The following is a 57,671-nucleotide window of genomic DNA, read 5'->3' on the forward strand; positions in this document are numbered from 1 at the left end:
GGGTGGTAAAATCGGTGTTTCACTGGCGACTCAAATTGAATGGAGATGAAAATGAAACTTTACAAAGACGCTCTTAATTCCCTTGTCGCTGGCGAGTATTCGCAGGCGGATGATGGTGATAGCTTCATGAAAATTGCCATCACTCTTGCTGGTCGTCAGTACGTCGCGCAACTCAACGCCACCGCGTAACCCCTCGCATCAAATGCAGCCCGCGCCTGATCAACAACGGCTGCGCCCTGAATTCCATTCCTAATTAACAGAATAGCATTGTGTAAATTAGCCAGCCCTTTAAAACCCTTGCTATCGCTCTGTGTGTCGTGTTCTAATTAACACATCAAGCCAATAACCAATGTAGTGTTAAGTAGAATGAACATCGTAGAGGCAGTGAAAACAGAGGGTGAGGCTGAGGTGATCGCTCGTAAGCTCGCCTTGAACGCAAAGGGCAACACCCTGTATGCAGACATCTGGCGTTTCGGTGTGAACACCGCACTCCGTATCTCCGACTTGTTGAGCCTTCCCTTTGCAGACGTGAAGGGTGACAAGCTGGTGATCGTTGAGAGTAAGACCGGCAAGAGCCGCACCATCCACCTCAACAGTAGTGCCAAGGCCATCATAGAGCGCCGTATGAAGGCACACCCTGACCACGCGTTCCTGTTTCAAGTGGACAGCAACCGGGCGAAGAACAAGCCTGTTAGTAGGGTAGCCGTAGCCACTGCGTTCAAGGCCGTAGGCGATGAGCTGGGCATTCAGTTAGGCACCCATAGCATGAGGAAAACACGCGGCTGGCTGATGTATAGCGCTGGTGTTTCTATCGAGATGATTTGCAAGGTGTTGAACCACTCAAGCCCCGCCGTAACGATGGCGTACATCGGTATCACTCAAGCCGAGGTGGACGCGACATACCATGAGTTCGTGTTCTGACAACGAATACAGACACCCATAGCCCGCCTTGCGCGGGCTTAGTCGTACATATAGCCCTAACAGTCAGTAAGCACATCACATTACACATACAATACCATCTGTAAGCTCCTACAGTGCTCTCAGAGGCGTTTAGAGTGTGTAGGTGCTACATAGGTAGCTGTATGAGGCTTATACGTCCTTAGAGAGCCTTACAGGAGGCTATGTGTAGATGAGAGACGTTCTTATTTCTCCTTTTATAGCTTTTCCAAAAAGGGTGTATCTTTCTGGTGTTAACTGGTTTTGCTGGTTCTCTGGGAATCTCGTCTATTATTCACGCCGTGCCCACTCGTATCGGAGCTTGCAGGAGACAGTCCTAACGGTGCGGGTGGGCCACCAGATTACTTTTTCGGCCAGGAATTCAGCTCAATCCGAAGTTGGTCAAAATTTTCGGCGAAAAATGGGATTCTCAGCAATATCGCCCCTCAGGATGAGCCCGTGTTAGAACCTTACAACTGGGAGGTATTGCCCTCCGATATTCGTGCTGCCACTAACGGCAGTGCTGTTGCAGAGTATCTGGCACATGTAGTGATGCCTTCGATTGCCGCGTTAGAGCAGAGACGCCATGACTTAGCGCTTGCAGATGATCCGGGTTCGAAGTTTGCCCTTGCAGATCATCCTCAGTTAGTGAAGCGAACGCACAAGACGTTCTGTCTCGCCATCCATTCCTTGTATGAGCAGCAGCTACGGTCCTACTTACACCTTTGTACTTGGGACTACCCTGTTGAGAGTGTTACGCGGAGACACCAACTGGAGAAAAGTACATGGGGTAAGGAGTTGAACGCACTGTTCTTTAAGGTGCGTGGGCTGAAGCTAGATGGCTTCGCCTCTTACCCGGTGCTAACTCAGTTGAATTTGATGGCTAACGCTTGTCGTCACGGTGAGGGCAGTTCAGCAAGGAGTCTTTACGAGGCTCACCCTGAGTTGTGGCCCTCCATTAAGCGGTTCCAATGGGAGGATGAGCTACCCAAGATGCTCTCATTTCAGAGCTTGGAAATCACCTTAGAGCAGCTGGCCCAGTACGCAGATGCCATTTCCTTGTTCTGGTTGGATTTGCAGTGCCAGCGGATAGAGGATTTTGCAGACGAGCCATCAGCCTACGTGAGTTTCCTGCGGGAGAAGCGGGTGTCTCTACTCGCAAGTGTCACACGTTCTCCCAGGATCTAAGGCTTCACCTCGTGCACACCGTAGCTGTACGTCATGCGTGCAATTTCCCGCTCTCGGTCCGCCGCGTAACACTCGCTCAATCGCTGGTTAGTTCTCTGATGCTCAACCCTGAGCAGTGCCAGTTCTCGGCCTTGGTCACGGTGCATGATGATCATGCCTGCGATGGTTTGGTGCGCACGCCGAAGGTCACACCGTGTCACCTCAAGCTCTGAGTGCAAAAGGTCGCACTCATGCCTAAGCATGTCTTCCATGCTAGGAAGACCAAGCTCGAAACCCTCGGTTGAAATCAGATCATCGTCAGTCATGTTCGGTAGCGCCAAATACTGGATACACATACAGTATCTCTTCCAGTGCATCGGCTTCAAGGCTAGCGTGACGAAGGGTGATGCTTATACCTAAAGTGGTTAGTCGTGTGTATTTCTTATTCGAATCACATTACGGTCGCAATATACACAGGCGAAGCCAGAGCCTTTGATTTTGCCTTGCGCGTGGCAAGCGGAGCTTGCAGGTAATCCCATTTGACCGAAGGTCACGAGTAACCCCGTGACAGCGTTCGCTGTCGTGTCTGCACCCAAGCAAAAGGCAAGATCAAAATCAAAAGCTTGATTTGTGTACAGGTTGTATTTGTTCGAGGTGAACCCCGAGCGTTGAGGTGTTCCCACCGCTGGAGTCAATCGTGACCTTCGGTCAAAGGTATATTCCTGTCAGCGTGCGCTGACGTTTAAACGGTTTGTATGGTTGGAAGTTTCGATATGGCGTCAAGCTTCTGTTTCGGTGATGAGCCATCCGAGTACACATCGAACGTCACCGTGCCGGTTTCATGGCCTACAAGTTCCTTGATTAGCCTGTCTGCTACGTCTGCCCGCACCAACGAAGTTATGGCCGTTGCCCTGATGCTGTGGAATACACGGGTGCGATCAAACCCCATGGCGGTCTTCAACCGACCGAACGCCTTACTCAGTGCATCCGAACGAATCCCATATTTGTTGTTGCTGTCGGTAGGCACCAGATAACCGTCCGTAGAAGCTTTGGCGAGTCGATTCACCAGCGCCGTTAGCTTGGGGTGGATTGGCACCTGTCTAATCCCTGCAACGGTCTTCGAATCCACGATATCGAACATCCTCACCGCATCGATGGTTATCAAATTCTCCGTGCGAAGCTGACAAAGCTCTTCGATGCGACCACCGCTGTACCCGCCTAACAAGATCAGGTCTGCAAGCGCGCCTAGGTTCTGTTCCTTCGCTGCTGCGTACAAAGTGCCGACCTCTTCAACGGTGAATGCCTTGCGTTTCGCGTCGAGTTTGGCCTTGCCCTTGAGTGTAGGTAGCGTGTGCTTCTCGAATGGGTTCACATGCCCTTTGAAGGACTGTCGCCATTGGGGCTCATGCTGCATCGACCATTGCCAAAACTGACTGCCAGCAAGCAGATACTGTTGTTTTGTCTTGCTGCTGAGCTTCATGCCCTGTAGCCAAGCACTCACCGAATCAAAGTCGAGGGAGGTGCCTGTTTGTTGCAGATGCTCCGACAGGTTCAGCAGTTTCGCCTCCTGTTGATTCACTGTTTTGAGTGCGACGTGATGTTCGAGTCTATAGGTGCGGAAAGCTGCCAGACGTGCCTTTGTAATGGGGGATCGAGTTTTGTAACTGGTAGGGTCTTTGACTAGGACGGCTAGTTCGTCCTTCTGATCAGGGGTTAGGTTGTGACTTTCGGTAAGTCGTCTTCCGACAAAACCCTTGAACATGTCCGCTAGGTCATCCTCAAGTTTGATCATCCCCATCGGCTCACCCCTACGGCGTTCAATCATCGCTTTAAGGGCTGCAACTAACTCTGGATTTTCCATCGCCCGTTTTACCGCTTCTGGATCAGGCTCTGGCAGAGGTGGGACTTTCTCACCGATTCTTGCTCGCTTTGCATTTGTCGCCATCTCTTCAAATTTTTCAACCATCGTAACTACGTTTTCTTGCCAGCCGTCTGCCAATTGCTTGCCTTGCCGTGCGGCCATGATCTGGGCTGTCCATGTGGCAAGGATCGGCAGACGACGATCAAGGGCTTCCTTGTGCACCCCCGTCCTCAGCGACTTAGATAATACCCGGCGACCTCCGAACGCTTCCCGTACGTCCTTGGGAATGTCTAGCCTCACGTGATATGTGCCGCCTTGTAGTTCAAGATTGTTCGCCTTAGGCATGGTTGGTTTTCTCCCAGTTCTACGTAACTATTCTACGTAAAATATTCTGGAAAGCCAGAAAACACGGTGTTTGTTGGGTTGAATTGCTGCTTATAGAGAGTCCCTATCTCTCCGCCATTACATAGAAAAAGCCCCGTAGCTGAGAAGTTACGGGGCTTTTTTGTTTCTGATGGTTTTTGTTCTCCTGTCCCCTCCCGCGATGTTCTTCGCTCCCACGTTTTTATGGCTGCAAGAATGCGAATGAGCGACCGCTGATCGTTATATGGCCGATTGTTCCCACTCAGTGGGAAACCTGTTTCAGTTAATGAGAAACATCGTGCCACCATGCAGGCAATAGCATGGGGCCAACAATGAACTACAACACGCCAACCGATCGCTTGCTGCAAATCCTCGTAACCCTGGGGCAGTCCGGTGAGGCGATCTCCGCCAAAGAGCTGTCCGAGCAGCTGGCCCAGCCGCTCAGCAGCATCTATCGCCATCTTAAAACCCTCCTGCGCTGGGGCCTGGCCGAAGAAAACGGCCACGGCCGCTACTTGCCGGGGCCTGCCTGTTTGCAACTGGCCAAAAAGTTCGACCGCGAAGCGGTGTTGGTGACGTTGGCCAAGCCCGAGCTCAAGCGCCTGGCCGAGCAAACCCAGGAAAGCGTTGCGTTAATGGTGCCCAGTAACGGTCAGGCCATTTGCATTGAGCTGATCGACAGCCCGCAACCGCTGCGCTGCTGCTACCAAAAGGGGTTGGCGCAACCATTGCTGGTGGGCGCTTCGGCGCGGGTGTTGCTGGCGCACATGGATGAGGCGCAAAGCCTGTCGGCGCTGCTGGCCCAAGGCGTCGACAGCGGCGAAGTTGCGACCTATCAGCGCAGTTTTGCCGAGATCCGGGCTGCCGGTTACGCCGTGAGTCAAAGTGAAATCGACGACGGCATTTGGGGGGTCAGTGCGCCTTTGATCGACAGCCGCGACCGCCTGCAAGGCGCTATCAGCCTCATGGCCCCTGCCTTCCGGGCTCAACAGCGCACTGAACGCCTGATCCGCTGGACCCGTGATGTGGCGCTGCGTCTGAGCGCCCGGCTCGACTGAATTTGACTGGAGTTTCAAACATGACCGTTGTTCCTGACATGCCATTGTGGACGGGTCGCATTGACGACGCCGAAGGGCAAGGCGCGCTGCGCTGGCACCAATGGGTCAAACCCTTTGCGCAAAACCAGCCTGCGGGTGTCGCACTGGTTGGTTTGGCCTGTGATGAAGGGGTCAAACGCAACCAGGGCCGCACCGGTGCACGCCAAGGCCCGACAGAACTGCGCAAGGCTTTAGCCAACCTGGCGTGGCACGGCCACGCGCCGCTGTATGACGCCGGCGATGTGAGTTGTACCGACAGCAACCTCGAAGGCGCACAGCAGAGCTACGCCCACCACGTCAGCGAGTTGCTCGACCAGGGACATTTACCGCTGGGGCTGGGTGGTGGCCATGAAATCGCTTTTGCAAGTTTTAGCGGCCTGGCCGATCACTTGCGCAAACGCACGGCGAAGGCCCGTATCGGTGTACTTAATTTCGACGCGCATTTTGACTTGCGCCTTGCCGAACAAAGCAGTTCAGGCACTCCTTTTCGCCAGATCGCCGAGTATTGCCAGCGCGCTGAAATGCCCTTCACTTACGGCTGCCTGGGTGTTAGTCAGCTCAACAATACTCAGGCACTGTTCGAGCAGGCGCAGCGGCTGAATGTGCGTTTTCGCCTCGACCGTGAGATGAACAGCTGGGACGTTACCGCCTGCGAAAGATTCATCGATGATTTTTTGCAAGACGTCGATTACCTCTACATGACCATCTGCCTCGATGTTCTGCCCGCTAGCCAGGCGCCCGGCGTCAGTGCGCCGTCTGCCCATGGCGTGGACATGCAAATCGTCGAGCATCTGGCGCGCTATGCCAAAGCCAGCGGTAAATTGCGCATGGCCGACATCGCCGAACTCAACCCCAGCCTTGATATCGAAAACCGAACCGCCCGCATTGGCGCGCGTCTGCTCGCAAGCCTGATTGATTAAGTTTTCGAAAATCCTTGAAACCACTTGTTAAATCATAAGAAAAAGAGAAATTCGCCATGCTGACATTCGAACTGGATGCGCTGAGTACCCTTGCTCTCGCGTTGCTTCTCCTGGGCTTGGGTGCACAACTGAAAAAACGCAGTTACTGGCTGCGCCAACTGTGTGTTCCCGCACCGGTGATTGGCGGCTTTGGTTTTGCCCTGCTGATTTGGCTGCTACGCAGCCAACAGTGGCTGAACCTGACCCTCGACACCAGCTTGCAAACCCCGTTGATGGTGGCTTTCTTTACCACTGTCGGCCTGGGCGGCAGCCTGGGCTTGCTGCGTAAAGGCGGCAAGTTACTGTTTATCTACCTGGGGGCGTGCTGGGGCTTGGCGCTGGTGCAGAACGTAGTCGGCGTAAGCGTTGCCAAACTGTTGGGTATTGATCCGTTACTGGGAATCATGGCCGGTGCGGTGTCCCTGGAAGGCGGTTTTGGTGCGGCGGCGGCTTTCGGCCCGATTGCTGAAAACCTCGGTGCCGTCGGCGCGACTACTGCGGCGCTGGCGGCCGCGACCTTTGGTATGGTGGCGGGCGGTTTGTTGGGTAGCCCGCTGGCGCGCTGGTTGATTGAGCGCAACAAACTCACGGTTAAAGCGGAAGCGGTGGGCAGCCTCAAGGCGTTCGAAGACGTGGTCCATAACCCGCCTGCCGCGCTGGATGCACCGACCCTGTTGCGCTTGTTGACCTGCATCGTGGTGATCATGGTCCTGGGTTTCTGGCTGGGCACCAGCTTGCAGCAGCACTTGGGCATTGTGTTGCCCAGCTATGTGGGCGCGATGTTTGTGGCGATTATTTTGCGCAACCTCAATGACCGCAGCCAGGCGATCGACATGCCGGACCATGCTGTCAGCACCATTGGCGACGTGTGTTTGGGCATGTTTCTGACCATGGCCATGATGAGCCTTAAGTTCTGGGAGCTGGAAAAGCTGGGATTGCCGCTGCTGGTGATCCTGGTGGTACAAGTGGTGATCATGATTTTGCTGTGCGTATTCGTTTTGTTCCGCCTGTTTGGCCGTAACTACGACGCTGCCGTCCTTTGCGCAGGCTTCATGGGGCACGGGCTGGGCGCTACACCCAACGCCGTGGCCAACATGGGGGCTATCTGTGACCACTACAAAGTGTTCTCGTATAAAGCCTTCATCATCGTGCCGTTGTGCGGCGCCGTGCTGATCGACATTGTGGCCATCCCGATGATCACCTGGTTTATCAACGCCTTCAGCTAGAGGGCGGTCTCATGTGGACCGAGCGGGTGAAGTGCGTAACCTCCAGTCGATTTGGAGCAGCGGATGAGCCTCCATCGGCTATTTAATGATGATTAATGGGAGCGGATGATCGAGGTGTTACTGCCGGTGATAACCGTCAGTTTGTCGACGCGGTAAATCCGATACCGCGTACGTCACCTCAGCCTGAATATCAACTCCAGTTCGGCTCAAACCTAATGAGCGCAGAGAAAATTCACGACCTGATTCGGCACATAGATCACCTTGGTTACTGCACGCCTTTCAAGGGCCTCGATGACTTTGCCCCGAGCCATATCGACGTCGACCAACTCCTCACCGGTCCCCTCCGGAAGATCATCCACATACTTGCCGTTAATGTAGATTCGTGTCGCCTTGACCGGGCGCACTCGAGCTTGGGGCCATGGTGCAGAGTCAATAGTGTCGTAGCCCAACTGCTCCCAGATCTCAGAGCAGACGTGCGGAGCAAAGGGGAACAGGGCCTTCACAAAGTCAGCGCCAATTCGTTCGAAAAAATGTAGGAAAAACTCCCCGGCCTCCACTCAAAAAAAAGCCCCAAAGCTAATCAAACTTCGAGGCCTCTTTATCTCAAACATCCCATCAAAACGTTGGCGGCGTAATCACCCAAATCACCACCGCATCCACCTCTCCAGGATTGCCATACCGATGCGGCTCCTGACTCGAGAAGCTGAAACTGTCTCCCTCGCTCAGCAGAAAATGCCGTTGCCCAACCCACAACTCAAAACGCCCCGACAGCAGATACCCGGCTTCTTCCCCCTCATGGCTGTAACTCTGCTGGCTATAAGTGCCAGGCGGAAACCGTGAGTGCAGCATCTCCAGTTGCCTATTCGGCTGCGGGGTCAGCAGTTGGTCGACGATTCCATCCTCGTAATGCACGCTCATCCGCGTGTTCTTGCGCACCACCACGCCGTGGTCTTCGGGGGCGGTGGCGGCTTCGCTGGCGAAGAACCACTGGATGGTCACGCCCAGGCTGCGGGCGATGTTGAAGAGGGCGGGGATGGAAGGGTAGGCGAGGTTGCGTTCGAGTTGGCTGATGTAGCCAGCGGTCAGCTCGCTCATGTTCGCCAGCTCGGCCAGGGTCATGCCCCGGCGTTTGCGCAGGCCGCGGATTCGGGTGCCGAGAAAACTGGGCTCTGGTGCGGCGCTGTCTTTACTGCCGTTGCTCATGCGTACTCCAGGCCGGGGTTTGGGGGAAAACCCCGGAGTATAAACAGGCTCAAAGCGCCCAGGCGACTTTCAAACCTTCGTAGATGGCCTCTTCGGCAGTGCGCGGCGCCAGGCAGTCACCGATCTGGCGAAACTCCACCAGGCCTTGCAGTTCTGCGCCCAGGGTGTCGACCGGTTGATGACCCTGGCAGAGCACCAGGGTGTCGATATTTTCCAGCAACATCGGCTCGCTGCTCGCGGTGTGTTGCAGGTAGACGGTGCTGTCATCGCAGCCGTAGAGGCGGGCGTAGGGGGTGATGGGGATACCCAGTTTGTGCAGTTCGCCGGCCAGTTGGTCGCGCACGTACAGCGGCAGGTTTTCCCCGCAATGGGTGCCGTTGACTGCCAGGTGCACCTGATGCCCGGCGCGCACCAGGCGCTCGGCGATGCCGGGGCCGATCCAGTCGCAGCGCCAGTCCACCACGACCACCGAACGACCTATCTGTACTTCATTACGCAGCACTTGCCAGGCGTCCACCACCTGCAGTTCGCCGCCACGCTCGAAGGTTGGCCAATAGGGCTCGGCGCCAGTGGCGATGATCACCAGGTCGGGGCGCTCGCGCTCCACCAGGGCGCGGTCGACCCGAGTGTTGCGCACCACCCGTACACCCGCCAGTTCCATCTCCCGCTGCAGGTTGGTGCTGGCCCCACCGAACTCGCTGCGTCGCGGTAACAGCTGCGCCAGCAGCACCTGGCCGCCGAGTTGCGCGGCCGCTTCATAGAGGGTGACCTCGTGCCCGCGCTGGGCCGCTACCGCAGCGGCTTTCATGCCGGCCGGCCCTCCGCCGGCAATCATGATGCGCTTGCGTTGGCCGGTAGGTTGCCGGTTGCCGAAGATCAACTCGCGCCCGGTCTCCGGGTGCTGGATGCAGGAGATCGGCAAGCCTTTGTGGAAGTGGCCGATGCACGCCTGGTTGCAGGCGATGCAGGCGCGCACGTCTTCTACACGGCCGCTGTCGGTTTTGTTGGGCATTTGCGGGTCGCAGATCAGCGCGCGGGTCATGCCGCAGACGTCGGCCTGACCCCGGGCCAGGATCAGCTCCGCTTCCTGGGGCTGGTTGATGCGCCCGGTGACGAACAGCGGGATGGACAGACCGGCCTTGAAGGTTCCGGCTTCCCTGGCCAGATAGGCCGCTTCGATCGCCATGGGCGGCACGATGTGCACGGCACCGCCCAGGGATGCAGAAGTACCGGCGACGATGTGCACGTAATCCAGGCTGGTTTGCAATGCCTGCACGGCGAGCAGCGATTCGTCCTCGGTGAGTCCTTCCGGGTCGCGCTCGTCTGCGGAAATGCGCAGGCCGATGATGAAGTTTTCATCGGTACTGGCCCGCACAGCAGCGATGATTTCCCGCAGCAAGCGCAGGCGCTGTTCCAGCTCGCCGTTGTAGCCATCGGTGCGGCGATTGACTCGCTGGTTGATGAACTGCGCGGGCAGATAACCGTGACTGGCGACCACCTCCACGCCGTCGATCCCGGCTTGACACAGGCGCCGCGCCGCTGCCGCGTACCCGGCGACAATCTCGTCGATCATGGCTTGATCCAGTGCCCGTGGCATCACCCGAAACCGCTCGTTGGGCACCGCCGAAGCTGAATAGGCCACCGCCAGCAGGCCGTCGCTGGACTCCATGATTTCCCGCCCAGGGTGGAAGATCTGCGACAGCACCACCGTCCCGTGCGCATGGCAGGTTTGCGCCAGTTTGCGGTAGCCCTCAATGCAGGCGTCATCGGTGGCCATCAACACGTGCGAGGTATAACGCGCGCTGTCGTGCACACCCGCCACCTGCAGCACGATCAGCCCGGCACCCCCTGCCGCGCGCGCCTGGTGGTAAGCGATCAGTTGATCATTGACCAGGTTGTCGGTGGGCATCGAAGTGTCATGTCCGCTGGACATGATGCGGTTTTTCAGGCGTTTGCCGCGTAGCAGCAGGGGTTCGAACAGGTGCGCGAAAGCGGGGGACGAGGTGCTCATGATGGGGCTACTCCAGGCGGCCTGAAGCCGAAAGGGCCGGTTTTCGGCGTTATTATTTTTCTATAAGAGTTTACCTTCAGTAAAAAATCAATGGTTTTGTTTACTGGATGTCGACTGGAACCAGATGTAATGCCGATGTTACAAATCCGTTACTTCGATTGCGCAAGGCGAGCAATTCTCAACATATAAATTCTATTAATGGCAATGGCAGGGTGCCTACCATTGGCAGGTACAGGCATTTGCAGAAAACAATAATAATCAAGCTCTGAGGCCTACAATGAAGCTGTGTTCACTATTGGGTGTGGTTGTTCTATCGGCATCTGGAAGTTATTTGAAAGTGCAGGCAGAAGATGTGGGCGAAGGATTAGTCGAGGGTGGCTCGGCAACTATTACCGCTCGCAATATGTATTTTAATCGGAACTCACTCTCGCATTATCCCGATGCCCGTGGTTGGGGGCAGGGTTTCCAGATGGATTACCAGTCCGGATTTACTCAAGGTAAAGTCGGCCTTGGGCTGGATGCAAGTGCCTATACTGCCTACAAGCTGGATGGCGGTCGCGGTACGGTTGGCACGGGAATGTTTCCCGCTGAGGGAGATCGCGAAAGAACCGAGTCTGCGACACTCAACGCTTCGGTAAAGATGAAGTGGTCAAACACTGTCATAAAGTACGGCGATCTGCGCCCATACAATCCGGTATTTGCGACTCCCGATTTACGCCTGATGCCGATGACCACCCGTGGCATACAACTGTTGAGTGATGATATCGACAAAGTCAGCATCGATATCGGGCATTTCCATTCCACCAGAGGTTATACCAGTACAGGTCACGACGGTGGCTTCATGGCGGGTTACGCCGCGGTGGACAGCGGCGATGTCGATTATGCAGGCTTCACCTACACGCCATTAGAGCAGGGCGGCGTCGGCTTCTACGTGTCCCAGGCGCAGGACTTGTGGCGCCAGTACTATGTCAATGGCAACTACAGCTTTGTCCTGACTGCGGGACAGACTCTCGGCGTTGACTTCAACCTCTATCGATCACTGGATCAGGGCCAGGCCAATGCCGGCGATATCAATGTCACCGCCTGGTCGTTGGCGACGGCCTATGCCAATGGCCCGCATACGCTGACGCTGTCTTATCAAAAGATCCATGGAGGTCAGCCATTTGATTATCTGATGGCTTCGGATGGGACTTACATGGACTCGATCTATCTGGCCAACTCTTCGCAATACGGGGACTTCAATGGCCTTGGCGAACAGTCAGTCGGCCTGGCCTATGAATATGATTTTGGTTCTACGGGTGTTTTACATACCACGCTGGGCTTCAAGTATATCTATGGATTTGATATCGATAATGAGCAAGTTGATCCGGACGGGTTGTACGCTTACTTCGCTCATGCGGATAAGCAGATAGAGCGAGACGTCGATATTAAAACCGTTGTTGAAGCGGGCCCGTTGAAAGATTTGTCGGTTCGGGTGCGTTACGCCGAACATGCCTTTAGCGGTGACAGTGTTAAACAACTGCGGATCATCACTCAATACCCGATCAATATTTTTTGATGTGCGTTCATCCGTCCAATAACAATAAAAGAGGTATCCCATGAAGCTCTCGAGTATCGCGTTGGCCGTAACCCTCTCGTCGCTGTCGTTGTCCGCACTGGCCGACACGGTCTACATCCATGCCGGTCGCCTGGTGGACGTGGAGCGCGGCAAGGTGCTGACGGACCAGCGCATCAAGGTCGATGGCGAGCGCATCGTGGCCGTTGAGCCCTGGAGTGCACCGCCGGCTGACAGCACCGTTATCGACTGGTCGGGCAAGACTGTGCTGCCGGGCCTGATCGACATGCACACGCATATCGCCGACTGGGACATGACCAACAACGTTGCCGAACCCCTCCTGCATTCTGCCCAGGACTACGCGCTGCTGGGCGCCAAACATGCCTATCAGACCTTGCGCGCAGGGTTCACCACGGTCCACGACGTGGGGACCTACCGCGCGTTTACCGACGTCTCGCTACGTGATGCGATCAACGCCAATCAGGTGCTGGGGCCACGGATGAATGTAGTCGGCGCTTATCTCTCAGTAGCGGGTGGCGGCGGTGAGGTGACGGGCCTGGCACCGGGCATCACGGTGCCGGACGATATGCGGGTGGGCGTCTATCGCGATACCAATGACGCAAAACTCAAGACCCGGTACCTGTTCCAGCACGGCGTCGACACCATCAAGATGGTCGGCACGGGCGCCGTATTGGCCGAAGGCACCGAGCCTGGCCAGATGGAAATGACCGAGGACGAAATGCGCGCGGTAGTGCAGGAGGCCAAGGTGCATAAGAGCTATGCGACCGTGCACGCCCATGGCGCCGACGGCATCAAGGCGGCTATCCGCGCCGGCGCAAAATCCGTGGAGCATGCCTCGCTGCTGGACGATGAAGGCATCAAGCTGGCCAAGGACAACGGCACTTATCTGGTCATGGATATCTACAACGGAGACTTCATCGACAAGGTCGGGCGCGAGGAAAAGTGGCCGGAAAGTTACCTGCGTAAAAACACCGAAACCACCGAAGTACAGCGTGAAGGTTTCCGCAAGGCGGTCAAGGCCGGTGTAAAAATCGCCTATGGCACCGATGCCGGGATTTACCCGCACGGCAAAAACGCCCGGCAGTTCGCCTACATGGTCAAGTACGGAATGACCCCAATGCAGGCGATTCAGTCCGCCACCGTGGTCGCCGCAGACCTGCTCAATTGGCAGCAGGACGTAGGCGCTGTCAGTGTCGGTCGCTTTGCCGACATGATCGCGGTCGAGGGTGATCCGCTGGCTGACATTGCGATCCTGGAGAAAACCCCGGTGGTCATGAAGGGCGGCGCGATTGTTCCGCCTGACGTGCTGCCGGGTATGTAAAGCAGCGCGACGTCTGGAGTCGGCGAGGGCAGTTGCTGTACAGTCGTTCAGCTCTTGAATGGCTCGTACAGGGCTCAACCCTCGCCTCCAGGAAGGTCGTGCAATGACTCAGGAAGTCCGATTCTCCAGAATGGCGCCGGAACTGCGCAAAACCAATCTCATCGAGGCCACGCTCGTGTGCCTGCAGCGCCATGGCTTCCAGGGCGCGTCGATCCGCAAGATTTCCGCCGAGGCCGGTGTATCGGTCGGGCTGATCAGTCATCACTATTCCGGCAAGGACGAGCTGGTCGCCGAAGCCTATCTGGCGGTGACCGGCCGCGTCATGGCACTGCTTCGCGCGGCCATGGAACAGGCCGCGCCCAATGCCCGTGAACGTTTGTCGGCGTTTTTTCGCGGCTCGTTTTCCGCCGAACTGCTCGACCCGCAACTGCTTGATGCCTGGCTGGCGTTCTGGGGCGCGGTCAAGACGGCAGAGGCGATCAACCTTGCCCACGAACAGTCCTATGGCGAGTACCGGGCCATCCTGCGCAAGGTGCTCAACGAACTGGCGGAGGAGGAGGGCTGGCAACGATTCGATTCCGACCTGGCTGCCATCAGCCTCAGCGCCTTGCTCGACGGCTTGTGGCTGGAATCGGGTCTCAACCCCGGCACCTTCACGCCGGAGCAGGGCATGCAGATCTGCGAAGCCTGGGTCGACGGTTTGCAGGCCGGTGGTCGGCAGCGATTCACTTTGCAGACGACGGGCTGTTGATCGATCGTTCAGTAGTGGCTACTCTCTGCCTCCAGTGGTAACCACAACTCTAATAAGAAACACGCCTTCGGGCATACGCGGGACACCTAGCGATGACTCCTCGGGTATTGATCGTCGACGACGATCCGTTGATTCGCGAACTGCTGCAGGCCTACCTGTCCCAGGAAGGTTATGAAGTGCATTGCGCCGCCACTGCTGAGTTGGCCGAGACCTTCCTGGCGAGCCAGAGCGTCGACCTGGTGATGCTCGATATCCGCCTGCCGGGCAAGGATGGCCTGACCCTGACGCGGGAGCTGCGGGTGCGTTCGGAGGTCGGGATCATCCTGATCACCGGGCGCAACGATGAAATCGATCGCATCGTCGGCCTCGAGTGCGGCGCCGATGACTATGTGATCAAGCCGCTTAATCCGCGGGAACTGGTGTCCCGGGCGAAGAACCTGATTCGCCGGGTGCGCCACGCCCACACGCCGCATCCTGTTGCTGCGGTTGCCCGCCCGGTCAAGCAATTCGCCGCCTGGGCGCTGGACACTGATCGCCGGCGGTTGATCGACCACAGCGGCAGTGAAACCCTGCTGACCCATGGCGAGTACCAGTTGCTCAGCGTGTTCCTGCGCAACAGCGGGCACACCTTGAGCCGGGATCAGTTGATGGACCAGATCCGCAACCGCGAATGGGTGCCCAACGATCGCTCCATCGATGTGCTGGTGGGACGCTTGCGGCGCAAGTTGCATGACGACCCGGCCGAGCCTGAACTGATCATCACCATCCACGGTGCCGGCTATCTGTTTACCGCCAGCGTCGCGGCCTGAGCGGCATGTGGCGCGGGATCTGGTTGTTGTTGATGCTGGCATCCACCGGGGTGACGGCTGCGCAAAAAATTCGCTATTGCGATTACCCGGTCTACCCGCCGATCTCCTGGAGCGACGGCAAACAGATACGCGGGCTCGCTCCCGGCGTGGTTAAAAAACTGTTCGGGCAATTGGGCTACGAGGTCGAGCTCGTCGAGCTGGATAACTGGAATCGCTGCGTGCTGGATGCCGTTGAAGGTCGGGTGGATGTGGTGCTGGCCTATCGCACTGCAGAGCGTGAGCAGGCCCTGGCTTTTTCGACGGTGCCGGTACTGCGCGAGGAAGTCGCGGTGTTCATCAATCGCCGGCACCCGGTAACAATAGATCGGCTGGAGGACCTGGCGCACTACCGTGGTGGTTTCCTGTTCGGAGAAAGTTATGGCGAGACGTTCGACCGCTTTGTCGACCAGCACCAGAACATCGAACGGGTCTCTGATAGCCAGCAGAACTTTGGCAAGTTGATCCGCGGCCGCATCGACTTCGTCGTCTCCGAGCGGCGCACCGGGCAAATGCGCGTCGATACCCTGCCGGGCACCCAGGACATCGTGGCCCTGGCCGATTCCTTTGGTGTGGATTACCTGCGAGTGGCCGTGTCGCGTCGTTCGCCCCTGGCCAGTTGCATGGTCGATATCAATGCGCAGTTGCAGCACATGGTCGATTCGGGCGAGATCGACCGCTTGCTTCACGAGAGTGAGGTCATCTACCGCGACACGCTCCAGCAACCGGCGGATCGACCATGATTCGGGCCCGGCCCGGCGGCCTGTTGCGGCGCCTGCTGCTGTTTATCCTGTTCTTCAGCCTGTGTTTTACGGTGCTGGCGAGCAGCGTGCAGCTGTACTTTGAGTATCGACGCGAGATGCGCGAAATCGACTCGCGCATGGAGCTGATTCGCGCCGGCTACCTGGCCAGCCTGGAGCGCAGTCTGTGGGACCTGAACCAGGATCAGCTCAACGTGCAGTTGCGCGGCCTGGTGGACTTTTCCGACGTGGCGCGCGTGCGCCTGATCAGCCCTGATTTCGATCTGCTGCAAGGCACTGCCGAGCCGGTCGGGCCGCTGCGAATAGAACGTTTTGCCCTCGACTACCAGCCGCCATCGGGGGCGGTGCGTCATTTGGGGCAACTGGAGGTCACCACCGACCTGGGGGCGGTGCATGAGCGCCTGTACACCACCGGGCTGACCAGCCTGCTGTGGATGAGTGTGTTTCTGTGCGGCCTGGCGGTGGTGCTGTCGGGGTTGTTTTATCGCCTGGTCACTCGCCACCTGCAAGTCATGGCCGAGTTTGCCCGGCGCATCGCTGCGGGCGATTCCCACGAGCCGTTACGCCTGGACAAGCGTCGCCGTGCGGACGAAGACGAAGACGAAGACGAAATCGACACCGTGGCCCATGCTCTGGACGACATGCGCCGGGCCATTCTCAGTGACATCGACCGCCGCGAAAGCGATCGGCTGGCGTTGCAGGATAACCGTGACGAACTGCTGCGAATGGTCGAGCGGCGCACCGCCAGCCTGATGCGCGCCAAGGATGAAGCGGAAGCGGCCAACCTCGCCAAGTCGCGTTTCCTTGCCACCATGAGCCATGAGTTGCGTACCCCGCTCAACGGCATCCTCGGCATGGCCGAATTGCTGCGCGATGCGCCGCTGGACGCACTCGGCGGCAAGCGGCTGGATGCGCTGTACAAAGCCGGCGAAGGGTTGCTGTCGATCCTCAACGAAGTGCTGTATTTCGCCCGGCTGGAGGAGGGCGCCAGCCATCCGGAGGCGGTGGAATTCTCGCTGCGGCAATTGCTTGATGAGGTAATGACACTGCTCGAACCCCGCGCGCTGGGCAACGACACGATCCTGCAATGCTACATCGACCCACGGGTAGCGCAGCGGCATCACGGCGCCGAACAATTCCTGCGCCAGGTGCTGAGCAACCTGCTGGCCAACGCCATCAAATTTACCGAGGGCGGGCAGGTCAAGGTGGAGATAGCGCTGTTGCCTGGCGCCCCTGGACAACGGCTGCGCGTCAGCGTTACCGACGACGGCATCGGCATCGCGCCGGCGATGCAGCAGAAGATTTTTGAGCGCTTCACCCAGGCCAGTGAAGAGGTGGCGCAGCGCTTCGGCGGCACCGGCTTGGGGCTGGCGATCAGCAAGCATCTGGTGGAGCAATTGGGCGGGCGTATCGGCGTGGACAGCGAGGTCGGGCGCGGCAGTTGTTTCTGGTTCGAACTGGCGCTGCAACCGGCTAACGGCGTGGCACCCGTTGCGGCAGACAGTGTTGCAGGGCAGGCTTTGCGCATTCTGGTGGTCGAGGACGTGGCGCTCAACCGCGAGGTGGTCGAGGGCCTTTTGCTGCGCGACGGGCATCAGGTCTGGCTAGCCGAGGACGCCGAGCAGGCATTGGTTCAATGTGCCGCGCAGTCGTTTGATCTGATCTTGCTCGACGTGCACCTGCCCGGCATCAGCGGCGTCGAGCTGTGTAAACGGCTGCGCGACACTCCGGGGCCGAATCGCCACAGCCGCCTGTTTGCCCTGACGGCCAGTGTGCAGCCGGCCCTGGTTCGCGGTTACCTGGATGCCGGCATGGACGGCATCCTCGCCAAGCCCCTGAAACTCGACACTCTGCGCCAGGCGCTGGCTGACCAGGCCCCCGTAGCCACTTCGCCACTCGATGACGCGGCCATGGATTGGCCGCTGCTGGAAACACACCGTACTTTGCTCGGTGAACAGAAACTGCTGGGATTGTTGAAGGTGTTGCGCGACTCGATTCAACAGCATAGCCATGCACTCGCCGAAGCGATCACGGCAGACGACTGCACCGAGGTCGCGCACCTGGCCCACCGCCTGGCTGGCAGCAGCGACTCCCTGGGATTTCGCGCGTTGGCCAACGTCCTGCGCGCATTGGAGCAAGCCGCAATGATCAACGATGAGGCGGCGTTACGCGGGTTGGCGCCGCAGGTGCACGAGCAGCTGCGGTGCTCGCGACAGACCCTGGCAGACCTGTTGCAGGCCTGACGTACAAGTTTGTTACGACTTTTTACATCTTTGATCCTCAGGTTCAACTCGAACTTACATGCCTTTCCAATAATCGACGCAACCGCCACAGCGCGGTCTTCGAAGCTTATTGGAGATAATAATAATGAACTGCCGTAAAGCTCATCCTTTCCCGCGCCATGACGTCCTGTCAGCCGCCGCGCACCGCGCCGACTGCTGAGGTGCCGACATGAGCGAATCAATCGACCGCCAAGGTATCCACCTGACCCGCGCCCTGAAAAGCCGGCACATTTTCATGTTGTCCCTGGGAGGTGTGATCGGCACCGGGCTGTTCATGGGCTCCGGCGTGACCATCAACCAGGGCGGCCCGGTCGGGGCGATCCTGTGCTACTTGGTCGCGGGCTTCCTGATGTACCTGGTGATGGTCTGCCTCGGTGAACTGTCTGTGCAAATGCCGGTGTCCGGCTCGTTCCAGACTCACGCCACCAAATTCATCGGGCCCGGCACCGGCTTCATGATCGGCTGGGTCTACTGGATGAGCTGGGCCACCACCGTGGGGCTGGAATTCACCGCAGCGGGCATGTTGATGGAACGCTGGTTCCCGACCGTGCCGATCTGGTACTGGTCAGCCTTGTTCGTCGCGGTACTGTTCGGCCTTAACGCCCTGGCGACCCGTGCGTTCGGCGAAGCGGAATACTGGTTTTCCGGGATCAAGGTTGCTGCGATTCTGGGGTTCATCGTGGTCGGCGTGCTGGTGATCTTCGGCGCCATCCCGCTGACCAGTGGCGAGCCGGCGCCCATGATGACCAACCTGATTGGCGACTCACTGTTCCCCAACGGCCTGTCAGCTGTGTTCGCAGTGATGATGACCGTGGTGTACGCGTTCCAGGGTTGCGAAATCATGGGCGTGGCGGCTGGCGAAACCGATCAGCCGGAGAAAAGCATTCCCCGTGCGGTTCGCAACGTGGTGTTTCGCGTATTGATCTTCTACGTGCTGGCGATCGTGGTGCTCTCGGCCATCGTGCCCTGGCAGCAGGCCGGACTGATGGAGAGTCCGTTCGTGCAGGTGTTCGATATGGTCGGTATTCCCTACGCTGCCGACCTGATGAACTTCGTGATCCTGACGGCGATTTTGTCGGTGGGCAACTCCGGGCTGTATGCCTCGACGCGCATCTTGTGGGCAATGTCCAAGACCGGCATGGCCCCGACAAGCTTCTCGCCATTGAGCAAGCGCGGCGTGCCGTTGCGGGCGTTGAGCATCACCCTGTGCTTTGCGCTGGTGTCGCTGATGACCAGTTTTGTCGCCGCCGATACTTTGTTCATGGTGCTGATGGCGGTGAGCGGCATGTCGGGCACGGTGACATGGATTGTCATTGCCCTGGCGCAGTACAAGTTCCGCAAGGCCTACCTGCGTGATGGCGGCAAACTGAGCGATCTTAAATACCGTGCGCCCTGGTTTCCGCTGATTCCGCTGACGTGCATTGTGTTGTGCTGTTCGTTGTTTGTATTCCTGGCACTGGACGAGACGCAACGGCCTTCACTGTATTGGGGCGGTGGCTTCATCGCGCTGTGTTACAGCGCTTACTTCCTGATTTATCGCAAGCGTCAGGGGGTGTTGGCGCCGAGCTTGCCGTCTGTTTGATGGCTTGAGGCGGACAAAGAACGCGACGGGTGACCGTCGCGTTTTTTTGTTTCAAGGCTGCGAACACGGTCATTCTCGCTGTAATGGGCAGGGGCATGTGCCCAGTTGTTCAAAGTTGTAACAAGCGCAGCCTTCTAGCCCGTTAAATAATCAATAAATCTATATATATCAATTAGATAATAAGAATTTAGCTCGATCTAGCCACCAATTGCCGCCTTACTGAACACTCGTTTAGTATGGCCTCAGTCGCATCACCTCATTCCAATCAAAAATAATCCGAGGCCCCGCAATGACTACTCAACCTTCACTGCTCAGCCAGGTCGAAGCAGGCGTTGCCTGGATCACCCTCAACCGCACGGCTCAGCGCAACGCCCTCGACATCCCGACCCTGAAAAACCTGCACGCCCTGCTGGACGAATTCAACGCCGACCCGGCCGTTCGCGTTGTCGTGCTGACCGGCAGCGGCCGCAGCTTCTGCGCCGGGGCGGACCTCGCGGAGTGGGCCGAAGCCGAAGCCCGTGGCGATCTGGAAACCTCTGGCTGGACCGAAACCGCCCACGCCCTGATGAGCCGTCTGTACAGCCTGGAAAAACCCACCATCGCCGCCATCAACGGCACTGCTGTCGGCGCCGGCATGGACCTGACCTTGTGCTGCGACCTGCGCCTGGCCGCGCAGTCGGCGCGGTTCAAGGCTGGCTACACCAGCATGGCGTACTCCCCGGACGCCGGTGCCAGCTGGCACTTGCCCAGGTTGATCGGCACCGAACAAGCCAAGCGCCTGCTGTTCCTCGATGAACTGTGGGGGGCAGACCGGGCCCTGGCCACCGGGCTGGTAGGCGAAGTGTGCGCCGATGAACAACTGCTCGACGTCGCCGGCGAACTGGCAACGCGCCTGGCCAACGGCCCGACCTTCGCTTTCGCCCAGACCAAGAAACTGATGCGCGAAGGCGCCCAGCGCGACCTGCCGCAGCAACTGCAAGCCGAACTGGCGGCCGGCCTGCTGTGTGGTCGCAGTGAAGACGGCGCAGAAGCGTTGCGGGCTTCCGTGGAAAAACGCCCGGCACGTTTCGTCGGCAAATAAGCCTGCACCACCCTCATACCCCGTGAACGAACAACAGGTAGCACCATGAATTTCCAACTGACCCAAGAACAAGAAATGTTGGTGGAAGCGGTACGCAGCTTTGTCGCCAAGGAACTGCTGCCCCACGAGGAAGCGGTGGACCGCGTAGACGAAGTCTCCCCTGAGTTGGCGGCAGAGATTCGCGGCAAAGCCATCGCCGCCGGTTTCTATGCTTTCAACATGCCGGAGGAGGTCGGTGGCGGCGGGCTCGACTACCTGTCCCAGGCGCTGATAGAGCGTGAGCTGTCAAAGGTTTCGTGGGCGCTGCACGTGTTCGTCGCACGGCCTTCGAAGATCCTCATGGCCTGTACGGGCAGCCAGATCGGCGACTACCTGCTGCCTTGCATCCAGGGCGAGAAAATCGACTGCTTCGCCCTGACCGAACCCGGTGCCGGGTCCGACGCCAATGCGATCAAGACCCGCGCCGTGCGCGACGGTGAAGACTTCGTCCTGAACGGCAGCAAGCACTTCATCAGCCACGCCGGGCACGCCGATTTCGCCATAGTCTTTGCGGTTACCGACACCTATGAACACAACGGCCGCAAGCGCAACGCCGTGACTTCGTTCCTGGTGGATCGCGACACCCCGGGCATGACCATTCGCCGCGGCCCCAAGTGCGTGAGCAACCGCGGTTACCACACCTTCGAAATGTTCTTTGACGACTGCCGGGTGCCGGCCAACAAAGTGCTCGGCGAAGTCGGCAAGGGTTGGGAAGTGGCCAACGCCTGGCTTACGGCCGGCCGGGTGATGGTCGCCGCCAACTGCGTCGGCCAGGCCCAGCGCGCACTCGACGTATCGCTGCAATGGGCGGCGGATCGCAAGCAGTTCGGCCAGCCGATCGGCACGTATCAGGGCATCTCGTTCAAGCTTGCCGATATGGCCACGCAGATCCGCGCGGCGGAACTGCTGACCTTGCATACCGCGTGGAAAATGGACCAGGGCACCATGACCGATGGCGAAGCCGGCATGGCAAAACTGTTCGCCAGCGAAGTGCTCGGACGCACCGCCGATGAGGCGGTGCAGATATTCGGCGGCATGGGCCTGATGGATGAAGGACCGGTGGAGCGCATCTGGCGTAACGCGCGGATCGAGCGCATCTGGGAAGGCACCTCGGAAATCCAGCGGCACATCATTTCCCGTGAACTGCTGCGGCCGCTGTTGCGCTGATCGTCCTGGAGAATTGCCATGTCGCAGACTATTCGTGACAACCTCAAGCGCCTGCTTGCCCCACGCCATTTGGCATTCGTCGGCGGTCGCAGCATGGCCCGTGCGCTCAAGCGCTGTGCCGAAGGCGGCTACCAGGGGCAGATGTGGCTGGTGAACCCGCAACATGAAAGCCTCGAAGGTGTGCCCTGTGTGCGCAGCATTGCCGAGCTGCCCTGTGGCCCGGACGCGGTGTTCATCGCGACCAATCGTGAGCTGACCCTCACCGCCGTGGCGCAGTTGGCCGCGAAGGACGCGGGTGGCGCGATATGCTACGCCTCCGGGTTCGCCGAGACCGGGGCGCAAGGCCAGGCCTTGCAGCAACAGCTGCTGCAGGCAGCCGGCCAGATGGCCTTGCTCGGTCCCAATTGCTACGGCCTGCTCGACTACTTGCACAGCTCGGCCCTGTGGCCGGTGGCTCATGGCGGCAAGCCAGTGGAGAAGGGCGTCGCCGTGCTGACCCAGAGCGGCAACTTCGCCTACAACCTGTCCATGAGCGACCGTTCACTGCCGGTGGCCTACATGGCATCGGTGGGTAACCAGGCGCAACTGGGCGTCGCCGAATTGATGGACGTATTACTCGATGAGCCGCGGGTCACGGCCATCGGCCTGCACCTTGAAGGGCTGAAGAACGTGCCGGGTTTCGCCCGCGCCGCGCACAAGGCGCTCGAAAAGGGCATTCCGATCATCGCGCTGAAAACCGGCGTGTCGCAGATCGGTGCCGAACTGGCCCTCAGTCACACCAGTTCGCTGTCAGGTTCCGATGCGCTCTACGACAGCCTGTTTGCACGCTTGGGCGTCATCCGGGTCAGCGGGCCGGTGAGCTTCGTCGAAACCCTCAAGGCCGCCGCTTGCGGAAAACTCCCCGCGGGCGACAGCCTGATCGCCCTGGCCTGTTCCGGTGGTGACGCTGGCCTGATTGCCGACTACGCCGAACGCAATGACCTGACGTTGCCCAAGCTCGACGAGACCCAGCGTGAAGAACTCGCGCAGGTGCTGCCCAGCTACGCCAACCTGGTCAATCCGCTGGATTTCACCACTGCGATCTGGGGTGACGGCGAAGCCTTGAACCGCATGCTCGACAGCGCCCTGCGGACCGAGGCCGACGCGGCCATGCTGGTGCTCGATTATCCGGCGGAATCGACCGGTGAACGCAAGGAATGCGACCTGTTGCTTGAGCTTTATTGCGCCGCGCTGGTGCGTCACGGCAAGACCGGTTTTGTCACCTCGGCGTTCCCCGAGCTGCTGCCGGCCAGCGCCCGCGAGCGCCTGCATGCCCAGGACGTGGCGGCGCTGCAAGGGGTCGAAGATGGCCTGGCCGCCTGGGGCCGCATTGCCGGTTATCAGCGTAATCGCCAGGCACTGCTGGCGCTCGGCGAGTCGGCACTGGTACCGCTGTGCCCTCGAGCTTTGACGGGTGAAGGTCGCCTGCTCAACGAGTGGGATTCGAAACAGGCGTTGCGCGCATTTGGCCTGCCGACGCCCAACGGTGTGCTGAGCACGCCGGCGAATGCACTGGTCGATGCCAATGGGTTGGGTTACCCGCTGGTGCTCAAAGCCGTCAGTGCACAACTACCCCACAAAACCGAGGCCGGTGCGGTCGCGCTCAATCTGAAGGACGCCGCCGCCCTGAGCGCCGCGTTGCAAAAAATGCACGCGAGCATCGCCGATTACGCTCCGCACGTGCCCTTCGATCAGGTGCTGCTGGAACCCATGGCCACGCCGCCCCTGGCTGAACTGATCGTCGGCATCAAGCGCGAAAATGACTTTGGCCTCGCGTTGGTTATCGGCGCCGGGGGCATTTTGGTGGAGCTGCTCAAGGACAGTCGCAGCCTGCTGCTGCCGACCACCGACGGCGCCATTCGCCGCGCGGTGCTGAGCCTGCGCAGCGCCGGTTTGCTGCAAGGTTTTCGCGGCCGTGAAGCGGCCGACCTGGACGCGCTGGTGGCGGCGATCCGCGCCGTGGCGGACTACGCCTGCGAAAACGCCGACGCCCTGCTGGAACTCGATGTGAACCCATTGTTGGTCGGCGCCCACGGCACGACTGCGGTCGATGCGTTGATTCGCCTCGGCCACGAGTGAGGATATGAACATGCAAACCAAGACATTGACCGGTGGCCAGGCCCTGGTGCGACTGCTGGCCAACTACGGCGTCGACACCGTGTTCGGCATTCCCGGCGTGCATACGCTGGAGCTGTATCGGGGCCTGCCGGGCAGCGGCATTCGCCATGTGCTGACCCGGCACGAACAGGGTGCCAGCTTCATGGCTGACGGTTATGCCCGGGTCAGCGGCAAACCGGGCGTGTGCTTCATCATCACCGGGCCGGGCGTGACCAACGCGGCGACCGGCATCGGCCAGGCGTACGCCGACTCGATTCCGATGCTGGTGATCTCCAGCGTCAACCACACGGCCAGCCTCGGCAAGGGCTGGGGCTGTCTGCACGAAACCCAGGATCAGCGCGCCATGACTGCGCCGATTACTGCGTTCTCGGCGGTGGCGTTGAGTGCCGAGGACCTGCCCGAATTGATCGCCCGCGCCTATGCCGTGTTCGATAGCGAACGCCCGCGCCCGGTACACATTTCGGTACCGCTGGACGTGCTGGCGGCGCCAGTGAATCGCGACTGGAGCAACGACGTGGTACGGCGTCCGGGACGCGGACCGGCCTCGAACACGGCCATGGAACACGCCGCGACCAAGCTGCAAAACGCCAAGCGACCGATGATCATTGCCGGTGGCGGCGCCCTTCACGCGACGCAGGAGCTGCAAACCATCAGCACCCGACTGGCCGCGCCGCTGTTCACCAGCGTCGCCGGCAAAGGGCTGTTGCCACCGGATGATCCGCTCAACGCCGGTTCGAGCCTGTGCGTCGAGCCCGGCTGGAACCTGATCGCCGAAGCCGACGTGGTGTTGGCGGTCGGTACCGAAATGGCCGACACCGATTTCTGGCGCGAGCGCTTGCCGTTGACCGCCGAACTGCTGCGGGTGGACATCGATCCGCGAAAATTCAACGACTTCTATCCCTGTGCTGTGGCCCTGCAAGGCGACGCGCAACAGACGCTCGCCGGCCTGCTGGAGCGTCTGCCCGCCACCGTCCGTGATGCCAACGCAGCAATCGCCAGCGTCGCGAAACTGCGTGATGCGGTGAAGAACAGCCACGGCCCGTTGCAGTCGATTCACCAGGGCATTCTTGAGCGCATTGCCGCCGAGCTGCCGGACAACGCCTTCATCAGCACCGACATGACCCAGTTGGCCTACACCGGCAACTACGCCTTCAACAGCCGCGCCCCGCGCAGCTGGTTGCACCCAACCGGCTACGGCACCTTGGGTTACGGCCTGCCGGCCGGCATCGGCGCCAAGTTTGGCGCGCCCAATCGGCCGGGGCTGGTGCTGGTCGGCGACGGTGGTTTCCTCTACACCGCGCAGGAACTGGCGACGGCGGTCGAGGAACTGGACAGCCCGCTGGTCGTGTTGCTGTGGAACAACGATGCCCTGGGGCAGATCCGCGACGACATGCTGGGCCTGGACATCGAACCCATCGGCGTGTTGCCGCGCAATCCGGATTTCGCCGCCCTCGGGCGCGCGTTCGGCTGCACCGTCACCCAGCCGCAAAGCCTGGCCGAGTTGCAGACCGATCTGCGCCATGGCTTCAAGCGTAACGGCGTCACCCTGATCGAGCTCAAGCATGCCTGCGCGCATTGATTTTCATTTTTTTGGGCTTTTTTAAAAGGAGCAGGCCATGCGTTTTTCCGATCTGACCCAACGAATCGCCGGTGACGGCGCCGCCGCGTGGAACATCCATTACCGCGCGCTGGCGCTGCAGGAACAGGGCGAAGACATTCTGCTGTTGTCCGTGGGCGATCCGGATTTCGACACCCCGGTGCCGATTGTCCAGGCGGCCATCGACAGCCTGCTTAATGGCAACACTCACTACGCCGACGTGCGCGGCAAACGCACCCTGCGCGAAGCCATTGCCAGGCGGCACCAGCAACGCAGCGGCCAGGCGGTGTCGGCCGACCAGGTCACGGTGCTTGCCGGTGCCCAGTGCGCGCTGTTTTGCGTGGCCCAGTGCGTGCTCAATCCAGGCGATGAAGTGATAGTCGCCGAGCCGATGTACGTGACCTACGAAGCGGTGTTCGGGGCCTGCGGTGCGGTGGTGATCCCGGTGCCGGTGCGGCCCGAGAATGGCTTCCGGGTATTACCCGAAGACGTTGCGGCGCGCATCACCCCGCGGACTCGCGCGCTGGCGCTGAACAGTCCGCACAATCCATCTGGCGCCAGCCTGCCGCGCACCACCTGGCAGGCACTGGCCGGGCTGTGCATCGACCATGACCTGTGGTTGATTTCCGATGAGGTCTACAGCGAATTGCTGTTCGAGGGCGAGCACGTCAGCCCGGCCAGTTTGCCGGGCATGGCCGAGCGCACCGCGACGCTCAACAGCCTGTCGAAATCCCACGCCATGACCGGCTGGCGAGTCGGCTGGACGGTGGCGCCGCCGGCGTTGGCGCAGCACCTGGAAAACCTTGCGCTGTGCATGTTGTATGGCTCCCCCGAATTCATTCAGGACGCTGCCGTGGTGGCGCTGCAAAGCAACCTGCCGGAGTTGCAGGCCATGCGCGATGCCTATCGCCAGCGACGCGATTTAGTCTGCGCCAGCCTTGCCGACTGCCCCGGCGTGCGCCCCCTGATGCCCGATGGCGGGATGTTCGTGATGGTCGACATACGTGAAACCGGGCTCAGCGCCCAGGCATTCGCCGACCGTCTGCTCGACCGCCATGGCGTCTCGGTCCTGGCCGGTGAAGCCTTCGGCCCCAGTGCCGCCGGGCATATACGCCTGGGCCTGGTGGTGGGGGCAGAACACCTGAGTGACGCCTGCCAGCGCATCGCCCGCTGCGCCAGTGAACTGATGGAGACCCGACACTATGCATGATTACACAGCGCTGTTTATCGATGGCCGCTGGCAGGCGCCGTCAGGGCAGGGCGTCGCCCAGGTGATCAACCCGGCAACCGAGACCGCCGCCGGTTCAGTGCCGCTGGGCGATGAACGGGATGTCGACAACGCGGTAGCCGCGGCTCGGCGTGCCTTCGGTTCATGGTCTCGCACACCTTCAAGCGTGCGCGCCGGCTACATCCGCGCGCTGGCCGGGCAACTGCGCGAGCGTGCCGACGAAATGGCCGCAGTGATCACCGCGGAACTGGGCATGCCGGTGCAGTGGTGCCGTGCGGTCCAGGTGGACGGGCCCATCGAGGGGCTTGAGCAATACATCGAACTGGCCGGCCTGATGGATGAAGTCCGCGAGGTCGGCAACTCATGGGTGGTGCGCGAGGCGGTGGGCGTTTGCGCGTTCATCAACCCTTGGAACTACCCGCTGCATCAGTTGATCGGCAAACTGGCACCGGCGCTGGCAGCCGGGTGCACCGTGGTGGTCAAGCCGAGCCAGGAAACACCGCTGCATGCGTTCTTCCTGGCGCAGATGATCGAGGAAATCGGCTTGCCTGCGGGGGTGTTCAACCTGGTCAGCGGGCCGGGTGCGAAAGTCGGAGAAGCGCTGGCCAGGCATCCGGACGTGGACATGGTGTCGTTCACTGGCTCCACCGGCGCTGGCGTTCGTGTGGCCCAGGCGGCGGCGCCGTCGGTCAAGCGCGTGTGCCTGGAACTGGGCGGCAAGTCGCCGCTGCTGATTGCCGAGGATGCCGACCTGGCCGCAGCGGTGCGCTATGGCGTTCAGGACGTGATGATCAACTCTGGCCAGACCTGCACTGCACTGACCCGCATGCTGCTGCCGGCGAGCCGTTACGCCGAGGCTGTGGAAATCGCCATCGCCGAGGCCCAAAGCTTGCGCATGGGGGATCCGCTGGACCTGCAGAGCTTCCTTGGGCCGATGTGTTCTGCGGCCCAGCGGCGCACCGTGCGCGACTACATCCAGATCGGCCAGCAGGAAGGCGCACGGCTGGTGCTCGGTGGCGAGACTGACGAATTCGAGCGCGGGTTCTACGTCAGTCCGACGCTGTTCGCTGACGTCGACAACCGCATGCGCATCGCCCAGGAAGAAATCTTCGGGCCGGTGCTGTGCCTGATTCCGTACGCCGATGAAGCGCAGGCGATCCAAATGGCCAACGACTCGCCTTTCGGCCTGTCCAGCGGCGTCTGGACCGGCAGCCGGGAGCGGGCCCTGGGGTTGGCGCGGCAGCTGCGTGCCGGGCAGTGTTTTCTGAACGGCGCGGCGTTCAACTATCAGGCGCCATTCGGTGGCTACAAACAGTCAGGCAATGGTCGTGAATGGGGGGAGGAAGGACTTAACGAATTCGTCGAAGTGAAGGCGATCCAGGTATGACTCCCCCCAAAGTGCCAGCATTCAAGGAATACCCATGAAAGTATTGATCGTTCACGCCCATCCCGAACCCAACTCGTTCACCGCAGCCCTGCGTGACCAGGCTGTCGCGACACTCCAGGCCCAGGGGCACGAGGTCAAGGTCAGCGATCTGTACGCGATGAACTGGAACCCGGTGGCCAGCGCCGATGATTTTTCCTCGCGGGACAATCCCGACTACCTGGTGTACGCCCTGGAGCAACGCCTGGGCGTCAAGAGCCAGTCCCTGGCGCCGGATATCCAGCAGGAACTCGACAAACTGCTGTGGGCTGACCTGCTGATCCTCAACTTCCCGATTTTCTGGTTTTCCGCACCGGCCATGCTCAAGGGCTGGATCGATCGGGTGCTGGTGTCCGGCGTGTGTTATGGCGGCAAGCGTTTTTACGACCAGGGCGGTTTGAGCGGCAAGAAGGCGCTGGTGACAGTCACCCTCGGCGGGCGCGAGCACATGTTCGGCGAGGGCGCGATTCACGGTCCGCTGCAAGACATGCTGCGTCCTATCCTGCGCGGCACCCTGGCCTACGTCGGCTTCGACGTGCTGCAACCCTTTGTCGCCTGGCACGTGCCTTACATCAGCGACGAGGCCCGCAAGGGTTTCCTGCACGACTACCAGCAGCGCCTGGAGCACCTGAGCGACGAGCAACCACTGACGTTCCCGCGCCTGGCGCAGTTCGATGAGGCCCTTTATCCGCTGCCCGTGTGAGTGCACGTCACGCCGCTGGCGTTCATGCCGATGGACGCCAGGCCCCAGGTCTTTCTACACTGCCCGCAGTTCAGGGGGACAAGGGGGCAATGGATGAATCGCAATGAGCTACGCAAGGCCGACATCAACCTGATGGTGGTGTTCGAGACATTGATGCTCGAACGCAACGTCACGCGGGTTGCCGAGAAGCTGTTTCTCGGTCAACCGACCATCAGTTCGGCGCTCAACCGCCTGCGCACGATGTTCAACGACCCATTGTTCATTCGGGTCGGCCATCGCATGGAACCCACCGCACGCGCCGAAGAGTTGATCAAGTATCTTTCGCCGGCCCTGGATTCGCTGTCGATCGCCCTGAGCCTGACCCACGATTTCGATCCCGCAGTGAGCACCATGACCTTCCGCATCGGCCTGTCGGATGACGTCGAATTCGGCCTGCTGCCGCCGCTGTTGCGGGCCCTGCGCCAGGAAGCGCCGAAAGTGGTGTTCGTGGTGCAGCATGTCGACTACTGGCGCATTCCCGACTTGCTGGCGTCTGGCGACATCACTGTCGGCATCAGCCAGACCCGCGGCCTGCCGGCCAACGCCAAGCGCAAATTGCTGCGGCACATCCAGCCCAGCATCCTGCGCGCCGATGCGTCCGACACCCCGCTGACCCTGGACGAATACTGCGCGCGTCCCCACGTGCTGGTGTCCCACACCGCCAACGTCAGCGGCTACGCCGATGAATGGCTGGCAGAGATCGGCCGCACCCGCCAGGTCGTGCTGTCCGTGCCGCAATACAGCTCCTTGCCCGCGCTGTTGGCCGGCACCGACCTGATCGCCAGCCTGCCGGACTACGCGGCCGAAGCCATGGCCGCGTCCGGTGCACTGTTCAAAGAGCCATTCCCGTTCAAGACTCCGACCCTCGACCTGTCGATGGTCTGGCTCAGCCACGTCGACACCGACCCGGCCGAACGCTGGCTGCGCAAGCGCCTGGAAACCTTCATGAGCGCGACCGATCTTATGCCCCCAGCGCCGTGAGCCCGCAAACTCTGTGCTATACGTACGACCCTCCCGCCACTCCAAAGAGCATTCGACATGCCACACCTGCACATGGAATACACCGCCAACCTGCCAGGCCTGAACGCCGACGTCGCCTTGATCCGGCTGAACAACACCTTGGTGGGCTCCGGCCAGTTCGCTGCCGAATTCGACATCAAAAGCCGCGCGATCAAAGTCGAAACCTTCAAGGTCGGTACCGCCATGGCCGAGCGTGGGTTTGTGCATGTGAAGCTGGCGCTGCTCAGCGGGAGATCGCCGCAGATCAAGAAGCAACTGTCGGAGAGCCTGTTGGCGGTGGTGCAGGATTTGTGTGAATGGCCGGTGGGGGTGGACGTGCAGTTGTGCGTGGAGATTCTGGATATTGATCGGGAGTCTTATGCGAAGACGGCGGTTGGGCACTGATTGGGTTGGAGCTGTCAGCCAGTTATCTTCACTTGGGATTGGAACAGGCTCACCCATCACAGTGTGAGCCCTGGTCCTTGCGCTACTTGCTCTGCCGGTCACATGCCAGATCGATCTGCTCGCGTAACCAGGCATTAGCGCCATCTTTCTCCATTCCCTGATGCCACTGCATATCCAGGCAAAAACCTGGCAACCCAACCGGCGCTGCGCAACACCCAAACCCGCCATCGCCAGCAAGCAACTGCTGAATCCGCTTCGGCAACATCACAATGAACTCCGTCCCCTTGATCATCTTCAACGCCGCGCCATAACTGTTGGCCCGCGCTACGATCTGGCGACTGCGCCCCTGTTGCGCCAGCCAGCCGTCGACCATGTTGCTGCTGGAAGTCCACGGGGTGGGGAACACGTGGCGGCGTTCGACGAGTTCGTCCAGGCTCAACCGGGGCTCGCCGGGGGCGGCGGGTTTGTCGAAGACGCAGACCAGTTGATCTTCCAGCAGCGTCGCCGACTTGATGTCGCCGTGGCTGCGATGGAAGTTCGGGCCGAAGCAGATCACCAGGTCGAGGCTGCCGTCGCGCAGGGCTTGGGCCGGGATGTCGGATTCGAGTTTGTGCACGTTGACGGTCACCGGCCAGTCGGCAAACGCGAAGTGCTTGAGCAGGCGTGGCAGGATCAGTTGTTCGAAATATTCCGGGGCGCACAGGTTGAAGGTGGTTGGCCGCAGGGCGGGGTCGAAGGTCGTTGAGCCGGCTTGGCACAGGTTGATGTGTTCGAGGACTTTCAACACGTGCGGGTACATGCTGTCGGCTTTGTAAGTGGGCTGCATGCCGGAACGACTGTAGAGGAACAACTCATCGGCAAAAGCCGCGCGAAGTTTTTTCAGGCAGTAGCTCACAGTCGACTGGCTGACGCACAGGGCTTCGGACACGGCGGTGACGTTGTGTTGCTGGTACACGGCAACGAACACCATGAGGTCCTGCATGTCGAGCTTTCTAAGTACGTTGCTGTTGAGCATCCATTGCGTCTCGCAGTCCTTGTTGCGCAGGTGGGCGCAACGGTCTGCGAAGGATCCTAACGGATCGACGGATTCAGGAGAATCGTCCTTCAGTGAATGTGTCGAGCGTAGTGCCGGGGATCGAAGCGCAGGACCATCAGGATCATCAGTGCCACGACGGCAGTCAGGGCCCACCAGGCCCACTCGAAGCTGCCCAGATGATCGCGAATCATACCCGCGAGCAGCGGCGAGACACCGGCGATCAGGTAGCCGATGCCCTGCACGAACGCGGTCAGGCTTCCCGCGCGTTGCGGGTTGTCCAAGTGATCCATGGACACGATCAGGCTCATTGGAAACAGCCCGCCAATGCCCAGCCCCAGCAGGCATGGCCACATCAGGCTCAGGTGCTGCGGGCTGAGGATCAGCCCGCAGAAACCCGCCATGATCAGTCCCAGCAACACCACCAGCACCAGGCGGCGGTCACGGCTGCGGTTGGCGATGGCCAGGCCGGACAGCACTTCCATGGCTGTCAGGAAACCCAGAAGCAAGCCGGCGTCCTGTTCGCTCCAGCCTTTTTCCAAATAATACGGCGCCAACCAGGCCAGCACGCAAGTGTAGGACGCGGTGCCCAGGCCAAAGAAGATGGCGAGCAGCCAGGCGCGGGAATTGTTGAAAAAAGACTGCCTGGTGGTCGACTTTGATTCGATCAGCGATTGCTGCGCGGGCTGTGCCATCCAGAAAATCAGGGCGACCACCGCGAGCGCGGCCCAGACTGCCAGGCCGACTCGCCAGCTACCGGTGCGAATCATCACCAGCGGGGCAAAGGCGGCGGCGATGGCCGCGCCGCCCATGATCGAGGTGACATAGAGGCCCATGCACAGGGCGACGTTGTCCCTGAAACGCGACTTGATCAGGGCTGGCATCAACGCCTGAATCAGGGCAATGCCCACGCCTGCCAGCACGGCGCTGAGAATCAGTTCGGCTGCGGAGTCGAGGAACAGTCGTGATGCGGTAGCCACACCGATGATCAGCAGGGACAGGACCACGGTCCGTTGTTCGCCCAGGCGCTGGCTGACGCGGATGCCGAAGAACATCGCCACACCCATCGCCATCACCGGGAGCATGGTCAGCAGCGACGCCAGACTGAAACTCAGTTCAATGTCCCCACGAATCGCCGACAGCAACGGGCCGATGGCGGCCATGGAGGGGCGCAGGTTGAGCGCAACCAGGACGATGGCGAACATTAGTAGAAGGGCGGGGCGGGCGGTGGTGCGGACGGTTTCCATGGATCGGACCTTAAATGAGCAGGTGCCGATTAAGCAGGCGCGAGTTGGCGGGCGGCAAATCAGAAAGTCGGCTTTGGTATTTGGAAATTAAATAGTGCTGATTGTTTAGCCAATCCACATCCAAGGTTCTTCAAATGCCGATTTAATACCCCAACCACCCGTGTGACGCTGCTGTTATCTGTTTTGCACGGTTTGTCCTATGGACGGTTGCCCCGTCACACTTCCTTCCGAACTGGCCTTCTGGGCGCTGTGGCACTGCCGTCACGCGCGCCCGCCGGATTTCTGCGTTCTGCGTTCTGCGTTGATTCATCAATAACCGGTCCCGGCTCGTTTCGGGATCAATCGGGCAGCGCGTGCGCGCTTGCCTGACACGCAAACAAGAGAAATCCCATGAGCAGTGCCACGACCGCCTTCGCCACACAGCAGGAAGCCCTGACCTTTCTGGAACAGAATCCGGACATCGAGATGTTCGAGCTGTTTATCCTCGACAACAATGGAGTACCGAGGGGCAAGTTGCTGCACCGCGATGAACTGCTGGCGGTGTACGCCACTGGCCGTCCGCTGCCGAGCACTATCCTTGGCCTGACCATCAATGGCGATGACGTGGAAAACTCCGGGCTGGTGTGGGACGTGGGTGACATCGATTGTCGCGCCTACCCGATCAGCGGCAGCCTGACGCGCATGCCGTGGCGCTTGATTCCGACTGCGGCGGTGCAGGTCAGCATGCACCCCACCGAAGGAATGCCGGCGACCATTGCCGACCCGCGGCATCTGCTGGCCAAAGTGATTGAGGGCTTGCAGGCCGACGGTTATTACCCGGTGATGGCGGCGGAACTGGAGTTTTATCTGCTGGATCAGCAGCGCGACGGTAACGGACGCCCACAGCCGGCGCGGGACGTCGACGGCGGTCGCCCACGGGGTACTCAGGTCTATGGCCTGCGCGAGCTGGAGCAGATTGAGCCGTTCCTGGCCGATCTCTACAGCGCCTGTAAACTCCAGGGCATTCCGGCGCGTACGGCGATTTCCGAATACGCGCCCGGGCAGGTGGAAATCACCCTCGAACACCGCACTGATGCGCTGCAGGCCATGGACGAAGCGGTACGCTACAAGCGGCTGGTCAAGGGGGTGGCGCACAAGCACGGGATGACGGCGTGTTTCATGGCCAAACCGTTCGACGACCTGGCGGGCACCGGGATGCACATGCACGTCAGCCTGGCGGACTGCGAGGGTAACAACCTGTTTGCCAGCGAAGCGGCGGACGGCACGCCGCTGCTCAGGCATGCGGTCGCCGGCATGCTCAGCACCTTGCTGGATTCGTTGCTGTTGTTTTGCCCGAATGCCAATTCCTATCGCCGCTTTCAGACCAACAGCTACGCGCCGCTGGCCGCTACCTGGGGCGTGGACAATCGTACGGTCAGCTTGCGCGTGCCCGGCGGCCCGGCGTTTTCCCGGCATATCGAGCATCGCATTTGTGGCGCTGATGCCAACCCGTACCTGGCGGCGGCGGCGATCCTGGCCGGTATCCATCGCGGCATTCTTGAACAACTCGACCCCGGGGCGCCGGTGGAAGGCAATGGCTATGCCCAGGCCAACGAATTACTCCCCACTGACTGGCTGACCACCCTGTGCGCGCTGGAAGCGTCGAGTTGGGCGCGGGAGGCGTTCGGTCCTGAGTTCCTCGGGGTTTACCTGGCGGTTAAACGGGCCGAGTACCGGCAATTCATGGGCGAGGTCGGCGAACAGGACTGGCGCTGGTACTTGCACCAGGCCTGAATCATTCTCAAATACACTGCAAGTTTGACCCCTGTGCCATTAGCCAACTAATCGTTGGCTAATTTTTCACAAAAAATTGATGGTTGGCTGCCTAGAGTTAACGTCGCCGGGATAAATGATTTTTTCACATTTGTCCCAGGCGCCTCTCTTCAGGAACTGCCGAAATCATGTTGAAGTTAAAAGCCGTTCGCCCCGAGTGGGTGACACTTGCTGCCAGTGTCTTTTTATTAACAGGTTTTAATTTCGTACTGTGGCAGCACCTGGCCGAGATTACCGCCAACGACGGCCAGGGGCTGGCGATGCGGATCGCGTTCGGGGTGATGATCCTGGCGGCCTTCAACATCGTGCTGACGTTGCTGGCGTTTCGGCCTGTCCTGAAACCTGCACTGACGCTGATCTTCCTGTGCAGCGCCGGGGTGGCGTACTTCATGAGTCAATATGGCGTGCTGATGGACATTGGCATGCTGCGTAACTTTGCCCAGACCAACGCAACGGAAGTTCGCGATTTACTGTCAATTAAGTTGCTGGCTTATATATTGTTGCTTGGCGTTTTACCCTCCTGGTTGTTGTGGAAACTGCCTGTCAATTATCGGCGTTGGCACCGCGAGCTATTAAGCAAAGGTTTGGTAAGTGTGGCCTCGGCTGCGGTCATTGGAGCGATTGCGCTTATCAACTATCAAGGCCTGTCCTCCTTGTTTCGCAATCACCATGAATTGCGCCTGATGGTGGTGCCAAGTAATTACATTGCTGCCTCGTTTGGCTTTATTAAGGAGCAGGTGGTGACGGCACAGCGCCCCTTTGTGAAGATTGGCGAAGACGCCCAGCGCAACCCTGCCTGGCAAACCCACGGCCGCAAATCACTGACGGTGCTGGTGGTGGGCGAAAGTGCCCGGGCGGAAAACTTCGGCATTCTTGGGTACGGTCGCGATACCACGCCCAAACTTGGTAAGGAGGCGGGCCTGATCGCATTCACTGATGTGCATTCCTGCGGCACTGAAACGGCTGTCTCCGTGCCGTGCATGTTTTCCAACATGGGCCGCAAGGGTTACAACGCAAGCCAGGCAAAGAGCGAAGAGGGCCTGCTGGATGTGCTCAAGCGGGCAGGGCTGGACGTAATCTGGCGTGACAATCAGTCGGGATGCAAAGGCACCTGCGACCGCGTCACCTTTGAAGACGTCAGCAATCTGCAGACGCCCGGCTTATGCGCCAGCAGTGAATGCCGCGATGAAATCCTGCTGCAGGGCCTGCAGCATTTCATCGACTCCCTGGACAAGGACACCGTGCTGGTGTTGCACCAGATGGGCAGCCATGGCCCGGAATACTTCAAGCGTTACCCCAAGGAATACGAACACTTCACCCCTGTTTGCGAAAGTAATGCGCTGAACAATTGCAGTCGCGAAAGTATCATCAATGGCTACGACAACACCCTGGTGTATACCGACCATGTCCTGTCTTCGCTGATCGACGTATTGCGCAGCAATCAGGACAAAGTAGACACGGCGATGCTCTATCTGTCGGATCACGGCGAATCCCTGGGTGAGTACAACCTGTTCCTGCATGGCACGCCTTACATGCTCGCACCGGACCAGCAAAAGCATGTGGCGATGCTGGCCTGGTTCTCCGACAGTTATCAGAAGTCGTTTTCGGTGGACACTCACTGCCTGCAGCTAAGTCGTGACAAACCCCTGAGCCAGGACAACCTGTTTCACTCGATGCTGGGCCTGCTGGAGGTCAACAGCAAGGTCTACGACCAGGACCTGGATATGTTTGCCGGCTGTCGCGGTGCGGTGATCGATGGAGTGCTGGCTAAATAGTAGGGCAAGCGAAGCGGCCTGCACCCCGTAAACCTCCGCCCGTCAGACATTTCTTGCCGTCATGTACATCTTTTCGCTAAAGCTCTTGTTCAGTGGAGGCGCGGAAATCGCCGGGGGCGATATATACTGCGCGCCATTCTTCAAGGGAGAGCCGTGTGGCCATCGATATTCATTGGATTCGCGACAACGATAGCCTCGGTCGCTTTTGCGCCGAATGGCAGCAACTGCCCTACGTTGCCCTCGACACCGAATTCATGCGGGTCGACACCTTTTACCCGATTGCAGGCCTGCTGCAGATCGGCGATGGCGTACGCGCTTACCTGATTGATCCGTTGACCATCGACAACTGGCAGCCGCTGGCCGCATTGCTGGAAAACCCGGCGGTGGTCAAGGTGGTGCACGCGTGCAGCGAAGACCTCGAGGTGTTGCTGCGCCTGACCGGCAGTCTGCCGGCCCCGCTGTTCGACACTCAACTGGCGGCCGCGTACCTGAACCTGGGCTTCTCCATGGGTTATTCGCGGCTGGTGCAGGAAGTGCTGGGGATCGACCTGCCCAAGGGCGAGACTCGTTCGGACTGGCTGCAACGTCCACTTTCCGACACTCAGATCAGCTACGCCGCGGAAGACGCCCTGCATCTGGCGGAAGTTTTCGTACGGCTGCGTCCGAAGCTGTCTGAAGACAAATACAACTGGGTTCTGGAAGATGGTGCCGAACTGGTCGCCAACTTGCGTCGGGAGATCGATCCGTACGAGGTCTACCGCGAAGCCAAGCTGGCCTGGAAGCTGTCCCGTGCCCAACTGGCCGTGTTGCGTGAATTGTGCGCCTGGCGCGAGCGCGAAGCCCGCGCCCGTGATCTGCCGCGCAACCGTATCGTGCGCGAGCATTCCCTGTGGCCGCTGGCGCGTACCCAACCGGACAGCCTGGGCGCGCTGGGCAAGATCGAGGACATGCACCCGCGTACCGTGCGTCAGGACGGCGAGTTTCTGCTTGATCTGATCAAACGCTCAGGCAGTGTGTCGCCTGATCAATGGCCGCCTGCCGTGCCTGAGCCCTTGCCGGTGGACGCTGCCGTGCTGGTCAAACAACTGCGTGCGATCGGCCAGGCCGAAGCCGAACGCCTGAACATTGCGCCGGAACTGATGCTGCGCAAGAAAACCCTGGAAGCCTTGCTCAAGAGCGGCTTTCCCAATGGTCCCTACCAATTGCCTGATTCGCTGCGTGGCTGGCGCCGCGAATTGATGGGCCAGGCGCTGCTCGACAGCCTGGCCACCGCCGGAGAACAGCCTTGAAACGTATTTGCTCCATTTATCGAAGCCTGAAAAAGAACGAGATGTATCTCTATGTGCTCAAGAGCGATGCCCTGGAGCGCGTTCCGGAAAGCCTGATGGCGGCGTTCGGCAAGCCGCACCACGCGTTCGACCTGGTGCTCACGCCTGAGCGCAAGCTGTCGCGCGAGGACATCACGGTGGTGCTGGAAAACCTCGACAAACAGGGTTACCACCTGCAAATGCCGCCCGCTGAAGACGAGTACATCGAGCACCTTCCGGAAGAGTTGCTGCGACGCAACGACCCGATGTAATCGGCCAAGGCTGCGAGCTTCCCTGAAACACTGGAATTGATATCTGGCGATGACCGCGCGATGGAGGCTGACTCCAGCGGCGGTTGTCCGCACTGTTTTCGAAAGGTTTGAACCATGCGCGTTCTGATTGCTGAACACGACCATCCTGTGTACGCCCAACTGTTGCGCCAGGCCGCGCCTGAGCTGGAAGTGCTGACCAGTGGTGACTCCGCCGAACTGGCCAGCCAGGCTGCCGACTGTCCGGTCTGGCTGGGCCAGCCGGATCTGCTGGCCAACCTGCTGCGTCAGGGCCACCAACCACAATGGCTGCAGTCGACCTGGGCGGGAATCACACCGCTGCTCGCCGACGGCTTGCCACGGCACTACCGTCTGACCCGGGCGGTGGGGATTTTTGGCCAGGTCATGGCCGAGTACGTACTGACCTATCTGCTGGGTCACGAGCGCGAGGTGCTGCCCCGCCTGGTCAGCCAGGTCGAGCGCAAGTGGGACAGTCGCCAGGGCCAGAGCCTGGCGGGTCGCAAGGTGTTGATCGTCGGCACTGGCGACATCGGCCAGACCGTTGCCCGTTTTCTGCAGCCCTTTGGCGTCGAGTTATACGGCATCGCCAGCGAAGCCCGCGAGCAGGCACCATTTGTCGAGGTCGGCACCCTGTCGGACCTGCCTCGGCTGGTGGGTGAAGTGGATTACGTGATCAACCTGTTGCCGAACACGCCTCACACTCACGATCTCTACGATGCTGCGCTGTTCAAGCAATTCAAGCCCACCGCGTTGTTCCTCAATGTGGGTCGTGGAGTCGCGGTAGTGGATGCCGATCTGGTGGAAGCCTTGAAGGAAGGGCATCTGGCCGGCGCGGTCATCGACGTCTGCCGCCAGGAGCCATTGCCGCAGCGGCATCCGTTCTGGACAGCGTGGGGCTTGCTGCTGACCGGCCACAGCTCGGCACCGACCTCACCTTCGATGATGGTGCAACTGTTCGTCGAGAATCTGCGGGCGTACCAGGCGGGCGAAGCGTTGCGCGGGGAAGTGGATTTCAGTCGCGGGTATTGAGTCGTCTCCAAAAAGGTCGCAGCCTGCGGCAACTCCTACAGGGCCATGTGTTGTCCACCTGTAGGAGCTGCCGCAGGCTGCGATCTTTTGCTTTTAGAGGGTGAAATCACCCTCAGCCGCCAACTCGGCCAACGGCCGACGCGGGCTTGGCAACTCGCGTGCCTGCAGGTATTCCGCCAGGGTCGCCTTATCCCCCAACTTGCCCACAGCCACCGCCGCGTGCAGGGCATAACCCTCGGGGATGTTCAGTTCCTTGCGGGTCAGCGCCTGGTCAAACCCGGCCATGCCGTGAGTGTGCCAACCGCTGATGCTCGCTTGCAGGGCCAGATGCCCCCAGGCCGAACCGGTGTCGAACGTGTGCCACAGCGCCGGGGTTTCTTCACTGGCGCCCGGGGCGGTGAAGCTGGTCTTGGAGATCACAATGATCAGTGCCGAGGCGTGTTGCGCCCAGCTGCGGTTGAATTCGTTCAGCAGGCCGAGGTAACGCTCCCAGTTTGGCGTGTCGCGACGTGCGTACAGGAACCGCCACGGCTGCGAGTTGTAGGCCGAGGGCGCCCAGCGTGCGGCTTCGAAGAAGCTCAGCAGGGTTTCCTCGGGAATGGCTTCGCCGGTGAATGCGCGGGGCGACCAGCGGTCGGTGAACTGCGGGTGGATAGCGTAATCGGCAACACGCGGGTTGGCACTCATCGACAGATTCCTTGCTTGGTATGAAAGTGGGCGACGCAAAACCCTACGTGGCGGCGTCAAAACTGACAAGTGAGTTCTACCGGCAGTCGCCAATGCTTGGCCCGCAGGGCGTGTGGCACTAGACTGGCGGCCTTTTCACCACCTGATGTCGATGCTCGAACCATGGCCGCCAAAGTCGAACCGTTCTGGATAAGCAAAACCCTCGATCAACTCGATCAAGAGGAATGGGAATCGCTGTGCGACGGCTGCGGCCTGTGCTGCCTGCAAAAGCTCGAAGATGAAGATGACAACAGCGTCTATTACACGCGAATCGCCTGCAAGTTACTGGATTTGAAGACCTGCCAGTGCAGTGATTACCCGAACCGTCGAGCTTCGGTGCCAGACTGCATCCAGCTCACGCCTGGCAAGGCCGACGAGTTCAAATGGCTGCCGCCGACCTGCGGTTACCGCCTGGTCAGTGAGGGCAAGGACCTGCCTCTCTGGCACCATCTGGTCTGCGGTGATCGCGATGCGGTGCACCATGAACGCATTTCACAATCAGGGCGCATGCTGGCCGAAGGCAGCGTGGCCGAAGACGATTGGGAAGACCATCTGATTTTCCGCGCGGGTTGATTGTCCGCTCGCCACAAGGAGAGTGTATGGCTGTGGGATTGCGCCAGGCGTTGGCGGTGGGGCTGCTGGCCCTGAGTTCATCGGTGTGGGCGGCGAAGAAAGTCGATCTCGATTACCACGTGCGCCTGTTGCCGCAAAGTGACGAGGCCGAGGTGCGGCTGACACTCGCCCAGGGATCTACCGTCCGTAGCCTGGATTTCGACCTGGGCGATGGCAGCCATTACAGCGACTTCAAAACCGACGGCCAGTGGCAACTCGTGCCGGGCAAGCAAACGCGCGGCATTTGGCGACCGTCTGCCGACAAGTCCAGCCTGACCTATCGTGTGCGCATCAGTCATGGTCGCAAGGGGGGCAGCTTCGAGACGCGCATGACGCCCACCTGGGCGCTGATGCGCGGTGACGATCTGGTGCCCGCCGCCAGGCTCGATCAGCAGGACGGCATCGAGCTGGTGTCTCGCCTTGAATTCGAGTTGCCGACGGGCTGGAACAGCGTGGAGACCGCCTGGCCGCGGATCGGCCGGAACAAATTCCGCATTGATAACATCTCCCGGCTGTTCGACCGACCCACAGGATGGATGCTCGCCGGCCACCTGGGGACGCGTCGCACACGACTTGGGGAAACCGAGGTCACGGTGGCGTCTCCCCAGGGGCAGGGCATGCGGCGTATGGATGTGCTGACGCTGCTGACATTCATCTGGCCCCAGGTCCAGGCGGTGTACCCTCGGCATCCGACCAAACTGCTGATCGTCGGCGCCAGCGACCCTATGTGGCGCGGGAGTCTGGCCGCACGTGAATCCATATACCTCAACTCCCGGTTGCCGCTGGTCAGCGAAAGCGGCAGCAGTGCACTGGTGCGCGAATTGGCCCAGCTGTTTGCACGCATCAATGATAAGCAGCGCAGCGACTGGATCAGTGAGGGGTTCGCCGAGTACTACGCCATCGAACTGGTGCGCCGGGCGGGCGGTATGAGCGATGAGCGGTATGCCAGCTTGCACAAAAAATTGGCGCGAGAGGGTAAGAAGGTGAAGACCCTGCGCGGCGAGCAGGTCGATTCGGCGCAGATTGGCAGGGCGGTGTTGCTGCTGGGGGAGCTGGACCAGGAGATACGCATCAAGACCCGCAACAAGCGCTCGCTGGACGATGTGCTGCGCGGGGCGATGCGATTGGAAAGTGTGGATACCAGGGAATTTGTGCAGTTGGCCGAGAGTGTGATTGGCGAGCCTTCCAAGGTTTTGGATACTGAGTTGCTCCAGTAAATCTAAAGATCGTCCGGACGCGGTCCGAGCCTTCGGACGATCTTTTGCTCTTAAACCCTTAAACCCCAGTCTTCGGCGAAACCAGCGAATCATTGCCAGTCACAGTAGCCGTACTGGTCGCTGCCTCGGCGTTCTTCTTCAACTGGGTCAATTCTGCCCCGGCGCGCTCGATCTTCGCCCGCACGTTGTTCATGTCCTGGCGACTCTTTTCCAGCAGGCTCTTGGCCGAACTGTGCCCGGTGATACCGCGGGCCAGGGCCACGCCGCCGATCGCCACCTGGATCAAGCCAAAAATCCCGCCGCGACGCAGGCCTTTGCCCATCATCACCACGCCACCGGCGAGTGAGCCGATGCGTTCCCAACCGTGAACGTTCTGCTCGGGGTAGGTTTGGAACGGGGTGGATTCAATGCGCTGTACGCGTTTGAGTTCGCTCATGATCTGTCTCCTGGCTGGATGGACTGCTTCAAGAATAGATAATTAAGCTGACTGCCATCGCGGGCGGCTTGTTCCATCGGATGTGCAGCAATTTAGCGGAATTTCGCCCCGGAGCGGGTGTTCAGGCCTTTGGCCATGCGGTCGTAGAGCACCACGTTAACGGTTGCTGCGAGGTTCATGCAGCCGGTTGTCGGGATGTAGACCACGTCTTCACACCAGTCACGTATCTCCTTGTCCAGCGAGCCGTCTTCCGGGCCGAAGATGTACAGGGCGCGATCGGGATGGGTGTACTCAGGCAGGGCGCGGGCACCTTCGACCAGTTCAACCGCCACCGGGACGCAACCCAGGGGCAGGATTTTTTTCAGGTCATCGATGCCAATCAGCGGGATATCGTAGTGGACCCGCTTGGTGTCGGTGACGAAATCAGCGGCGCGTTCATAGCGCTTGCCGGTGTAGAAAACCGAGGCCACGCCATAGCAGCCGGCGGCGCGCATGACCGATCCGACGTTTTCCGGTGACTTGGGGTTATACAAACCAATGCAGCTGTACCGTTTGTCTGCCACGAGCGGGGCGCCTTCGGGAAAAAACGGCGATTATACGGGGATTGGGGCAGGGGTGCTGGTTTGGAGCACTGTGGTGGACGGGCTTGCTCGCGAAGGGGCCAGCCCAGTCTATGACTACCTTCAGTCTTCCTTCTTCATCAACCCTGCCAGCGCCGCGAACGGGTTGTGCGTCGCCTTGGCAATCTTCGGCGAGCTCAACGAACCCTCGCTGAAATACTGCTGGTCGGTGTACCGCGAGTGCTCATTGTCATGGCAATACAGGCACAGCAGCTCCCAGTTGGAGCCATCCTGGGGGTTGTTGTCGTGGTTATGGTCACGGTGATGCACGGTCAATTCGCTAAGGCGCTTACCGGAAAATTCTCGGGTGCAGCGGCCACACACGTGCGGGTACATTTTCAGGGCCTTGTCGCGGTACCCCATTTCCTTGTCGCGCTGGTTATCGGCGAGGATGCGGTCCAGCTTCGAGGTGTTGGTCGGGGTTGTTGACGAACTCATGGGTTCACCTTTGTAAAAAAGACTGATGACGGTTATGAACAGAGTTTAGCTCAGCCCTTGAGCTTCTCGGCAATCCAGATGGTGTGGCGGGTGCCTTTGTTGCCGTGGGCAAAGACCTGGACTTCCTCGGCCTTGAACCCTGCCTTTTTCAGTTTGTCGGAAAACTGCCGGTCGGCACTCGCCGACCATACGGCCAGCACGCCTTTGGGCCGCAGGGCCTTGGCGCATGCGCTCAAGCCGCCAGCGGAGTACAGCCAGCTGTTGGCCTTCTGGGTCAGGCCTTCGGGGCCGTTGTCGACGTCCAGCATGATCGCGTCGAAGCCCTGAGGCTCGGCCTGCAGCACTTTGGCGACATCTTCCAGGCGAATCACCGTGCGCGGGTCGAGCAGCGGGTTACCGGATTTTTCGCCCAGCGGCCCACGGTTCCATTCGACCACGCCTGGCACCAGTTCGGCGACCACCACTTCAGCCGTCTTGCCCAGGTGCTTGAGCGCCGAGGCGAGGGTAAAGCCCATGCCCAGGCCGCCAATCAAGACCCGCGAATTCGGCCGTCCGGCGACTTTGCGGCAGGGGATTTCAGCCAGCGCATCCTCGGAGCCGTGCATGCGGGTGTTCATCAACTGGCCGCCGTCACCCCCCTGGATCTTGATGACGAAGTCCTCGCCGTACTCGAACAGGCACAGGGCACCGCCATTTTCAGGGATGGGGGTGGTGTCGAGCAGTACGAAACGTTTCATGTGGCTCTCTTGAAAAATTGGCTTGAGAAGAATTGGCATGGGGGAGGGCAAACGCGCGCAGTTGGGAGTAGCCTGAGACCAGACAACAAGGCTAACGGAGCCATTGATGAAGCGCACCATTCTAACGGTCATTGCCTTGGCCGCGCTCTCGATAACTGCAGTGCAGGCCCAGGAGCTGCAAACCATTCCCACCAGCCCTGCGCCAATGCCCGGCTCGCCGGGCACCGCGACACCGACTCCCTACCCACAGATCACCCCGACCAGCGTGCCCAAGGCGGGCCCTGGCAGCGGCAGCGCGCCGTTGTTGCCGCCGATCGAAATGCCCAACCCGCCCAAGGACCAGACGTTGCCGGGCCTTGAGCAAAACAGCACCAAAATCAAATCCCCCGGCGGCTAACCAACGGTTGTAGCCGCTGGCCAACTGTGGGAGCCAAGCTTGCTCGCGATAGCGGGGTGACAGTCAGCATCAATGCTGGATGCGAAACCGTCATCGCGAGCACGCTGTGCTCCCACTTCGCCAGTGGCTACAGGAAAAAGCCCAGGGGTGTCAGGCGATGCCCAGCACCTTGAACACGAATGCGTATTCGAGCGCCACATCGCGCAAGCCCTGGTAACGCCCGCTCATCCCGCCATGCCCGGCTCCCAGCTCAGTCTTGAGCAGCAGTGGATTGGCGTCGGTCTTGGTGGCGCGCAACTTGGCCACCCACTTCGCAGCCTCCCAATACTGCACGCGGCTGTCGTTGTAGCCGGCAATCACCAGGGTGGCTGGATAAGCCTGGGCGGTAACGTTTTCGTAAGGTGCATAAGCCTTGATGCGTTCGTACACCTCGGGTTCTTCAGGGTTGCCCCACTCGTCGTACTCGGTGACGGTCAACGGCAGATCCGGGTCGAGCATGGTGTTAAGCACGTCGACGAACGGCACTTCGGCGATGGCCGCGCCAAACAGCTCGGGCCGCTGGTTGAGCACCGCGCCGATCAACAGGCCGCCGGCGCTGCCGCCGCTGATCGCCAACTGCGGGGCGGTGGTGTAGCCATTGGCAATCAAGTGCTCGGCGCAGGCGATGAAGTCGCTGAAGGTATTGTGCTTGTGCTCCTGCTTGCCTGCGCGGTACCAGGCTTCACCGAGTTCGCCGCCGCCGCGCACGTGGGCAATGGCGAACGCGACTCCGCGATCCAGCAGGCTCAGGCGCGCGTGGGAGAACCATGGGTCGAGGCTTTCGCCATATGCGCCGTAGCCGTACAAGTACAGTGGAGTCGGTTGGCCCAGGGCCTCACGCTTGACTACCAGGCTGATCGGCACCTGTGTGCCGTCGGGTGCCGTTGCCCACAGGCGCTGGCTGACGTAGGCATCGGCGTCGAACGGGCCGAGTACCGGGGTTTGCTTGAGCACCTGCTGCTCACCCGTGGCGAGATCCAGCTGGCGGATCTGCGCCGGCCGGTTCAATGCTTCGTAGCGCAGGCGGATCCGCTCGCTGGCGAACTCCAGGCTGTTCTGCACGTGAAGGCTGTAGGCCGCGTCGGGCAATTGCACGCGGTAGCTGGGCAGATCCTGTGGGTGCACTTCAATCACCGGCAGCCCGCCGACCCGCAAGCTGAGAGTCATGGCTGCGGCATTAAGGCTCATGCCATCGATCATGGTCAGGTGGCTGTGGGGAATCAGGTTCTGCCATTGTTCCTCGGTCGGGGCCACACCCGTGTCGTCAGCGTGGTACAGGGCGAAGTTGATGCCGTCGCGGTTGGTGCGGATAAACCAGCTCCACTGGCCATCAAGCGCGCCGTGGTCGACATCGTACTCATGGCCTTCCCGGCGCGGCGCCACGCAAGTGAAGCCTTGTTGTGGCTGCGCGGCATCCAGCACCCAGACTTCGCTCGTGGTCTTGCTGCCCAGCGCCAGGAGCAGTTGCAGCTCGGAACTGGAGCGGTAGCAATGCAGGAAGAATCGCCCGTCCGGTTCATGGAACACTTCTTCGGCCGCCGTGCCGTCGAGCCGGTAGCGGTATAGCTTGTGCGGGCGATGGGTGTCGTCAAGCTCGCCGAAGAACAGGGTCAGGCTGTCGTTGGCCCAGGTCATGCTGCCGTCACAGTCCTCGAACTCCAGTTCGCTGACGCGACCATTGGACAATTCCTTCACGAACAGCGTGTAGATCTCATCGCCCGTGGAGTCAATGCTGTAGGCCAGGCGCTGGTGGTCCGGGCTGATGCTGAACGCGCCCAGGGAAAAGAAGCCACCCTTGGCCAGTGCGTTGGGGTCGAGCAGCAGTTGTTCCTGGCTTTCGTCGAGCTGCAGGCTGTCATCGGCCGGGCGCGGGCAACGGTAATGACGCGCGTACTCGTCACCGGCAGTGGTGCGGGTGTAATACAGGTACGGGCCCCAGGGGGAGGGGAGGGACAGGTCGGTCTCGAGGATCCGGCCCTTGATCTCTTCGAACAGGCTTTCACGCAGCCCGGCCTGATCGGCGGTCTGTGCTTCCTGATAATGGTTTTCAGCCTTCAGATAGTCGAGCACCGGGCCGGTGTCGCGTTCCTGCAGCCAGGCATACGGGTCTGGACCTTCAGCCTTGTGGGCAATGGGTGCGTCTTGAATGTTGGCGGATGGCGGCATGAAGGGCTCTCGGACGATGTACGGAATAGGGCTGTGCAGGCACTGTCTGTTGGGTTGCAGCACTGTGGGAGCAAAGCTTGCTCGCGATTGCGCACCAGCATTCACAATCGATTTCGATTGGGCTGACGTCATCGCGAGCAAGCTTTGCTCCTACAGGAGACAAGCCGGACGTGCGAAAAGTCGTTACTATAAGCGCCTCTTTGCCTGCCTTGCCATGGACACCATGACCGAGAACGACTATCTGATCGCCTGGGGCCTCTACGCCTTTGCCGCTTTGGGCTGCCTGCTGGTATGGATGCGCATGACCCGCTGGATGTGGCGTTGGCTGCGCGAGCCGCTGCGGCTGCTGGTGGCTGTGTTGCTGTTCAGCCCGACCGTGGTCGATCCGGTGAAGGCCAAAGTGGCCCCAGCCGTCGCCATCACCGCTCTGGACCTGATGTTCAAGGTGGGTAACAACGCCTGGCGAGCAATCAGCGACCTGTTTATGTACGGGATGCTCGCCTTCGGCGTCTATCTGGTTTACGTGGCGATCCGTTTCGCCATGGAACGCTCAGCCAGGGCCCGCAAGGCCCAGGCCGATGCTGCCAAGGCTGCCGCCCGGGCCAACGAGCCTGAAGACGAGCACCTGTTCGGTGGTGCCGGCGATGATCGCTATGGTCGGCCCCCGGTACCCGGCAACCCCCAGCGTTTGCGGGTCGAACCCCGTCTGTAGACGTGCCCCCGCCTTTCATCGAGAGTCCGAGCATGTGTGAGTTATTGGGCATGAGCGCCAATGTCCCGACCGATATCGTGTTCAGCTTTACCGGGCTGATGCAGCGCGGCGGGCGTACCGGCCCGCACCGTGACGGTTGGGGCATCGCGTTCTACGAAGGTCGTGGATTGCGGTTGTTCCAGGACCCGGCCGCGAGCTGCGAGTCTGAGGTCGCCAACCTGGTGCAGCGCTATCCGATCAAGAGCGAAGTAGTGATCGGGCACATCCGCCAGGCCAACGTCGGCAAGGTCTGCCTGTCCAATACTCATCCGTTCGTCCGCGAACTGTGGGGACGCAACTGGTGCTTCGCGCACAACGGCCAGCTTGCCGATTTCCAGCCAATCACCATCTTCTACCGCCCAGTGGGCGATACCGACAGCGAAGCGGCGTTCTGCGACCTGCTCAACCGGGTGCGCGCCGCGTTTCCGGAGCCGGTTGAAGTTGAAGCGTTGCTGCCCGACCTGGTCGCAGCCTGCGCCGAATACCGCAGCAAGGGCGTATTCAATTGCCTGCTCAGCGACGGCGACTGGTTGTTCTGCTATTGCTCGACCAAACTGGCCCAGATCACCCGCCGAGCCCCCTTTGGCCCGGCGCGGTTGAAGGATGTTGATGTGATCGTCGATTTCCAGGCGGAAACCACGCCCAATGACGTGGTCACGGTGATCGCCACCGAACCGCTGACCGAAAACGAAACCTGGACCCGCTACGAACCGGGCCAATGGAGCCTATGGCGACGCGGTGAATGCGTCAGCCAGGGCAAGACCGCATAAGGATCTTCCCGATGTTGCTCAGTTATCTAAGGCTGGTGTTGTTCGCGGCGGGCCTGTTGATCGGGGTGCAGGTGCCGGGGTTCATCAATGATTACGCCAAGCGGGTCGAGGCGCATCTGATTGAGGCGCAGACCGGCCTCAGCGGTTTCCAGGGCACGGCCAATCAGTTCTTCAAGGGCGACATGCAAGCGCTGGTGAACCACTACCGCGCCAGCGAAGACCCGATTTTCCGCAGCGATGCCGACAGTCTGAGCGCCATGCTCACTCGCCAGCTGGCCCTCGACAAGCAATTCCAGGCCATGCAAGGCCCGTGGTACATCCGCGTACTGCAGGTCGCCCTGGCCGCTGATCCGGACATCCGCAAGGAAACCTGGAACGGCTACAGCTACCAGATTCTGCTGACGCCGGAAGCGATGATCTGGGGCATGAGCGGCGCGTTGTTGCTGTCGTTTGGCATCGAGTGCCTGTTCCGGCTGATTGATTGGGTGGTGCTGGGCGGCAAGCGTCTGCGCCAGAGCCGGCCGATTGAAGACCGGGATGTGCGCGGGCTCTGAGATCAAGAGCTAGGCCCGGCAGAAAGCATCGCGAGCAGCCTCGCTCCTACACTGGATCTGCGATGCAGCAGAAGTCCAGTGTGGGAGTGAGCCTGCTCGCGATAAGGCCCGTCCAGGCAACACAACTACTTGGACAAATACCGCATCCCTTCCTCCAGCCCGCGCAACGTCAGCGGGTACATCTGGTCGTCGATCAGGTCCCGCACAATATTGGTCGAAGACGTATAGCCCCAAGTGTCCTTCGGATACGGATTGATCCAGATGACCTTCTTGTACTTCTCCATGAAACGCTGCATCCACACGTAACCGGCTTCTTCGTTCCAGTGTTCGACGCTGCCCCCGGCCTGGGTGATCTCGTAGGGGGCCATCGCCGCATCCCCGATAAAAATCACTTTATAGTCGGCGCCGTACTTGTGCAGCAGGTCCTGGGTTGACGTGCGCTCGGACGTGCGACGCATGTTGTTTTTCCACACCGACTCATAAACGAAGTTATGGAAGTAGAAGTACTCCAGGTGTTTGAACTCGGTCTTGCAGGCCGAGAACAGTTCCTCGCAGATCTTCACGTGGGCGTCCATCGAACCGCCGATGTCGAACAGCAGCAACAGTTTGACCGTGTTGCGCCGCTCCGGACGCATCTGGATATTCAGCAACCCGGCATCGCGTGCGGTGTGGTCGATGGTGCCGTCGATGTCCAGCTCTTCGGCCGCACCCTGGCGGGCGAATTTGCGCAGCCGGCGCAGTGCGACCTTGATGTTGCGCGTGCCCAGTTCCACCGAATCATCGAGGTTCTTGTATTCGCGCTGGTCCCAGACCTTGACCGCCTTGCCCTGGCGCTTGCCCGCATCCCCGACGCGAATTCCTTCCGGATTGAAACCGCCGGAACCGAACGGGCTGGTGCCGCCAGTGCCGATCCACTTGTTGCCACCGGCATGACGTTCTTTCTGTTCTTCGAGGCGCTTCTTGAATTCCTCGATCAGCTTGTCCAGGCCACCGAGGGACTGGATCGCCGCGCGCTCTTCGTCCGTCAGCGAGCGTTCGAACTCCTTGCGCAGCCAGTCCTCAGGAATCAATGCCTGCAGGTGGTCATCGAGCTTTTCCAGGCCGTTGAAGTACGCACCGAAAGCGCGGTCAAACTTGTCGAAATGCTTTTCGTCCTTCACCAGAATCGCCCGGGACAGGTAGTAGAACTCGTCCATGTCGGCGAAGGTCACCCGCTGTTTCAGCGCGTTGATCAGGTCCAGCAGCTCACGCACCGAGACCGGCACCTTGGCTGCGCGCATTTCATTGAACAGGTTGAGCAGCATGGCTATCGCCCTCTATCTTGTTAAAAGAGGGATCAGCGGGAGCCGCGACGGCTCATGAACGCCAGGCGTTCGAGCAGCTGTACGTCCTGTTCGTTCTTCACCAAAGCGCCGGCCAGAGGCGGAATGGCCTTGGTTGGATCGCGTTCGCGCAGCACGGCTTCGCCAATATTGTCGGCCATCAGCAGCTTCAGCCAGTCGACCAGTTCCGAGGTCGACGGCTTTTTCTTCAGGCCCGGCACCTTGCGCACATCGAAAAACACGTCCAGCGCCTCGCTGACCAGGTCCTTCTTGATGTCCGGGTAATGCACGTCGACGATCTTCTGCAGCGTGGTGCGATCCGGGAACGCGATGTAATGGAAGAAGCAGCGGCGCAGGAAGGCGTCCGGTAACTCTTTTTCATTGTTGGAGGTAATGATGATGATCGGGCGCTTCTTGGCCTTGATGGTCTCGTCGATTTCGTAGACGTAGAACTCCATCTTGTCGAGTTCCTGGAGCAGGTCGTTGGGGAACTCGATATCGGCCTTGTCGATCTCGTCGATCAGCAGGATCACCCGCTCATCGGACTCGAACGCCTCCCACAGCTTGCCCTTTTTCAGGTAGTTGCGCACGTCGTGAACCTTGTCGGTGCCCAGCTGCGAATCACGCAGGCGACTGACCGCGTCGTACTCGTACAGGCCCTGGTGGGCCTTGGTGGTGGACTTGATGTGCCAGGTGATCAGCTTGGCACCGAAGGATTCGGCCAGTTGCTCGGCAAGCATGGTCTTGCCAGTGCCCGGCTCGCCCTTGACCAGCAGTGGCCGCTCCAGGGTGATGGCGGCATTGACCGCCAGCTTCAGGTCATCGGTGGCGACATAAGCCTGGGTGCCTTCGAACTTCATCTACTAATCCTCGAACGGTGACGCCGGCCTGAGCTAAGCAGGGCGGGACGGGCGAATTAAATGTGATGCCCGACTATAACGCGCAGGCCGGTCGACTGTGAACGCAGACGGCTTATTCAGTCTCTGAATGGAGAGTCACCGGGTGACTCAACCCGCATCCGGCTTCGGTCGCTCATAGCGTGCATTAAACGCCTGGACGAATCCGTTGCGCAAAATCTGCAAAAACGCCTGGAAGGCGTTGATATCTTGCCGATGCACGTTGCCGCTCAGCTCGACCCGGGTGGCGAACTGGTTCTTGACCTGGTTTTTCAGCACCGTCTCCGAGCCGCCGACGATGGCTTCCCAGACAGAGCGGAACAGGCCCTTGTCCTTGTTTTCAACGTCCTGTTGCCAGTTGAACACGTCGACATCCTTGAGCAGTGGCTTGATGTAACCCTTGAGTCGACCCTTGTTGGCTTCGGCTTCGATGACCACGTCGCCATGGCCTGCATTGAAGTCGAACTTGCCATAGGCAGAGGCGAAATCGTTCATGCGCTTGAGTTCGATGTCCCGCGCCCGCAAGCGGAAGTCGAAGTCTTCGAAGTTGCTCAACGGGTCGAAGGTCGCCGTGGTTTCCAGCGGTGCATGGCCGAGCAGCAGGGCCTTGCCCTCGAAGCGTGCGTCACGCCGGCCATCGGTATCTACCACGTTGGTCAGGTTATAGATGCTGGCATTGACCTGGGTGGCATTCATGTTCACCGGTGGCTTGGAATTGAAGTTGCGAAAGCTGATCTTGCCGTCGTTGATCTTTATTTCGTTAAAGGTGATGGGCGCCAATTTGCTCAGTTGAGCGCGCCAGTCAGTGCCCTGACCCGTCTGCGAGTTCTGTTTGTTGGCGCCGCCGTCGACGAAATTCACTTCGGGATTAAAGAACTGCACCTCGGCCACGACTGCGTGGTCGTACCACAACGAGTGCCAGCTGACGGACAGGTCGATCAGCGGCGCGTTGACGAACGGCACCGGAACCTTGCCGTCGACCTTGACGATTTTCAGCCCGTTGATCTTGTAGGCGCCGCGCCACAGCGCCAGGTCGACGTCGGTGATCTGGCCGCGGTAATCGCCCATGTCGGCCAGTTTCTCGTTCAGGTAGTCACGTACCATGTAGGGCAGGGCGATGTGCAGCGCAACAAGCAGCACCACGACCCCGGCAATGATCCATAGCGGCCAACTGTAGCGACGTTTCATGAGGACAATTCTCCAGCGGTGTAAAGCCATTGACTACTGTTGCAGCAGGACGTTCGACCCGACTGGACGACCACGAGTAACAGGCTTACCTTGGAGCGCTATTTCTATGCTGTATAAGGACCCAGCCATGAGCCGTATCTTCGCTGACAACGCCCATTCCATCGGCAATACGCCCCTGGTACAGATCAACCGGATCGCCCCGCGCGGCGTAACCATCCTGGCCAAGATCGAAGGACGCAACCCCGGTTACTCGGTCAAGTGTCGGATTGGCGCCAACATGATCTGGGACGCCGAAAGCTCCGGAAAACTCAAGCCTGGCATGACCATCGTCGAACCCACCTCGGGCAACACCGGGATCGGCCTGGCGTTCGTTGCCGCGGCCCGGGGCTACAAACTGCTGCTGACCATGCCGGCCTCCATGAGCATCGAGCGACGCAAGGTGCTCAAGGCCCTGGGCGCTGAACTGGTCTTGACCGAACCGGCCAAGGGCATGAAAGGCGCGATCGAAAAGGCCGCCGAAATCGTCGCCGGCAATCCCTCCACTCACTTCATGCCTGCGCAGTTCGAGAATCCGGCGAACCCGGCGATTCATGAGAAGACAACCGGGCCGGAAATCTGGAATGACACCGACGGTGCGGTCGACGTGCTGGTAGCGGGAGTGGGAACCGGTGGAACTATCACCGGGGTTTCGCGGTATATCAAGAATACCCAGGGCAAACCGATTATCTCGGTGGCCGTGGAGCCGATGGTCTCGCCAGTGATTACCCAGGCGCTGGCCGGTCAGGAGATCAAACCGAGCCCGCACAAGATCCAGGGAATCGGCGCCGGTTTTGTACCCAAAAATCTAGACCTGTCGATGGTCGACCGGGTCGAACTGGTGACCGATGAAGAATCCAAGGCCATGGCTTTGCGCCTGATGCAGGAGGAAGGCATCTTGTGTGGTATCTCCTGCGGAGCGGCGATGGCCGTCGCGGTGAGACTGGCCGAGACCCCGGAGATGCAGGGCAAGACCATTGTGGTAATCCTGCCTGATTCCGGTGAGCGTTATCTGTCGAGCATGTTGTTCAGTGATCTGTTCACCGAACAGGAAAACCAGGCGTAACAAGCATCATCACTATTTTTTTGGAATGTGCCTTTGTGGGAGTGAGCCTGCTCGCGATGGCGGTAGATCAATCGGCATTGATGTTGAAGGGTTCACCGCTATCTTGAGCAGGCTCGCTCCCACAGGTTGCAGGTTGCAGTGGGGTGCGGGGCTTGACCCAAGTCAGCCCCCGTTCAGCAACCCTGTGCTACTAAGTAATTTGTTACTGAATCCTTAACACTGAATGTCGAAATTTGCGGGTGTTTCCCGAGGCCGGTAGTGACTATCATGGCCGGCTGCCACGTCGGGTAAATGGCGTTGTGCAGAGTTGCCTATTATCAAGGAGTTGTTGATGACCTTTTCCTTTGCCGCGAAGGCATCTTTGTTGCTGCTGTTCCTGGGCAGTACCCTCTATGTGCATTTGCGCGGCAAGGCACGACTGCCGGTCCTGCGTCAGTTCGTCAATCATTCGGCATTGTTCGCCCCGTACAACGCCTTGATGTACCTGTTCTCCGCAGTGCCATCCAAACCTTACCTGGACCGCAGCAAGTTTCCAGAACTGGACGTGCTCAAGGACAACTGGCAAGTGATTCGCGAAGAGGCGATGCACCTGTTCGACGAGGGTTACATTCGCGCCGCCGAGAAGAACAACGATGCGGGTTTCGGCTCATTCTTCAAGAAGGGCTGGAAGCGTTTCTACCTCAAATGGTACGACAAACCCCTGCCTTCAGCCGAGACGCTGTGCCCTAGAACCGTGGCACTGGTCAGCAGCATTCCCAACGTCAAAGGGGCCATGTTCGCCTTGCTGCCCGGTGGCAGCCACCTGAATCCTCACCGTGATCCATTTGCAGGTTCGTTGCGCTATCACTTGGGACTGTCGACGCCCAATTCGGATGCATGCCGGATCTTCGTCGACGGCCAGGAGTACGCCTGGCGCGATGGCGAAGACGTGATGTTCGATGAGACTTACGTGCACTGGGTAAAGAACGAGACTGACCAGACTCGGGTAATCCTGTTCTGTGACATCGAGCGACCGCTGAGCAACCGCCTCATGACCCGGGTCAACCGTTGGATCAGCGGGTTGCTGGGCCGTGCTACCGCGCCGCAGAACCTGGATGACGAGCGGGTGGGCGGGATCAACCAGGCCTATGCCTGGAGCAAGAATTCCAGCGATAGATTCAGTGGCGTGATCAAGCAGTGGAAGCGGCGTAATCCCAAGGCCTACAGGGTGCTGCGGCCGGTGTTGGCGGTGGTGGTGTTGGGGTTGCTGGTGTATTGGCTGTTCGGCTGAAGCCGTCCGTGAAGCCCCGAACACTTTCATTTTGCAATGATGACCGGTCCCACAGGTGGCTTCAGTGATCCACAGGTATGTGTTCACAGGAGAACCAATGTGGGAGCGGGCTTGCCCGCGATGGCGTCATCAGCCTTGAACAAATCTACCGGCCAGCCCCCTTGGCCGGTTTCAACACCAGCCGCAACGCCACGGCAATCAACATCCCGCCATAGATATGCGCCATCGACAACGGCTCATCGAGCAACAACGCCCCCCACAACACCCCGAACGGCGGGATCATGAAGGTCACCGTCATCGACTTCACCGGCCCGACGGAAGTCAGCAGGCGGAAGTAAATGATGTACGCGAAAGCCGTGCACCCCAGGCCCAATCCCAGCAGCGATAACCAGACATTCCAGCCGCCCCAGCTCACCGGTGGTTGGGTGATCACGCTGTAGCCGAACAGCGGCAACAGAAACAAGGTCGCCCCGAGCATGCTGCCCAGCGCCGACAGACGGCTGTCGAGGCCGCCGGCCTGATCCAGCCAGCGCCGCGCGAGAAACCCGGCGAAACCATAGCAGGTGGTGGCGAGCAGGCAGGCGAGGGCACCCATCAGCAATTGCAGGTCGAACGCCACCGGCCCGGCACGGGTCAGGATGCCGACGCCGAACAGACCGAGAAACACTCCGCCCAATTTTGCCGAAGTGAGTTTTTCACTGAAGAAAAGCCCGCCGATCAGCACGCCCATCAACGGCGTGGTGGCATTGAAAATCGCCGAGTAGCCCGCCGGCAGCACCTGCGCTGCAACCGAATAGAGGGTCGCCGGAATGCCGGAGTTGATCACCCCGAGCAGCATCACCGTCTTGAGTTTGCCCTTGAAATCCCAGCTGATGCGCATCAGTCCCAGAATCACCAACAGCCCGGCGGCGGCGATCGACACCCGCAAGAACCCGGTGGGCACGGTGCCGATGACCGGGGCGATGATGCGCATGAACAGAAAGCTCGCACCCCAAATGGCCGCCAACGACAGCATGCGAAAAATATCGACGGGGTTCACGGCACGTTCCTTCCTTGATTGGCGCGCAAGTGTCGCGCCAGTCGGGGCACAAGGCAATGGTTGCGTTGCCTAACTAAGGGCCACTAAGCTCAGGCTCCAATGACAAGAACAGCCGCCGAGGTTTTACCTATGCCGCAGCAATGGCCAGCCGCCGACATCGCCCGAATGATCCTCGATGGCTTTGACGATTACCGCGAGCATTTCCGCCAGATCACCGACGGCGCACGCGCGCGATTCGAACAGGCGCTGTGGCAGGAAACGCAATCGGCGTCCGCCGCGCGGATCAATCTCTACGAAGACAAAGTCGGTGAGACGGTGGAGCGCCTGCGCGCGTCTTTCCAGGTCGATACGTTGATGGACGTCAGCTGCTGGCCGCTGGTCAAGAGCGCCTACATCAGCCTGATCGACCTGCGCTTCGACGATGAACTGTCCGAGACCTGGTACAACTCGATCTTCTGCGGGCTGTTCAGCCATGACCTGATCAGCGACGGGTGCATGTTCATCCACACCACCCGGCCGAGCCTGCGCCGGGCCCGTGCTGCGCAAACGCGCACCTACAAGCCCCAAGGCAAGCTGTCCGGCATGCTCGCGAGCATTTTTGCCGACTACAGCTTCAGCGAAGCTTACGCCGATCTTCCAGGAGACCTGCGCCGCCTCGAGGCGCAACTGCGCGAGAACCTGCCGGACTGGGTCTGCAAGGACCCTGAAATGGCCGTCGAACTGTTTTCCTCGGTGCTGTACCGCAACAAGGGCGCGTACCTGGTGGGGCGCATCTACACCCGGGACGAGCAATGGCCGCTGGTGATACCGCTGCTGCACCGCGAAGGTCGCGGGATCCAGATCGATGCGCTGATCACCGACGAAGCCGACGTGTCGATCATTTTCTCGTTCACCCGCTCGTATTTCATGGTGGACGTGCCGGTGCCGGCGGAGTTTATCGGCTTCCTCAAGCGTATCCTGCCAGGCAAGCACATCGCCGAGCTGTACACCTCGATCGGCTTCTACAAGCATGGCAAATCCGAATTTTACCGGGCGCTGATCAACCACCTGGCCAACACCGACGACCAGTTCATCATGGCCCCCGGCGTGCGCGGCATGGTGATGAGCGTGTTCACCCTGCCGGGCTTCAACACGGTGTTCAAGATCATCAAGGACCGCTTCTCGCCGTCGAAGAACGTCGACCGTGCCACGGTGATCGAGAAGTATCGTCTGGTGAAGAGCGTCGACCGGGTAGGGCGCATGGCCGACACCCAGGAGTTCGCCGATTTTCGTTTTCCGTTGAGCAAGTTCGACCCGGCGTGCCTGGAGGAATTGCTTGAAGTGGCGGCCTCCACGGTGTCGGTGGAAGGCGACACGGTATTGATCCGCCACTGCTGGACCGAACGCCGGATGACCCCGCTCAATCTGTATCTGGAAAACGCCAATGACGACCAGGTCCGCGAAGCGCTGGAGGACTACGGACTGGCGATCAAGCAACTGGCGGCGGCGAACATCTTCCCTGGCGACATGCTGCTGAAGAATTTCGGCGTCACCCGCCACGGTCGCGTGGTGTTCTACGACTATGACGAGATCTGCTTCCTGACCGAAGCCAACTTTCGTCACATCCCGCAACCGCGTACGCCTGAAGATGAAATGGCCTCCGAGCCGTGGTATTCGATCGGGCCGTTGGATGTGTTCCCTGAAGAGTTTCCGCCGTTCCTGTTTGCCGACTCGGGGCAGAGGAAGCTGTTTGACCAGTTGCACGGCGAGTTGTACAACGCCGATTACTGGAAAAGCCTGCAGGAAGCGATTCGCGCCGGCAAAATCATTGATGTGTTCCCGTATCGCCGCAAGGGCCTCGATAACGAATAACGCCACAACCCTTGTAGGCGCTGCCGAAGGCTGCGATCTTTTGATTTTGTTTCTCAACAGCACCGAAAAAATCAAGATCAAAAGATCGCAGCCTTCGGCAGCTCCTACGCATGCCCCGCTTTGAACATCCGCAATCCATAGTAAATCTGCGACAATTGGCCCCCTGCGCCACTAGACGACCTTTGCGTACCTGATGACTGACGAATCGCCCTCCATCGACAAACTGCTGAAAAACCTCGATCACGCCATGCTCGCCGACCGCCACCGG

The 57,671-nt window shown here is 60.0% G+C and carries 53 protein-coding genes (1 of these 53 running past the window's edge); 37 read left to right on the forward strand and 16 right to left on the reverse strand.

The genetic code is table 11. The features are described 5' to 3' along the window. Positions 1-51: 51 nt before the first annotated feature. From IMW75_RS03325 to IMW75_RS03335, 3 genes are all read left to right on the forward strand, one after another. Positions 52-189 (forward strand): hypothetical protein, encoded by a 138-nt coding sequence (locus tag IMW75_RS03325; protein WP_205891867.1) that lies wholly within the window; start codon positions 52-54, stop codon positions 187-189. A gap of 177 nt (positions 190-366) precedes the next feature. Further along, positions 367-921 carry a tyrosine-type recombinase/integrase gene (locus IMW75_RS03330; protein WP_205891868.1) on the forward strand — a complete coding sequence of 185 codons (555 nt, stop codon included), beginning with the start codon at positions 367-369 and terminating at the stop codon, positions 919-921. A 474-nt stretch (positions 922-1,395) separates the two neighbouring features. Further along, complete coding sequence (locus IMW75_RS03335) at positions 1,396-2,124, forward strand: hypothetical protein (protein ID WP_205891869.1); 729 nt, start codon at positions 1,396-1,398, stop codon at positions 2,122-2,124. A gap of 721 nt (positions 2,125-2,845) precedes the next feature. Here the strand turns inward: IMW75_RS03335 and IMW75_RS03340 are convergent. Continuing rightward, complete coding sequence (locus IMW75_RS03340; protein ID WP_205891870.1) at positions 2,846-4,309, reverse strand: DUF6538 domain-containing protein; 1,464 nt, start codon at positions 4,307-4,309, stop codon at positions 2,846-2,848. Between the two features lie 350 nt (positions 4,310-4,659). Here IMW75_RS03340 and IMW75_RS03345 point away from each other — a divergent pair, with 350 nt between their 5' ends. Genes IMW75_RS03345 through gltS form a run of 3 tightly spaced genes read left to right on the forward strand, consistent with a single transcriptional unit; the run spans position 4,660 to position 7,609 of the window. Continuing rightward, positions 4,660-5,385 (forward strand): IclR family transcriptional regulator, encoded by a 726-nt coding sequence (locus IMW75_RS03345; protein ID WP_045058764.1) that lies wholly within the window; start codon positions 4,660-4,662, stop codon positions 5,383-5,385. Between the two features lie 20 nt (positions 5,386-5,405). Then, complete coding sequence (gene hutG, locus IMW75_RS03350) at positions 5,406-6,344, forward strand: formimidoylglutamase (RefSeq protein ID WP_045058763.1); 939 nt, start codon at positions 5,406-5,408, stop codon at positions 6,342-6,344. A gap of 56 nt (positions 6,345-6,400) precedes the next feature. Next, the gene (gene gltS / locus IMW75_RS03355) at positions 6,401-7,609 is read left to right on the forward strand and encodes a sodium/glutamate symporter (RefSeq protein ID WP_045058762.1); all 1,209 of its coding nucleotides are present in this window, start codon (positions 6,401-6,403) and stop codon (positions 7,607-7,609) included. 212 nt (positions 7,610-7,821) lie between these two features. On the opposite strand, the gene IMW75_RS03360 is transcribed toward gltS, so the two are convergent. From IMW75_RS03360 to IMW75_RS03370, 3 genes are all read right to left on the reverse strand, one after another. After that, positions 7,822-8,112 (reverse strand): class I tRNA ligase family protein, encoded by a 291-nt coding sequence (locus tag IMW75_RS03360; RefSeq protein WP_205891871.1) that lies wholly within the window; start codon positions 8,110-8,112, stop codon positions 7,822-7,824. A 112-nt stretch (positions 8,113-8,224) separates the two neighbouring features. Continuing rightward, positions 8,225-8,812 (reverse strand): cupin domain-containing protein, encoded by a 588-nt coding sequence (locus tag IMW75_RS03365; RefSeq protein WP_045058760.1) that lies wholly within the window; start codon positions 8,810-8,812, stop codon positions 8,225-8,227. A 49-nt stretch (positions 8,813-8,861) separates the two neighbouring features. Then, the gene (locus IMW75_RS03370) at positions 8,862-10,823 is read right to left on the reverse strand and encodes an oxidoreductase (RefSeq protein WP_205891872.1); all 1,962 of its coding nucleotides are present in this window, start codon (positions 10,821-10,823) and stop codon (positions 8,862-8,864) included. Between the two features lie 337 nt (positions 10,824-11,160). On the opposite strand from IMW75_RS03370, the gene IMW75_RS03375 reads away from it, so the two are divergent. From IMW75_RS03375 to IMW75_RS03450, 16 genes are all read left to right on the forward strand, one after another. After that, positions 11,161-12,381: an OprD family outer membrane porin gene (locus IMW75_RS03375; RefSeq protein ID WP_336512396.1), complete on the forward strand. Its 1,221-nt coding sequence runs from the start codon at positions 11,161-11,163 to the stop codon at positions 12,379-12,381. Positions 12,382-12,421: 40 nt separating this feature from the next. After that, positions 12,422-13,720, forward strand: a complete 1,299-nt coding sequence (locus IMW75_RS03380) for a Xaa-Pro dipeptidase (RefSeq protein WP_205891874.1) — start codon at positions 12,422-12,424, stop codon at positions 13,718-13,720. Between the two features lie 103 nt (positions 13,721-13,823). Beyond that, positions 13,824-14,471, forward strand: a complete 648-nt coding sequence (locus tag IMW75_RS03385; protein WP_205891875.1) for a TetR family transcriptional regulator C-terminal domain-containing protein — start codon at positions 13,824-13,826, stop codon at positions 14,469-14,471. 92 nt (positions 14,472-14,563) lie between these two features. Next, positions 14,564-15,280 carry a response regulator gene (locus IMW75_RS03390; protein WP_045058755.1) on the forward strand — a complete coding sequence of 239 codons (717 nt, stop codon included), beginning with the start codon at positions 14,564-14,566 and terminating at the stop codon, positions 15,278-15,280. Between the two features lie 5 nt (positions 15,281-15,285). Then, entirely contained in the window at positions 15,286-16,059 is a 774-nt protein-coding gene (locus tag IMW75_RS03395) for a substrate-binding periplasmic protein (RefSeq protein ID WP_205891876.1), read from the forward strand. Next, complete coding sequence (locus IMW75_RS03400; RefSeq protein WP_205891877.1) at positions 16,056-18,320, forward strand: ATP-binding protein; 2,265 nt, start codon at positions 16,056-16,058, stop codon at positions 18,318-18,320. The genes IMW75_RS03395 and IMW75_RS03400 overlap by 4 nt, the downstream gene beginning before the upstream one ends. A gap of 208 nt (positions 18,321-18,528) precedes the next feature. Beyond that, complete coding sequence (locus IMW75_RS03405) at positions 18,529-19,941, forward strand: amino acid permease (protein ID WP_205891878.1); 1,413 nt, start codon at positions 18,529-18,531, stop codon at positions 19,939-19,941. Positions 19,942-20,230: 289 nt separating this feature from the next. Next, positions 20,231-21,022, forward strand: coding sequence for an enoyl-CoA hydratase/isomerase family protein (locus IMW75_RS03410; protein ID WP_205891879.1), 792 nt, complete (start codon positions 20,231-20,233; stop codon positions 21,020-21,022). A 45-nt stretch (positions 21,023-21,067) separates the two neighbouring features. Next, positions 21,068-22,228 carry an acyl-CoA dehydrogenase family protein gene (locus tag IMW75_RS03415; protein ID WP_205891880.1) on the forward strand — a complete coding sequence of 387 codons (1,161 nt, stop codon included), beginning with the start codon at positions 21,068-21,070 and terminating at the stop codon, positions 22,226-22,228. Positions 22,229-22,246: 18 nt separating this feature from the next. Next, complete coding sequence (locus tag IMW75_RS03420; protein ID WP_205891881.1) at positions 22,247-24,346, forward strand: acetate--CoA ligase family protein; 2,100 nt, start codon at positions 22,247-22,249, stop codon at positions 24,344-24,346. A 10-nt stretch (positions 24,347-24,356) separates the two neighbouring features. Then, positions 24,357-25,964 carry a 5-guanidino-2-oxopentanoate decarboxylase gene (locus IMW75_RS03425; protein ID WP_045058802.1) on the forward strand — a complete coding sequence of 536 codons (1,608 nt, stop codon included), beginning with the start codon at positions 24,357-24,359 and terminating at the stop codon, positions 25,962-25,964. Between the two features lie 37 nt (positions 25,965-26,001). Then, positions 26,002-27,192 carry a pyridoxal phosphate-dependent aminotransferase gene (locus tag IMW75_RS03430; protein ID WP_205891882.1) on the forward strand — a complete coding sequence of 397 codons (1,191 nt, stop codon included), beginning with the start codon at positions 26,002-26,004 and terminating at the stop codon, positions 27,190-27,192. Continuing rightward, positions 27,185-28,597 (forward strand): aldehyde dehydrogenase family protein, encoded by a 1,413-nt coding sequence (locus tag IMW75_RS03435; protein WP_205891883.1) that lies wholly within the window; start codon positions 27,185-27,187, stop codon positions 28,595-28,597. Before IMW75_RS03430 ends, IMW75_RS03435 begins: the two co-directional genes overlap by 8 nt. A 34-nt stretch (positions 28,598-28,631) precedes the next feature. Continuing rightward, a complete protein-coding gene (locus IMW75_RS03440; RefSeq protein WP_205891884.1) occupies positions 28,632-29,336 on the forward strand; it encodes an NAD(P)H-dependent oxidoreductase in 705 nt (234 codons plus the stop codon). A gap of 93 nt (positions 29,337-29,429) precedes the next feature. After that, positions 29,430-30,356: a LysR substrate-binding domain-containing protein gene (locus IMW75_RS03445; RefSeq protein ID WP_045058745.1), complete on the forward strand. Its 927-nt coding sequence runs from the start codon at positions 29,430-29,432 to the stop codon at positions 30,354-30,356. A 57-nt stretch (positions 30,357-30,413) separates the two neighbouring features. Then, positions 30,414-30,779: a 5-carboxymethyl-2-hydroxymuconate Delta-isomerase gene (locus IMW75_RS03450; protein ID WP_045058744.1), complete on the forward strand. Its 366-nt coding sequence runs from the start codon at positions 30,414-30,416 to the stop codon at positions 30,777-30,779. An 82-nt stretch (positions 30,780-30,861) separates the two neighbouring features. On the opposite strand, the gene IMW75_RS03455 is transcribed toward IMW75_RS03450, so the two are convergent. Together IMW75_RS03455 and IMW75_RS03460 are read right to left on the reverse strand one after the other, a co-directional pair. Next, complete coding sequence (locus IMW75_RS03455) at positions 30,862-31,794, reverse strand: LysR family transcriptional regulator (RefSeq protein ID WP_045058743.1); 933 nt, start codon at positions 31,792-31,794, stop codon at positions 30,862-30,864. 89 nt (positions 31,795-31,883) lie between these two features. After that, complete coding sequence (locus tag IMW75_RS03460) at positions 31,884-33,059, reverse strand: cyanate transporter (protein WP_205891885.1); 1,176 nt, start codon at positions 33,057-33,059, stop codon at positions 31,884-31,886. 390 nt (positions 33,060-33,449) lie between these two features. Here IMW75_RS03460 and IMW75_RS03465 point away from each other — a divergent pair, with 390 nt between their 5' ends. The 5 genes from IMW75_RS03465 (at position 33,450) to IMW75_RS03485 (ending at position 39,272) form a co-directional block, all read left to right on the forward strand. Next, on the forward strand, positions 33,450-34,832 hold the full coding sequence (locus IMW75_RS03465) for a glutamine synthetase family protein (RefSeq protein WP_205891886.1): 1,383 nt from the start codon (positions 33,450-33,452) through the stop codon (positions 34,830-34,832). Between the two features lie 167 nt (positions 34,833-34,999). Next, entirely contained in the window at positions 35,000-36,646 is a 1,647-nt protein-coding gene (locus tag IMW75_RS03470; protein ID WP_205891887.1) for a phosphoethanolamine transferase, read from the forward strand. A gap of 155 nt (positions 36,647-36,801) precedes the next feature. Next, positions 36,802-37,935, forward strand: coding sequence for a ribonuclease D (gene rnd / locus IMW75_RS03475; RefSeq protein WP_205891888.1), 1,134 nt, complete (start codon positions 36,802-36,804; stop codon positions 37,933-37,935). Beyond that, entirely contained in the window at positions 37,932-38,225 is a 294-nt protein-coding gene (locus IMW75_RS03480; RefSeq protein WP_008036150.1) for a YcgL domain-containing protein, read from the forward strand. The genes rnd and IMW75_RS03480 overlap by 4 nt, the downstream gene beginning before the upstream one ends. Before the next feature lie 114 nt (positions 38,226-38,339). Beyond that, complete coding sequence (locus IMW75_RS03485) at positions 38,340-39,272, forward strand: D-2-hydroxyacid dehydrogenase (RefSeq protein ID WP_045058738.1); 933 nt, start codon at positions 38,340-38,342, stop codon at positions 39,270-39,272. A gap of 93 nt (positions 39,273-39,365) precedes the next feature. Here IMW75_RS03485 and IMW75_RS03490 read toward each other — a convergent pair whose 3' ends face one another. Next, positions 39,366-39,959: a nitroreductase family protein gene (locus IMW75_RS03490; RefSeq protein ID WP_045058737.1), complete on the reverse strand. Its 594-nt coding sequence runs from the start codon at positions 39,957-39,959 to the stop codon at positions 39,366-39,368. 162 nt (positions 39,960-40,121) lie between these two features. On the opposite strand from IMW75_RS03490, the gene IMW75_RS03495 reads away from it, so the two are divergent. Together IMW75_RS03495 and IMW75_RS03500 are read left to right on the forward strand one after the other, a co-directional pair. Continuing rightward, on the forward strand, positions 40,122-40,571 hold the full coding sequence (locus IMW75_RS03495) for a YcgN family cysteine cluster protein (protein ID WP_045058736.1): 450 nt from the start codon (positions 40,122-40,124) through the stop codon (positions 40,569-40,571). Positions 40,572-40,597: 26 nt separating this feature from the next. Beyond that, the gene (locus tag IMW75_RS03500) at positions 40,598-41,827 is read left to right on the forward strand and encodes a hypothetical protein (protein WP_205891889.1); all 1,230 of its coding nucleotides are present in this window, start codon (positions 40,598-40,600) and stop codon (positions 41,825-41,827) included. 58 nt (positions 41,828-41,885) lie between these two features. On the opposite strand, the gene IMW75_RS03505 is transcribed toward IMW75_RS03500, so the two are convergent. The 4 genes from IMW75_RS03505 to IMW75_RS03520 all read right to left on the reverse strand — a co-directional run bounded on the left by IMW75_RS03505 (position 41,886) and on the right by IMW75_RS03520 (position 44,058). After that, positions 41,886-42,263, reverse strand: coding sequence for a YgaP family membrane protein (locus IMW75_RS03505; RefSeq protein ID WP_045058734.1), 378 nt, complete (start codon positions 42,261-42,263; stop codon positions 41,886-41,888). Positions 42,264-42,355: 92 nt separating this feature from the next. Then, positions 42,356-42,826, reverse strand: coding sequence for an RNA methyltransferase (locus tag IMW75_RS03510; protein WP_045058733.1), 471 nt, complete (start codon positions 42,824-42,826; stop codon positions 42,356-42,358). Between the two features lie 120 nt (positions 42,827-42,946). After that, entirely contained in the window at positions 42,947-43,321 is a 375-nt protein-coding gene (locus IMW75_RS03515) for a YajD family HNH nuclease (protein WP_045058732.1), read from the reverse strand. Positions 43,322-43,371: 50 nt separating this feature from the next. Next, positions 43,372-44,058 carry a spermidine synthase gene (locus tag IMW75_RS03520; protein ID WP_045058731.1) on the reverse strand — a complete coding sequence of 229 codons (687 nt, stop codon included), beginning with the start codon at positions 44,056-44,058 and terminating at the stop codon, positions 43,372-43,374. 106 nt (positions 44,059-44,164) lie between these two features. On the opposite strand from IMW75_RS03520, the gene IMW75_RS03525 reads away from it, so the two are divergent. After that, positions 44,165-44,455 carry a hypothetical protein gene (locus IMW75_RS03525; protein WP_122837854.1) on the forward strand — a complete coding sequence of 97 codons (291 nt, stop codon included), beginning with the start codon at positions 44,165-44,167 and terminating at the stop codon, positions 44,453-44,455. 150 nt (positions 44,456-44,605) lie between these two features. On the opposite strand, the gene IMW75_RS03530 is transcribed toward IMW75_RS03525, so the two are convergent. After that, complete coding sequence (locus IMW75_RS03530) at positions 44,606-46,660, reverse strand: S9 family peptidase (protein ID WP_045058729.1); 2,055 nt, start codon at positions 46,658-46,660, stop codon at positions 44,606-44,608. Between the two features lie 214 nt (positions 46,661-46,874). On the opposite strand from IMW75_RS03530, the gene IMW75_RS03535 reads away from it, so the two are divergent. The 3 genes from IMW75_RS03535 to IMW75_RS03545 are packed head-to-tail and all read left to right on the forward strand — an operon-like array spanning position 46,875 to position 48,735. After that, positions 46,875-47,372: an MFS transporter gene (locus IMW75_RS03535; RefSeq protein WP_205891890.1), complete on the forward strand. Its 498-nt coding sequence runs from the start codon at positions 46,875-46,877 to the stop codon at positions 47,370-47,372. A 32-nt stretch (positions 47,373-47,404) separates the two neighbouring features. Beyond that, entirely contained in the window at positions 47,405-48,181 is a 777-nt protein-coding gene (locus IMW75_RS03540; RefSeq protein ID WP_205891891.1) for a class II glutamine amidotransferase, read from the forward strand. 11 nt (positions 48,182-48,192) lie between these two features. Continuing rightward, positions 48,193-48,735: a DUF2937 family protein gene (locus IMW75_RS03545; RefSeq protein WP_045058726.1), complete on the forward strand. Its 543-nt coding sequence runs from the start codon at positions 48,193-48,195 to the stop codon at positions 48,733-48,735. A gap of 125 nt (positions 48,736-48,860) precedes the next feature. Here the strand turns inward: IMW75_RS03545 and IMW75_RS03550 are convergent, their stop codons facing one another. The 3 genes from IMW75_RS03550 to IMW75_RS03560 form a co-directional block, all read right to left on the reverse strand. Continuing rightward, the gene (locus tag IMW75_RS03550; protein ID WP_045058725.1) at positions 48,861-50,039 is read right to left on the reverse strand and encodes a vWA domain-containing protein; all 1,179 of its coding nucleotides are present in this window, start codon (positions 50,037-50,039) and stop codon (positions 48,861-48,863) included. Between the two features lie 32 nt (positions 50,040-50,071). Further along, positions 50,072-50,917: an AAA family ATPase gene (locus IMW75_RS03555; RefSeq protein ID WP_045058724.1), complete on the reverse strand. Its 846-nt coding sequence runs from the start codon at positions 50,915-50,917 to the stop codon at positions 50,072-50,074. A 147-nt stretch (positions 50,918-51,064) separates the two neighbouring features. After that, the gene (locus IMW75_RS03560; RefSeq protein WP_205891892.1) at positions 51,065-52,141 is read right to left on the reverse strand and encodes a DUF748 domain-containing protein; all 1,077 of its coding nucleotides are present in this window, start codon (positions 52,139-52,141) and stop codon (positions 51,065-51,067) included. Positions 52,142-52,268: 127 nt separating this feature from the next. Between IMW75_RS03560 and cysK the strand changes: the two genes are divergently transcribed. Continuing rightward, positions 52,269-53,243, forward strand: a complete 975-nt coding sequence (gene cysK / locus IMW75_RS03565; protein ID WP_045058722.1) for a cysteine synthase A — start codon at positions 52,269-52,271, stop codon at positions 53,241-53,243. 331 nt (positions 53,244-53,574) lie between these two features. Beyond that, complete coding sequence (locus IMW75_RS03570) at positions 53,575-54,513, forward strand: aspartyl/asparaginyl beta-hydroxylase domain-containing protein (RefSeq protein ID WP_205891893.1); 939 nt, start codon at positions 53,575-53,577, stop codon at positions 54,511-54,513. A 145-nt stretch (positions 54,514-54,658) separates the two neighbouring features. Here the strand turns inward: IMW75_RS03570 and IMW75_RS03575 are convergent, their stop codons facing one another. Next, positions 54,659-55,552 carry an EamA family transporter gene (locus IMW75_RS03575; RefSeq protein ID WP_205891894.1) on the reverse strand — a complete coding sequence of 298 codons (894 nt, stop codon included), beginning with the start codon at positions 55,550-55,552 and terminating at the stop codon, positions 54,659-54,661. 129 nt (positions 55,553-55,681) lie between these two features. On the opposite strand from IMW75_RS03575, the gene aceK reads away from it, so the two are divergent. After that, the gene (gene aceK, locus IMW75_RS03580; RefSeq protein ID WP_205891895.1) at positions 55,682-57,403 is read left to right on the forward strand and encodes a bifunctional isocitrate dehydrogenase kinase/phosphatase; all 1,722 of its coding nucleotides are present in this window, start codon (positions 55,682-55,684) and stop codon (positions 57,401-57,403) included. 193 nt (positions 57,404-57,596) lie between these two features. Then, a protein-coding gene (gene hrpA, locus IMW75_RS03585) for an ATP-dependent RNA helicase HrpA (RefSeq protein ID WP_205891896.1) crosses the window boundary here: on the forward strand, positions 57,597-57,671 show its 5' end (the start). Its footprint extends 3,837 nt past the window's final position; 75 of the gene's 3,912 nt are visible here — the first part of the coding sequence; the start codon lies at positions 57,597-57,599; its stop codon lies beyond the right edge, outside the window.

The sequence above is a fragment of the Pseudomonas gregormendelii genome, from assembly GCF_017114825.1.
Classification (GTDB): domain Bacteria; phylum Pseudomonadota; class Gammaproteobacteria; order Pseudomonadales; family Pseudomonadaceae; genus Aquipseudomonas; species Aquipseudomonas gregormendelii.

Coding starts and splice junctions, on each gene's coding strand:
- IMW75_RS03325 (WP_205891867.1), top strand. CDS start 52: ATGAAACTTTACAAAGACGCTCTTAATTCCCTTGTCGCTGGCGAGTAT.
- IMW75_RS03330 (WP_205891868.1), top strand. CDS start 367: ATGAACATCGTAGAGGCAGTGAAAACAGAGGGTGAGGCTGAGGTGATC.
- IMW75_RS03340 (WP_205891870.1), bottom strand. CDS start 4,309: ATGCCTAAGGCGAACAATCTTGAACTACAAGGCGGCACATATCACGTG.
- IMW75_RS03345 (WP_045058764.1), top strand. CDS start 4,660: ATGAACTACAACACGCCAACCGATCGCTTGCTGCAAATCCTCGTAACC.
- hutG (WP_045058763.1), top strand. CDS start 5,406: ATGACCGTTGTTCCTGACATGCCATTGTGGACGGGTCGCATTGACGAC.
- gltS (WP_045058762.1), top strand. CDS start 6,401: ATGCTGACATTCGAACTGGATGCGCTGAGTACCCTTGCTCTCGCGTTG.
- IMW75_RS03365 (WP_045058760.1), bottom strand. CDS start 8,812: ATGAGCAACGGCAGTAAAGACAGCGCCGCACCAGAGCCCAGTTTTCTC.
- IMW75_RS03370 (WP_205891872.1), bottom strand. CDS start 10,823: ATGAGCACCTCGTCCCCCGCTTTCGCGCACCTGTTCGAACCCCTGCTG.
- IMW75_RS03380 (WP_205891874.1), top strand. CDS start 12,422: ATGAAGCTCTCGAGTATCGCGTTGGCCGTAACCCTCTCGTCGCTGTCG.
- IMW75_RS03385 (WP_205891875.1), top strand. CDS start 13,824: ATGACTCAGGAAGTCCGATTCTCCAGAATGGCGCCGGAACTGCGCAAA.
- IMW75_RS03390 (WP_045058755.1), top strand. CDS start 14,564: ATGACTCCTCGGGTATTGATCGTCGACGACGATCCGTTGATTCGCGAA.
- IMW75_RS03395 (WP_205891876.1), top strand. CDS start 15,286: ATGTGGCGCGGGATCTGGTTGTTGTTGATGCTGGCATCCACCGGGGTG.
- IMW75_RS03400 (WP_205891877.1), top strand. CDS start 16,056: ATGATTCGGGCCCGGCCCGGCGGCCTGTTGCGGCGCCTGCTGCTGTTT.
- IMW75_RS03405 (WP_205891878.1), top strand. CDS start 18,529: ATGAGCGAATCAATCGACCGCCAAGGTATCCACCTGACCCGCGCCCTG.
- IMW75_RS03410 (WP_205891879.1), top strand. CDS start 20,231: ATGACTACTCAACCTTCACTGCTCAGCCAGGTCGAAGCAGGCGTTGCC.
- IMW75_RS03415 (WP_205891880.1), top strand. CDS start 21,068: ATGAATTTCCAACTGACCCAAGAACAAGAAATGTTGGTGGAAGCGGTA.
- IMW75_RS03420 (WP_205891881.1), top strand. CDS start 22,247: ATGTCGCAGACTATTCGTGACAACCTCAAGCGCCTGCTTGCCCCACGC.
- IMW75_RS03425 (WP_045058802.1), top strand. CDS start 24,357: ATGCAAACCAAGACATTGACCGGTGGCCAGGCCCTGGTGCGACTGCTG.
- IMW75_RS03430 (WP_205891882.1), top strand. CDS start 26,002: ATGCGTTTTTCCGATCTGACCCAACGAATCGCCGGTGACGGCGCCGCC.
- IMW75_RS03435 (WP_205891883.1), top strand. CDS start 27,185: ATGCATGATTACACAGCGCTGTTTATCGATGGCCGCTGGCAGGCGCCG.
- IMW75_RS03440 (WP_205891884.1), top strand. CDS start 28,632: ATGAAAGTATTGATCGTTCACGCCCATCCCGAACCCAACTCGTTCACC.
- IMW75_RS03445 (WP_045058745.1), top strand. CDS start 29,430: ATGAATCGCAATGAGCTACGCAAGGCCGACATCAACCTGATGGTGGTG.
- IMW75_RS03450 (WP_045058744.1), top strand. CDS start 30,414: ATGCCACACCTGCACATGGAATACACCGCCAACCTGCCAGGCCTGAAC.
- IMW75_RS03455 (WP_045058743.1), bottom strand. CDS start 31,794: ATGCTCAACAGCAACGTACTTAGAAAGCTCGACATGCAGGACCTCATG.
- IMW75_RS03460 (WP_205891885.1), bottom strand. CDS start 33,059: ATGGAAACCGTCCGCACCACCGCCCGCCCCGCCCTTCTACTAATGTTC.
- IMW75_RS03465 (WP_205891886.1), top strand. CDS start 33,450: ATGAGCAGTGCCACGACCGCCTTCGCCACACAGCAGGAAGCCCTGACC.
- IMW75_RS03470 (WP_205891887.1), top strand. CDS start 35,000: ATGTTGAAGTTAAAAGCCGTTCGCCCCGAGTGGGTGACACTTGCTGCC.
- IMW75_RS03485 (WP_045058738.1), top strand. CDS start 38,340: ATGCGCGTTCTGATTGCTGAACACGACCATCCTGTGTACGCCCAACTG.
- IMW75_RS03490 (WP_045058737.1), bottom strand. CDS start 39,959: ATGAGTGCCAACCCGCGTGTTGCCGATTACGCTATCCACCCGCAGTTC.
- IMW75_RS03495 (WP_045058736.1), top strand. CDS start 40,122: ATGGCCGCCAAAGTCGAACCGTTCTGGATAAGCAAAACCCTCGATCAA.
- IMW75_RS03500 (WP_205891889.1), top strand. CDS start 40,598: ATGGCTGTGGGATTGCGCCAGGCGTTGGCGGTGGGGCTGCTGGCCCTG.
- IMW75_RS03505 (WP_045058734.1), bottom strand. CDS start 42,263: ATGAGCGAACTCAAACGCGTACAGCGCATTGAATCCACCCCGTTCCAA.
- IMW75_RS03515 (WP_045058732.1), bottom strand. CDS start 43,321: ATGAGTTCGTCAACAACCCCGACCAACACCTCGAAGCTGGACCGCATC.
- IMW75_RS03520 (WP_045058731.1), bottom strand. CDS start 44,058: ATGAAACGTTTCGTACTGCTCGACACCACCCCCATCCCTGAAAATGGC.
- IMW75_RS03525 (WP_122837854.1), top strand. CDS start 44,165: ATGAAGCGCACCATTCTAACGGTCATTGCCTTGGCCGCGCTCTCGATA.
- IMW75_RS03530 (WP_045058729.1), bottom strand. CDS start 46,660: ATGCCGCCATCCGCCAACATTCAAGACGCACCCATTGCCCACAAGGCT.
- IMW75_RS03535 (WP_205891890.1), top strand. CDS start 46,875: ATGGACACCATGACCGAGAACGACTATCTGATCGCCTGGGGCCTCTAC.
- IMW75_RS03540 (WP_205891891.1), top strand. CDS start 47,405: ATGTGTGAGTTATTGGGCATGAGCGCCAATGTCCCGACCGATATCGTG.
- IMW75_RS03545 (WP_045058726.1), top strand. CDS start 48,193: ATGTTGCTCAGTTATCTAAGGCTGGTGTTGTTCGCGGCGGGCCTGTTG.
- IMW75_RS03550 (WP_045058725.1), bottom strand. CDS start 50,039: ATGCTGCTCAACCTGTTCAATGAAATGCGCGCAGCCAAGGTGCCGGTC.
- IMW75_RS03555 (WP_045058724.1), bottom strand. CDS start 50,917: ATGAAGTTCGAAGGCACCCAGGCTTATGTCGCCACCGATGACCTGAAG.
- IMW75_RS03560 (WP_205891892.1), bottom strand. CDS start 52,141: ATGAAACGTCGCTACAGTTGGCCGCTATGGATCATTGCCGGGGTCGTG.
- cysK (WP_045058722.1), top strand. CDS start 52,269: ATGAGCCGTATCTTCGCTGACAACGCCCATTCCATCGGCAATACGCCC.
- IMW75_RS03570 (WP_205891893.1), top strand. CDS start 53,575: ATGACCTTTTCCTTTGCCGCGAAGGCATCTTTGTTGCTGCTGTTCCTG.
- aceK (WP_205891895.1), top strand. CDS start 55,682: ATGCCGCAGCAATGGCCAGCCGCCGACATCGCCCGAATGATCCTCGAT.